This is a genomic window from Bacillus sp. NPDC060175, from assembly GCF_042728695.1.
Lineage (GTDB): Bacteria > Bacillota > Bacilli > Bacillales > Bacillaceae_G > Bacillus_A.
The window spans coordinates 115,344-173,014 of sequence record NZ_JBHWYR010000002.1 but is presented as its reverse complement, the minus strand read 5'-3'; the positions used below and the strand labels follow the sequence as shown (position 1 = coordinate 173,014).

51 protein-coding genes and 1 riboswitch (2 of these 52 cut by a window edge) are annotated in these 57,671 nt (G+C 36.5%); of the genes, 31 read left to right on the top strand and 20 right to left on the bottom strand.

Features of this window, described 5'->3' with window-relative positions; translation table 11 throughout:
• A protein-coding gene (locus ACFWDE_RS02070; RefSeq protein WP_377889694.1) for a chloride channel protein crosses the window boundary here: on the bottom strand, positions 1-514 show its 5' end (the start). Its footprint begins 716 nt before the window's first position; only the first 514 of its 1,230 coding nucleotides appear in the window; it begins with the start codon at positions 512-514; its stop codon lies beyond the left edge, outside the window.
• Between the two features lie 319 nt (positions 515-833).
• A riboswitch (SAM riboswitch) is annotated at positions 834-938 on the top strand.
• 145 nt (positions 939-1,083) lie between these two features.
• Between ACFWDE_RS02070 and ACFWDE_RS02065 the strand changes: the two genes are divergently transcribed.
• From ACFWDE_RS02065 to ACFWDE_RS02055, 3 genes are all read left to right on the top strand, one after another.
• On the top strand, positions 1,084-2,382 hold the full coding sequence (locus ACFWDE_RS02065; RefSeq protein ID WP_377889692.1) for a bifunctional O-acetylhomoserine aminocarboxypropyltransferase/cysteine synthase: 1,299 nt from the start codon (positions 1,084-1,086) through the stop codon (positions 2,380-2,382).
• Positions 2,366-3,271, top strand: a complete 906-nt coding sequence (gene metA / locus ACFWDE_RS02060; protein ID WP_070145659.1) for a homoserine O-acetyltransferase MetA — start codon at positions 2,366-2,368, stop codon at positions 3,269-3,271. The genes ACFWDE_RS02065 and metA overlap by 17 nt, the downstream gene beginning before the upstream one ends.
• A 140-nt stretch (positions 3,272-3,411) precedes the next feature.
• Positions 3,412-4,707 (top strand): homoserine dehydrogenase, encoded by a 1,296-nt coding sequence (locus tag ACFWDE_RS02055; protein ID WP_377889689.1) that lies wholly within the window; start codon positions 3,412-3,414, stop codon positions 4,705-4,707.
• Between the two features lie 29 nt (positions 4,708-4,736).
• Here ACFWDE_RS02055 and ACFWDE_RS02050 read toward each other — a convergent pair whose 3' ends face one another.
• Positions 4,737-5,363 (bottom strand): YczE/YyaS/YitT family protein, encoded by a 627-nt coding sequence (locus ACFWDE_RS02050; protein WP_377889687.1) that lies wholly within the window; start codon positions 5,361-5,363, stop codon positions 4,737-4,739.
• 98 nt (positions 5,364-5,461) lie between these two features.
• On the opposite strand from ACFWDE_RS02050, the gene ACFWDE_RS02045 reads away from it, so the two are divergent.
• The 5 genes from ACFWDE_RS02045 to ACFWDE_RS02025 are packed head-to-tail and all read left to right on the top strand — an operon-like array spanning position 5,462 to position 9,927.
• Positions 5,462-6,439 (top strand): LacI family DNA-binding transcriptional regulator, encoded by a 978-nt coding sequence (locus ACFWDE_RS02045; protein ID WP_377889685.1) that lies wholly within the window; start codon positions 5,462-5,464, stop codon positions 6,437-6,439.
• Between the two features lie 10 nt (positions 6,440-6,449).
• Complete coding sequence (locus tag ACFWDE_RS02040) at positions 6,450-7,331, top strand: SGNH/GDSL hydrolase family protein (protein ID WP_377889683.1); 882 nt, start codon at positions 6,450-6,452, stop codon at positions 7,329-7,331.
• Positions 7,328-8,245, top strand: a complete 918-nt coding sequence (locus tag ACFWDE_RS02035; RefSeq protein ID WP_144507323.1) for an ABC transporter ATP-binding protein — start codon at positions 7,328-7,330, stop codon at positions 8,243-8,245. The genes ACFWDE_RS02040 and ACFWDE_RS02035 overlap by 4 nt, the downstream gene beginning before the upstream one ends.
• Positions 8,238-9,230, top strand: a complete 993-nt coding sequence (locus tag ACFWDE_RS02030) for an ABC transporter permease (protein ID WP_219920995.1) — start codon at positions 8,238-8,240, stop codon at positions 9,228-9,230. Before ACFWDE_RS02035 ends, ACFWDE_RS02030 begins: the two co-directional genes overlap by 8 nt.
• 19 nt (positions 9,231-9,249) lie before the next feature.
• Positions 9,250-9,927, top strand: a complete 678-nt coding sequence (locus ACFWDE_RS02025; protein ID WP_377889680.1) for a uracil-DNA glycosylase — start codon at positions 9,250-9,252, stop codon at positions 9,925-9,927.
• 38 nt (positions 9,928-9,965) lie between these two features.
• Here the strand turns inward: ACFWDE_RS02025 and ACFWDE_RS02020 are convergent, their stop codons facing one another.
• The 3 genes from ACFWDE_RS02020 to ACFWDE_RS02010 all read right to left on the bottom strand — a co-directional run bounded on the left by ACFWDE_RS02020 (position 9,966) and on the right by ACFWDE_RS02010 (position 12,855).
• A complete protein-coding gene (locus ACFWDE_RS02020; RefSeq protein ID WP_002144657.1) occupies positions 9,966-10,256 on the bottom strand; it encodes a DUF3817 domain-containing protein in 291 nt (96 codons plus the stop codon).
• Between the two features lie 209 nt (positions 10,257-10,465).
• Positions 10,466-11,287 carry a Cof-type HAD-IIB family hydrolase gene (locus tag ACFWDE_RS02015; protein WP_377889678.1) on the bottom strand — a complete coding sequence of 274 codons (822 nt, stop codon included), beginning with the start codon at positions 11,285-11,287 and terminating at the stop codon, positions 10,466-10,468.
• A 284-nt stretch (positions 11,288-11,571) separates the two neighbouring features.
• Positions 11,572-12,855, bottom strand: a complete 1,284-nt coding sequence (locus ACFWDE_RS02010; RefSeq protein ID WP_377889676.1) for a purine/pyrimidine permease — start codon at positions 12,853-12,855, stop codon at positions 11,572-11,574.
• A 95-nt stretch (positions 12,856-12,950) separates the two neighbouring features.
• Between ACFWDE_RS02010 and ACFWDE_RS02005 the strand changes: the two genes are divergently transcribed.
• The 3 genes from ACFWDE_RS02005 to ACFWDE_RS01995 all read left to right on the top strand — a co-directional run bounded on the left by ACFWDE_RS02005 (position 12,951) and on the right by ACFWDE_RS01995 (position 14,669).
• Positions 12,951-13,943: a potassium channel family protein gene (locus ACFWDE_RS02005; protein ID WP_377889674.1), complete on the top strand. Its 993-nt coding sequence runs from the start codon at positions 12,951-12,953 to the stop codon at positions 13,941-13,943.
• A gap of 6 nt (positions 13,944-13,949) precedes the next feature.
• Positions 13,950-14,237 (top strand): YwdI family protein, encoded by a 288-nt coding sequence (locus ACFWDE_RS02000; protein WP_001198367.1) that lies wholly within the window; start codon positions 13,950-13,952, stop codon positions 14,235-14,237.
• A 63-nt stretch (positions 14,238-14,300) separates the two neighbouring features.
• Positions 14,301-14,669, top strand: a complete 369-nt coding sequence (locus ACFWDE_RS01995) for a DUF423 domain-containing protein (protein WP_000688314.1) — start codon at positions 14,301-14,303, stop codon at positions 14,667-14,669.
• 31 nt (positions 14,670-14,700) lie between these two features.
• Here ACFWDE_RS01995 and gerQ read toward each other — a convergent pair whose 3' ends face one another.
• The 4 genes from gerQ to hemQ all read right to left on the bottom strand — a co-directional run bounded on the left by gerQ (position 14,701) and on the right by hemQ (position 17,970).
• Positions 14,701-15,129 (bottom strand): spore coat protein GerQ, encoded by a 429-nt coding sequence (gene gerQ, locus ACFWDE_RS01990; RefSeq protein WP_219920990.1) that lies wholly within the window; start codon positions 15,127-15,129, stop codon positions 14,701-14,703.
• Between the two features lie 27 nt (positions 15,130-15,156).
• Entirely contained in the window at positions 15,157-15,579 is a 423-nt protein-coding gene (cwlJ, locus tag ACFWDE_RS01985; protein ID WP_002144663.1) for a cell wall hydrolase CwlJ, read from the bottom strand.
• 174 nt (positions 15,580-15,753) lie between these two features.
• Positions 15,754-17,031 carry a serine hydrolase gene (locus ACFWDE_RS01980; protein ID WP_377889670.1) on the bottom strand — a complete coding sequence of 426 codons (1,278 nt, stop codon included), beginning with the start codon at positions 17,029-17,031 and terminating at the stop codon, positions 15,754-15,756.
• A 195-nt stretch (positions 17,032-17,226) separates the two neighbouring features.
• Positions 17,227-17,970, bottom strand: a complete 744-nt coding sequence (gene hemQ / locus ACFWDE_RS01975; RefSeq protein ID WP_377889668.1) for a hydrogen peroxide-dependent heme synthase — start codon at positions 17,968-17,970, stop codon at positions 17,227-17,229.
• A gap of 277 nt (positions 17,971-18,247) precedes the next feature.
• Here hemQ and pta point away from each other — a divergent pair, with 277 nt between their 5' ends.
• On the top strand, positions 18,248-19,219 hold the full coding sequence (pta, locus tag ACFWDE_RS01970) for a phosphate acetyltransferase (RefSeq protein WP_002144665.1): 972 nt from the start codon (positions 18,248-18,250) through the stop codon (positions 19,217-19,219).
• A gap of 75 nt (positions 19,220-19,294) precedes the next feature.
• On the opposite strand, the gene lipL is transcribed toward pta, so the two are convergent.
• Together lipL and ACFWDE_RS01960 are read right to left on the bottom strand one after the other, a co-directional pair.
• A complete protein-coding gene (gene lipL / locus ACFWDE_RS01965) occupies positions 19,295-20,140 on the bottom strand; it encodes an octanoyl-[GcvH]:protein N-octanoyltransferase (RefSeq protein ID WP_377889665.1) in 846 nt (281 codons plus the stop codon).
• A gap of 148 nt (positions 20,141-20,288) precedes the next feature.
• The gene (locus ACFWDE_RS01960) at positions 20,289-20,981 is read right to left on the bottom strand and encodes an RsfA family transcriptional regulator (protein WP_377889663.1); all 693 of its coding nucleotides are present in this window, start codon (positions 20,979-20,981) and stop codon (positions 20,289-20,291) included.
• 289 nt (positions 20,982-21,270) lie between these two features.
• Here ACFWDE_RS01960 and ACFWDE_RS01955 point away from each other — a divergent pair, with 289 nt between their 5' ends.
• The 6 genes from ACFWDE_RS01955 (at position 21,271) to ACFWDE_RS01930 (ending at position 27,296) form a co-directional block, all read left to right on the top strand.
• Positions 21,271-21,495, top strand: coding sequence for a YuzB family protein (locus ACFWDE_RS01955; protein ID WP_000526075.1), 225 nt, complete (start codon positions 21,271-21,273; stop codon positions 21,493-21,495).
• Between the two features lie 313 nt (positions 21,496-21,808).
• Complete coding sequence (locus tag ACFWDE_RS01950) at positions 21,809-22,864, top strand: FecCD family ABC transporter permease (protein ID WP_002113119.1); 1,056 nt, start codon at positions 21,809-21,811, stop codon at positions 22,862-22,864.
• Positions 22,861-23,877, top strand: a complete 1,017-nt coding sequence (locus ACFWDE_RS01945) for a FecCD family ABC transporter permease (protein WP_377889660.1) — start codon at positions 22,861-22,863, stop codon at positions 23,875-23,877. The genes ACFWDE_RS01950 and ACFWDE_RS01945 overlap by 4 nt, the downstream gene beginning before the upstream one ends.
• A 15-nt stretch (positions 23,878-23,892) precedes the next feature.
• Positions 23,893-24,705, top strand: a complete 813-nt coding sequence (locus ACFWDE_RS01940; RefSeq protein ID WP_000212073.1) for an ABC transporter ATP-binding protein — start codon at positions 23,893-23,895, stop codon at positions 24,703-24,705.
• 202 nt (positions 24,706-24,907) lie between these two features.
• Positions 24,908-25,846 (top strand): ABC transporter substrate-binding protein, encoded by a 939-nt coding sequence (locus tag ACFWDE_RS01935; RefSeq protein WP_377889658.1) that lies wholly within the window; start codon positions 24,908-24,910, stop codon positions 25,844-25,846.
• A 145-nt stretch (positions 25,847-25,991) separates the two neighbouring features.
• Positions 25,992-27,296, top strand: a complete 1,305-nt coding sequence (locus ACFWDE_RS01930) for an HD domain-containing protein (RefSeq protein ID WP_002113111.1) — start codon at positions 25,992-25,994, stop codon at positions 27,294-27,296.
• Positions 27,297-27,335: 39 nt separating this feature from the next.
• Here ACFWDE_RS01930 and ACFWDE_RS01925 read toward each other — a convergent pair whose 3' ends face one another.
• The gene (locus ACFWDE_RS01925; RefSeq protein ID WP_001147171.1) at positions 27,336-27,521 is read right to left on the bottom strand and encodes a 2-hydroxymuconate tautomerase; all 186 of its coding nucleotides are present in this window, start codon (positions 27,519-27,521) and stop codon (positions 27,336-27,338) included.
• Positions 27,522-27,633: 112 nt separating this feature from the next.
• On the opposite strand from ACFWDE_RS01925, the gene ACFWDE_RS01920 reads away from it, so the two are divergent.
• On the top strand, positions 27,634-28,308 hold the full coding sequence (locus tag ACFWDE_RS01920; protein ID WP_377889656.1) for a site-2 protease family protein: 675 nt from the start codon (positions 27,634-27,636) through the stop codon (positions 28,306-28,308).
• Positions 28,309-28,333: 25 nt separating this feature from the next.
• Positions 28,334-28,843 carry a YwhD family protein gene (locus ACFWDE_RS01915; RefSeq protein WP_377889654.1) on the top strand — a complete coding sequence of 170 codons (510 nt, stop codon included), beginning with the start codon at positions 28,334-28,336 and terminating at the stop codon, positions 28,841-28,843.
• 32 nt (positions 28,844-28,875) lie between these two features.
• Here the strand turns inward: ACFWDE_RS01915 and ACFWDE_RS01910 are convergent, their stop codons facing one another.
• A complete protein-coding gene (locus tag ACFWDE_RS01910; RefSeq protein ID WP_002144671.1) occupies positions 28,876-30,927 on the bottom strand; it encodes a transglycosylase domain-containing protein in 2,052 nt (683 codons plus the stop codon).
• Between the two features lie 101 nt (positions 30,928-31,028).
• The gene (locus ACFWDE_RS01905) at positions 31,029-31,754 is read right to left on the bottom strand and encodes a glycerophosphodiester phosphodiesterase (RefSeq protein ID WP_377889652.1); all 726 of its coding nucleotides are present in this window, start codon (positions 31,752-31,754) and stop codon (positions 31,029-31,031) included.
• Between the two features lie 151 nt (positions 31,755-31,905).
• Here ACFWDE_RS01905 and ACFWDE_RS01900 point away from each other — a divergent pair, with 151 nt between their 5' ends.
• From ACFWDE_RS01900 to speB, 4 genes are all read left to right on the top strand, one after another.
• Positions 31,906-32,313 (top strand): MerR family transcriptional regulator, encoded by a 408-nt coding sequence (locus ACFWDE_RS01900; RefSeq protein ID WP_002144674.1) that lies wholly within the window; start codon positions 31,906-31,908, stop codon positions 32,311-32,313.
• A gap of 5 nt (positions 32,314-32,318) precedes the next feature.
• The gene (locus ACFWDE_RS01895; RefSeq protein WP_377889649.1) at positions 32,319-33,482 is read left to right on the top strand and encodes an MFS transporter; all 1,164 of its coding nucleotides are present in this window, start codon (positions 32,319-32,321) and stop codon (positions 33,480-33,482) included.
• 186 nt (positions 33,483-33,668) lie between these two features.
• A complete protein-coding gene (gene speE / locus ACFWDE_RS01890) occupies positions 33,669-34,496 on the top strand; it encodes a polyamine aminopropyltransferase (RefSeq protein ID WP_377889647.1) in 828 nt (275 codons plus the stop codon).
• 218 nt (positions 34,497-34,714) lie between these two features.
• Entirely contained in the window at positions 34,715-35,587 is an 873-nt protein-coding gene (speB, locus tag ACFWDE_RS01885; protein ID WP_016106742.1) for an agmatinase, read from the top strand.
• 337 nt (positions 35,588-35,924) lie between these two features.
• Here speB and ACFWDE_RS01880 read toward each other — a convergent pair whose 3' ends face one another.
• Complete coding sequence (locus tag ACFWDE_RS01880; protein ID WP_002144677.1) at positions 35,925-36,962, bottom strand: PTS sugar transporter subunit IIC; 1,038 nt, start codon at positions 36,960-36,962, stop codon at positions 35,925-35,927.
• A gap of 234 nt (positions 36,963-37,196) precedes the next feature.
• Between ACFWDE_RS01880 and ACFWDE_RS01875 the strand changes: the two genes are divergently transcribed.
• Complete coding sequence (locus tag ACFWDE_RS01875; RefSeq protein WP_377889644.1) at positions 37,197-37,559, top strand: YxeA family protein; 363 nt, start codon at positions 37,197-37,199, stop codon at positions 37,557-37,559.
• Between the two features lie 25 nt (positions 37,560-37,584).
• Here the strand turns inward: ACFWDE_RS01875 and ACFWDE_RS01870 are convergent, their stop codons facing one another.
• The gene (locus ACFWDE_RS01870) at positions 37,585-38,571 is read right to left on the bottom strand and encodes a S66 family peptidase (protein WP_377889642.1); all 987 of its coding nucleotides are present in this window, start codon (positions 38,569-38,571) and stop codon (positions 37,585-37,587) included.
• A 202-nt stretch (positions 38,572-38,773) separates the two neighbouring features.
• On the opposite strand from ACFWDE_RS01870, the gene ACFWDE_RS01865 reads away from it, so the two are divergent.
• Entirely contained in the window at positions 38,774-39,211 is a 438-nt protein-coding gene (locus ACFWDE_RS01865; RefSeq protein ID WP_000744340.1) for a YwiB family protein, read from the top strand.
• Positions 39,211-40,881: an arginine--tRNA ligase gene (argS, locus tag ACFWDE_RS01860; protein ID WP_377889640.1), complete on the top strand. Its 1,671-nt coding sequence runs from the start codon at positions 39,211-39,213 to the stop codon at positions 40,879-40,881. Before ACFWDE_RS01865 ends, argS begins: the two co-directional genes overlap by 1 nt.
• A gap of 338 nt (positions 40,882-41,219) precedes the next feature.
• Here argS and ACFWDE_RS01855 read toward each other — a convergent pair whose 3' ends face one another.
• The 4 genes from ACFWDE_RS01855 to map form a co-directional block, all read right to left on the bottom strand.
• Positions 41,220-41,591 carry a hypothetical protein gene (locus tag ACFWDE_RS01855; protein ID WP_002144686.1) on the bottom strand — a complete coding sequence of 124 codons (372 nt, stop codon included), beginning with the start codon at positions 41,589-41,591 and terminating at the stop codon, positions 41,220-41,222.
• 146 nt (positions 41,592-41,737) lie between these two features.
• On the bottom strand, positions 41,738-43,138 hold the full coding sequence (locus tag ACFWDE_RS01850) for a M28 family metallopeptidase (RefSeq protein ID WP_377889637.1): 1,401 nt from the start codon (positions 43,136-43,138) through the stop codon (positions 41,738-41,740).
• Between the two features lie 574 nt (positions 43,139-43,712).
• On the bottom strand, positions 43,713-52,808 hold the full coding sequence (locus tag ACFWDE_RS01845) for a SpaA isopeptide-forming pilin-related protein (protein ID WP_377889635.1): 9,096 nt from the start codon (positions 52,806-52,808) through the stop codon (positions 43,713-43,715).
• A 776-nt stretch (positions 52,809-53,584) separates the two neighbouring features.
• Positions 53,585-54,379 carry a type I methionyl aminopeptidase gene (gene map / locus ACFWDE_RS01840; RefSeq protein WP_377889633.1) on the bottom strand — a complete coding sequence of 265 codons (795 nt, stop codon included), beginning with the start codon at positions 54,377-54,379 and terminating at the stop codon, positions 53,585-53,587.
• A gap of 157 nt (positions 54,380-54,536) precedes the next feature.
• On the opposite strand from map, the gene ACFWDE_RS01835 reads away from it, so the two are divergent.
• The 4 genes in view from ACFWDE_RS01835 to ACFWDE_RS01820 are tightly spaced (each overlapping or abutting the next) and all read left to right on the top strand, a layout consistent with a single transcriptional unit that may run on beyond the window.
• Positions 54,537-55,439 carry an ABC transporter ATP-binding protein gene (locus ACFWDE_RS01835; protein ID WP_377889631.1) on the top strand — a complete coding sequence of 301 codons (903 nt, stop codon included), beginning with the start codon at positions 54,537-54,539 and terminating at the stop codon, positions 55,437-55,439.
• Positions 55,436-56,170 (top strand): ABC transporter permease, encoded by a 735-nt coding sequence (locus ACFWDE_RS01830; protein WP_002113090.1) that lies wholly within the window; start codon positions 55,436-55,438, stop codon positions 56,168-56,170. Before ACFWDE_RS01835 ends, ACFWDE_RS01830 begins: the two co-directional genes overlap by 4 nt.
• The gene (locus ACFWDE_RS01825) at positions 56,171-57,301 is read left to right on the top strand and encodes a sensor histidine kinase (protein ID WP_377889628.1); all 1,131 of its coding nucleotides are present in this window, start codon (positions 56,171-56,173) and stop codon (positions 57,299-57,301) included.
• On the top strand, positions 57,298-57,671 hold the 5' portion of the coding sequence (locus tag ACFWDE_RS01820) for a response regulator transcription factor (protein ID WP_131232876.1). The gene runs 229 nt beyond the window's last position; the window shows 374 of its 603 coding nt (coding positions 1-374); the start codon lies at positions 57,298-57,300; the stop codon falls past the right edge of the window. The genes ACFWDE_RS01825 and ACFWDE_RS01820 overlap by 4 nt, the downstream gene beginning before the upstream one ends.

The following is a 57,671-nucleotide window of genomic DNA, read 5'->3' as shown; positions in this document are numbered from 1 at the left end:
TTTCATTCGGAGCTAAATAACCGAATAATGGTGCATTAAAAATAACACTTAAAGTAGCACCAATTCCAATCTCTGTTAGTTCATTCATTCCCTTTAAAGCAAATTTAAAGCGATCTCCTACCCATGTACAAAGTCCACCGATAATTCCAACAAGTGCAGCTTCTGGTCCTAAACTAGCTCCAAATATTAAAACGATAATCGCAGTTAAAGTAGCTTTATGTACAAAACTGTATTTAATTCTACCTGTTTTTTTATATTCAGCCATCACTTCCGGCATAAGACGTGGGTATGTGCCGAAGTATTTTTGTGTTAAACCAACGAGGATACCACCGATGATTGTTACACAAATGGTGTAATAAGGGGGAGAAGAGAAAATAGTAGGTAAGTATCCCCAAATAAAGTGAATTCCGATATTTATTGTAACTAAAAATAACCAGACTGTAGCTCCTACTATAGAGCCCAAAAGAAGGCCATATAGGACGAGTATATAGTGCATGTCCTTTTTATTTGTCATGTTCTACCTCCGTTATGTAAGTTTTCATGTAGAAAGGATTAAATATGCTAGTGTGAAATGAATTGAATATATATAGTATCTTTTTGAGGGTTTGGCTTATTCAATATATTGAGATCTCATGAAAATTTGAAACCAACGCGGTTAAACCACTTATTTAATTCTATATATTGATTGGAGTTTTTAAAAGGTCTTTTTCAAATCAATATGGAATATATTTCTTTTATTGTTTATATTAAATTCCTTACATTTAATTTAGAACATTCAGAAAAACTGTTTGACATCAGGAATTTATTGCTATAAAATCAACGGTAATTGCATAGTCTTATCAAGAAAAGGTGGAGGGACAGGCCCGATGAAACCTTGGCAACAGCCGTATAACGGAATTGTGCCAAATCCTGCAGGTAATAATCCTGAGAGATAAGAAAGATCCTTTAGAGCGTGTTTTCAAACTGCTCCTTTCTTGTTTTCAGGAAAGGGGCAGTTTTTTATTTTGCATAAAGTGAAACTTTAATCAGCGGGGGTTTGTCCCTCCCCCGCAAATAGTGGGATAAAAGAAAGGAGAATGAGAGATGGGAGAATCATGGGGGAAAGGAACGATTTGTGTGCAAGGTGGCTATACGCCAAAAAATGGTGAGCCGCGTGTTTTGCCGCTTTATCAAAGTACAACGTATAAATACGATACGTCAGATGATTTAGCAGCACTATTTAATTTAGAGGCAGAAGGATATATATATACGCGTATTGGAAATCCTACTCTAGCTGCATTTGAGCAGAAGTTATCAGATTTAGAAGGCGGTGTAGGGGCTGTTGCAACAGCTTCTGGGCAGGCAGCTATTATGCTTGCGGTTTTAAATATTTGCAGTAGCGGAGACCATTTACTTTGTTCTTCAACTGTTTACGGGGGAACGTTTAATTTATTTGGAGTGAGTTTGCGTAAGCTTGGCATCGATGTTACGTTCTTTAATCCTAATTTAACGGCAGATGAAATTGCGGCACTTGCTAATGATAAGACAAAACTCGTTTATGCAGAATCGTTAGGAAATCCAGCAATGAATGTTTTGAATTTCAAAGAACTTTCAGCGGCAGCAAAAGAATTAGAAGTACCTTTTATCGTTGATAATACATTAGCGACGCCTTATTTATGCCAGGCGTTTGAACATGGGGCAAATATCATTGTCCATTCTACAACGAAATATATTGATGGCCATGCAAGTTCTCTAGGCGGCATTGTAATAGATGGAGGGAACTTCGATTGGACAAATGGAAAATACCCTGAGCTTGTCGAACCTGATCCGAGTTATCACGGCGTAAGCTATGTTCAAAATTTTGGAGCAGCAGCATATATTGTGAAAGCGCGTGTTCAGTTATTAAGAGACTACGGCAACTGTATGAGCCCATTCAATGCATATATTAGCAACATTGGCCTGGAAACGTTGCATTTACGAATGGAGCGTCATAGTGAAAATGCTCTCGAAGTTGCTAAGTGGCTTGCTAATCATGATCGTATTGAATGGGTGAATTATCCGGGGTTAGATAGTAATGAAAATTACTCGTTAGCACAAAAATATTTGAAAAAAGGTGCTAGTGGAGTTTTAACTTTCGGTATTAAAGGCGGATTAGAAGCAGCAAAAGAATTTATCGCAAATGTAAAACTTGCAACTCTTGTAACGCATGTAGCTGATGCAAGAACTTGTGTAATACATCCTGCTAGTACGACGCACAGACAATTAAGCGCAGAAAATCAGCGTTTAGCTGGCGTTACATCTGATTTAATCCGTTTATCGGTCGGTATAGAAGATATTTCTGATATTATTGCAGATTTAGAAGCGGCGCTAGTCGGAGGCAAACAACATGCCGATCATAATTGATAAAGATTTACCAGCTCGTAAAGTATTGCAGAAGGAAAATATTTTTGTAATGACGAAGGAGCGAGCAGTAACACAAGATATACGTGCTTTGAAAATTGCTATATTAAATTTAATGCCTACAAAGCAAGAAACAGAGGCACAATTACTTCGTTTAATTGGAAATACACCGCTGCAATTAGATGTTCATTTACTTCATATGGAATCGCATCTGTCTCGCAATGTAGCGCAGGACCATTTAACGAGCTTCTATAAAACATTCCGTGATATTGAGAATGAAAAATTTGATGGACTCATTATTACAGGAGCACCAGTTGAAACTCTTTCTTTTGAAGAAGTAGATTATTGGGAAGAGCTTGGACGTATTATGGAGTATTCAAAAACAAATGTAACATCTACGCTTCATATTTGCTGGGGGGCACAAGCAGGTTTGTATTATCACTATGGTGTGCCGAAGTATCCTCTTGCGGAAAAAATGTTTGGTGTATTTGAACATGAGGTTCGCGAGCAACATGTGAAATTGTTACAAGGGTTTGATGAAGTGTTTTTTGCTCCGCATTCTCGTCATACAGAAGTACGAGAGAGCGACATTGAAAAAGTGAAAGAATTAACGTTATTAGCCAATTCTGAAGAAGCAGGTGTTCATCTTGCTATTGGGCAAGAGGGAAGGCAAGTTTTCGCACTCGGACATAGTGAATATAGTTGTGATACGTTAAAGCAAGAATACGAACGGGACTGCCAAAAAGGGTTAAATATTGATGTGCCAAAAAATTATTTTAAACATAATAATCCAGATGAGAAGCCACTTGTTAGGTGGAGGAGTCATGGGAACTTATTATTCTCTAATTGGCTGAATTATTATGTGTATCAAGAAACCCCTTATATATTGTAAATAGTGATTGTGTAACACGTGGTAGCGTTTTCCTTGTAAAGATCAACCTTTATTTTTCCGAATGTTCTAAATTAATTGTTTTTCTGATTTTTCGTCTATATAATTCATCTAAACACAATTTTTGAGGGGTGGACAGTATTATGAAAGAAATTCAAGTGGGGTTATTAGGTCTTGGGACGGTTGGTAGTGGTGTAGTTCGTATTATTACAGATCATCAAGAACGACTTATACATCAAGTCGGTTGTCCAGTGAAAGTAACGAAAGTGTTGGTGCAAAATATTGAGAAAGAGAGAGAGGTAGAGGTACCTTCTACTCTATTAACACAAGATGTGAATGAAATTTTAGATAATCCTAATATTGATGTTGTCATCGAAGTAATGGGCGGCATTGATGATGCGAAAGCATATATTTTACAGGCTTTAAAAGGAGGGAAGCACGTTGTGACTGCAAATAAAGATTTAATGGCGTTACACGGAGCGGAACTCTTAGCGGTAGCAAAAGATAACAAGGCTGATTTATTTTATGAAGCAAGTGTAGCTGGAGGGATTCCAATTTTACGAAGCATCGTAGAAGGACTTTCTTCAGATCTTATTACGAAAGTAATGGGAATTGTAAATGGAACGACAAATTTTATTTTGACGAAAATGTCAGACGAAGGGAGAGCATATAACGACGTGTTAAAAGAAGCTCAGCAGCTTGGATTTGCAGAAGCAGATCCAACATCAGACGTAGAAGGTTTGGATGCAGCAAGAAAAATGACGATTTTGGCTACTCTCGGTTTCTCTACAAATGTAGAGCTTGGAGATGTGAAGGTAAAAGGAATTACTTCTATTACAGCAGAAGATATTGAATATAGTAAGAGCTTAGGCTATACAATTAAATTAATTGGCCTTGCAAAGCGAGATGGCGAGAAATTAGAGGTTACAGTTGAGCCAACTTTACTTCCAAATGCACACCCTCTTGCGGCAGTGCAAAATGAATATAATGCTGTCTATGTGTATGGTGAAGCGGTAGGAGAAACGATGTTTTATGGTCCGGGAGCAGGAAGCTTACCGACAGCGACAGCTGTTGTTTCTGACCTAGTTGCTGTAATGCAAAATATTAGGTTAGGTGTAACAGGAAATAGTGCGGTAGTCCCGCAATATCAAAAGGTACTAAAAGAGCCAGATGAAATTATTGTGAAAAAGTTTTTAAGACTTCATGTGAAAGACGAAATTGGTGTATTTGCAAAAATTACATCATTGTTCTCTGAACGCGGTGTTAGTTTTGAAAAGATTATTCAAATGCCACTTGAAGAGAAAGGGAAAGCAGAAATCGTAATTGTAACGCATCGTGCTTCTCTTGCGGATTATGAGTACATTCTACATACATTGCAATCGTATGAAGAAATAGATTGTGTGAAAGCAAACTATCGAATTGAAGGAGATGCTAAGTAGTATTGCATCTAATAAAACGAAAAAACCTATTAAGCGGCTTGCTTAATAGGTTTTTTTCTATTTAAAATCTGCGTACCGATTTGAATAAATGCTTGAATGATCCAACCTGTTGTAAAGGATAAGATAATTGTTCCAAAATAGATTGGTCCATCTAATAAAAAGCTTAATGTTAAAAATAAAAAGGCTAATGAAATTTCTGTTCTTCTAAATGTCCATTTTTTCTTCTCGGCAACGGTTAAAACGAAAGCTTCTTGAGGTGCTGCGCAAAGGTTTGTAGAGACGTAAAGACCAATTCCGGCTCCGACGAATAGATTTCCACAAATAAGTGTTATATATTTTGGAAGAGAGCGGATAGCATCCATAATAGTTGTAACGGAACCAACCCAATCAACAAAAAGAGAAATAAGAATCATTGTGACAATTGTGCCGATTGTAATTTGTTTTTTATCCCAAAAGAGTACGATCAAGGTAAAAACAAAGTTAATCATGAAAATCCAAAAACCAATACTTATCCCAAAATTTTGATATAGTGCAATAAAGAAGGAATCATAAGGGCTAAGTCCAAAGGAAGTAATGGTCGTCATCATATTAATGCCGATGGCGAGAATGAGTAAACCGCCAATGAAAAATATATATTCTAATTTGAATCGAAGCATAGTTGTATATCCTTTCAAAATGTATTTGCTAGGAAAGGATATACTGTGGAAAGCTTACCAGGTCAAGCAAGAATTTTTGCGGGGAGGGGAAGAATGAGATGACTAATATAAGAAAGATTGCTGAACTTGCTGGGGTATCTGTTTCAACTGTTTCACGTGTACTCAATAATCATCCGTATGTGAATGAACAGAAACGAAAAGAGATTTTAGCGATTATAGAAGAATTAAATTATACGCAAAATGTGAATGCTATTCATTTAGTGAAAGGAAAAACGAATGTAATTGGCGTTTTATTGCCGCACGTAAATGATCAATATTACAGTGCCATTATTGGGGGGATATCGAAGGAAACCGCAAAGAACAATTATAATATGATGCTTTGCCAGACAAATTATAGCGAAGAAAAAGAGCTTGAAATTTTACATATGTTAAAAATGAAAAAGCTTGATGGAGTAATTATATGTTCAAGGACAAATAGTAAGGAAAAACTTGAAGAGTATACGAAGTTTGGTCCAATTGTGATGTGTGAGGAAATAGATTCGAATTTCATTTCAAGTGTACATATTGATTACTACAAAGTATTTTCGCGCGGGATGAAAAGCTTAATAGATGCTGGTCATACACGTATTGGATATTGCATTGGAAGAAGTAATAGCATTAATAGCCAAAGGCGAAAAAAGGCGTATGATGATTCACTTCAACAGATTGTTGTAACACCGTTAGATGCCTGGAAGTTTAAAGGCTGTTTTACGGTGGAAGATGGGCGCAATGTAGTCAGGGAATGGGCTAGTATGTCTGTAAAACCGACGGCGTTTCTTGTATCTTGCAATCATATTGCTGCAGGAATGGTAACGGAGGCGAAAAAACAAGGAATTCGTATCCCAGAGGATATTACAATTATCGGATGTGATGATCAAGAGGTGGCAGATATATTAGGTATTACGACGATTTCGCATTCTAGTAAAAATGTTGGTGTAAAGGCATTTGAATTATTATATGAAAAGATTAATGATGTGGAAATAGATGTGAAACATGTAGAGCTATTACCAAATTTGGTAGATAGGGAAACGACATAATAGAGAAGGTGTGAAAATCGCTTTTCGAAAATTCGTTTGGTATAATTATGGACAATCTATAGGGGCTAAAAGGGGTTTTGATATGAGATCAAAATTAGTAAAAGTAATTCTATTCATTACAATTGCGTCTTTCTGTTTATTTGCATACGGTTTTGTTTCGGGTGTAAATGATGTATTAAATCCGAAAGCTTCAAAATTAATTACGAAGACTGACGTAGTGGAAAAAGAGAAAAAGAAAACAGGAACGTTACAAATAGTTAGTTTAGGTGATTCGTTAACGCGCGGCGTTGGTGATAAAGAAGGAATTGGCTATATTGGACGAATGAAAGAGGATTTACAAAAAGATTATAAACAAAAAGTTGCACTAACCAATTTGGCAGTTAGTGGTGCGAAAATGCCCGATTTATTAAAACAAATCGAAAGCAGCGGAGCTCAATATTCAATTAAGCAAGCAGATGTAATTGTTTTAACAATTGGAGGAAATGATTTGTTCCCAGGATGGGAATCGCTCGGGAAAATAGATTTAGAGACGTATCGTCCTGATACAGAAACGTTTAAAAATGAAGCAAAGAAAATTATAGAAGAAATTCGTAAATTAAACACAGATAGTCCTATTTTTTGGCTAGGTTTATACAATCCTTTTGAGGATGTAGAAGATTTAAGAGGTTCATCAAATATTGTTGTTGATTGGAATGCTTCTTTAGAGAAGTTAGCATTAAATGATAAAAATGTATATATTACACCGACATTTGATTTATTCCAAAATCGCGGAAAAGATGTATTATACTCCGATCATTTTCATCCGAATGAAGTAGGTTACACATATATGGCAGAGCGATTAGTCCAAAACGTCGTAAGTAAATTAAAACTAGAACAAGGAGGGATAAAATGACGATGATACTTTCCGTACGAGACGTGAAGAAGGTAATTGGAAAGAAGACACTTGTAGAAGACATTTCATTTGATGTAAAACAAGGAGAAGTGTTTGGCTTTTTAGGGCCGAACGGAGCTGGGAAAACGACAACAATTCGAATGTTAGTCGGACTGATTAAAGCGACAGAAGGCACTATTTCTATCGGTGGTTATTCTATTAAGGAAAATTTCAGGGAAGCGATGCGTCAAATTGGAAGTATCGTTGAAAATCCAGAGCTTTATACATATTTAACGGGATGGGAAAACTTAAAGCAATTTGCGCGCATGCTTGGGGATATATCAGATGAACGTATTATTGAAATTGCAAAAATGGTTCATTTAGATGAGCGTATTCACGATAAGGTGAAAACATATTCCCTCGGTATGAAACAACGTCTCGGAATTGCACAGGCGCTTCTTGGAAACCCGAAATTGCTCATATTAGATGAACCGACGAATGGTTTAGATCCAGCTGGGATTAGAGAACTGCGAGAATTTATACATAAGCTTGTAAAAGAAGAAAATATGAGTGTGTTTATTTCGAGTCACTTATTAAGCGAAGTACAAATGATATGCGACCGTGTTGCTATTATTCATAAAGGAAAAATGATAACAGTTGCACCTATTGAAGAGTTGATCAAAACAGCGAGTGATCGTGTAGAATGGGTCGTTACACCAATTTCCAAAGCGAAAGACATGTTAGACGCTGCTGAAGAGGTAGAGGAAGTTATTATAGAAGATGAGCGTTTACTATGTCGTATGGATGTTGCGTCTATTAATGTTTGGAATAAGCACTTTGTAGAAAACGAGATAGATGTACATAGCGTCAAAGAGCTTGTATTTACGCTAGAAGATTTATTTATTGAACTCACAAGGGGTGAGCAACATGCGTGAATTTGCAAATCTAGTTTTAAATGAATCAGAAAAGATTTATCGTAAGAAACGGATTGTTGTTGTCATGCTTATTTTAGCAATCTTGATTCCGCTTTTTGTGTATGCTCAGTATCGTGAAATAGAAACAACGCAAAAAAGGCTGGGCACGACCGATTGGAAAGTATCATTACAGCAACAAATTGTTGATTCACAAAACCGTTTGAACAATTCTAGATTGCCAGAAGAATGGCGTGATTGGTTAAAAGTAAGAGTGGAGCAACAACAATATTATTTAGATCATGATATTAATCCGACTGCGCCAGGAGCACCGACATTTGTGAGGGCGTTTATTGAACAAGGAATAACGTTATTTATTCCATTGCTCGTTATGATTGTCGCCATTGATATTGTTTCAGGAGAACGAAGCGATGGTACGATGAAAATGCTTCTGACGAGGCCAATTCGGCGCTGGAAAATACTCCTTAGTAAATACGTGACGATGTTATTTTTCATTTCGCTCATATTGCTTCTTGTTGGTGTGTTTGCTTATGCATTATCAGGGCTTGTATTTGGATACTCTGGATGGAATTTACCTGTGTTAACAGGATTCGTCATTGATAAGGAAACGTTAAATACAAACTTTGTACACCTTATTCCGCAGTGGCAATACATTTTAATGGCGTACGGACTAGCTTGGTTTGTTGCTATCGTTGTTGGAACTATATCATTTATGGTCTCTGTTTTAATTCGAAATACACCAGCTGGTATGGGCGTTATGTTAGCTGCGTTAATTGCAGGCGGCATTTTAAGTTCGTTTGCAACGTCTTGGGAAGGTGCGAAATACATTTTTAGTGTCAACTTATCGCTAACGGATTATTTATCAGGAAAACTGCCTGCATTACAAGGTTTATCAATGGGATTTTCTTTAATGAATTTAACGGTTTGGGCAGTAGTATCTCTTATCATTTCATTTATAGTATTTACAAGGCAGGATATGGTGAATTAATTGGATAGGAAGTGAAGGCATGGAAAACATTTTGCAGAATGATTGGGGACCATTACTTGGGCCAGAATTTGAGAAAGAATACTATCAATCTTTAGCTAACTTTTTAAAAGAAGAGTATGAGGCGCATGTGATTTATCCAAAGAAAGAAGATATTTTTAAAGCTCTTCAGTATACAAGTTATGAAAATACAAAGGTCGTTGTTTTAGGACAAGACCCATATCATGGACCGAATCAAGCACATGGTTTAAGCTTTTCTGTACAACCTGGTATTAAAACGCCGCCATCATTGCTAAATATGTATAAAGAACTTCGAGATGAATACGGTTATGAAATTCCGAATAACGGTTATTTAGTAAAATGGGCGGAGCAAGGAGTATTATTATTAAATACTGTATTAACGGTTCGTCAAGGTGAAGCAAATTCTCATAAAGGAAAAGGATGGGAGCATTTCACAGATCGCGTAATTGAGCTATTAAATGAACGTGAAAAGCCAGTTATTTTCATATTATGGGGACGCCATGCACAGGCGAAGAAAAAGTTAATTACAAAGACGAATCACCATATCATTGAATCTGTACATCCAAGCCCACTATCAGCAAGACGTGGTTTCTTTGGCAGTAAGCCATATTCTAAAGTAAATACGATTTTAGCTAATATGAGTGAAAGAGAAATCGATTGGCAGATCCCAAATTTGTAAATAGAAAAGGTAGTTAACAGTCGTTAACTACCTTCTTATTATTGTTCATTTTTTAGTTTTGCATCTAGTACAAAAGTACCAAATGGGATAACTGATGCAACAAGTGCCCCAAGTGCCCATAAAATTGTTTTACGGTGTACGATTGTTACTTGAATTACCGCAAAGATGAATAGTATGAATAAAACGCCATGAGCCATACCTGTAATTTTAACAGCTGTTGCAAACCCTGCAAAATATTTTAATGGCATTGCTACAAATAATAGTAATAGGAAAGAAATCCCCTCAATTAAGCCGATTGCTCTTAATCGTCCGATTGGTGTAGATAACATGAAATAGCCTCCTTTAACGTATGCTTGTATATAGTAAATTTGTATTCTTTTTCAAAATAAAATAGTCTATTTTGTTCCATTATATACAAAAAGAAAGTTTACACTACGAGAATAGTGCAAAGTTCAAAATATAGTCACAAAAGCATTGTAATTTAAATAAAAACCTATTTGAAGTATTTGACTTCAAATAGGTTTTATGAATGAAAATATTAAACAAGCACTTCGCTTTTTAGTACGAATTTCTCTACAACTTTAGCAACGCCATCATTCATATTTGTATCTGTTATATAGTTTGCAATTTCTTTAATATCATCTGGCGCATTACCCATTGCAACGCCAAGACCGGCAAATTCAATCATCGATTGGTCGTTATAGCTATCGCCCATTGCGATAACTTCTTCACGCTTAATGCCAAGTTTTTGGATTAATTGGTTTAAGCTCGTTCCTTTTGTAACACCATGTTCAGTAAATTCTAAGAAGAATGGTTTAGAACGCATAACGCTTAATTGGCCTTCTAGCTGTTTTTGTAATTTCTTTTCTACTTCAACAAGGCGTTCAGCTTCTTTGTTCATTAATACTTTTACTACAGGCTCTGTTACAGCGGCTTTAAAATCATCTACTACAACGATTGGCATACCAGTAATGTCGCCCTCAATTTCAGTATAAGGATTATTTTCTTCTGTTACGATATCATCGCCAATATAAGTATGAATCCATACATCTTCAGTTTTACTAATTTCAAATAGGTTGTGAACGATTTCAGGAGATAGCGTACTACTAAAGATTTCTTCATTTGTTTTACAGTTAATAATTTTTGCGCCGTTAAAAGATAGAATGAAGCTGCCGTATTCTTCTAAACGAAGCTCTTTTGCGACGTTGCGCATACCAAACGTTGGACGCCCAGAAGCAAGTACTACTTTAACTCCTTGCTCTTGTGCTGTCATTAAAGCCTCTTTCGTACGAGGTGAAATGGTATGGTCATCGCGTAATAAAGTATCATCTAAATCTAAAACAATCATTTTATAAGTCATATCGAAAATTCCTTTCTTTGTTGGAATAGAAATAAATTTTTATGAAGATAGTGGGGAATATATAGTAAGACATCGAACTTCTTTGCATGAAATTAGGAGAAGTTCTGCATTGTTAGTATAAATTATCATGAGCGTGTTGCCCATGATAATTTATACCGCAAACGCCCGATTGATGTGGGCTAATAATCAGTGGGTGATGAACAAAACCCCCACTGATTAAAGTTTCACTTTATCATTATCGTAACAACTCTAAAGGTAGAGTGCAATAATGGAAGTTTTCCAATTTACGATAGTTGTTTTTCGTGCGAACGAGAAAATAGTATTTCCAGCAAGATAGCCATGACAGATCCAAGAACGAGACCGTTACTTAAAAATGATGCTAAAAATGGCGGCAGCGTAGAAAATGCTCCGGCTGGAACGAACATAACTCCGATTCCTGTAAAGATTGAAAGACCTGCTACTTTAAATAATTGTTCTTTATTTTGTACAGTGTCATATTCGCGAAAAGCGAGACCAATCATGCTTGCAAATACAGGATAAATCGCAGCATACCCAACTGCAACGGGGATTGCCGCAAAGAATGAAGTAATCTTTGGGAATATACTAACAAGAATGATAAAGCTTGACCCTAACATAAATGGAAGGCGCTTATAAATATTTGTCGTTGCAATAAATCCTGCGGATCCAGAAATGGCGACAGGACCAATGGCTGAAAATAGACCGCCTAGCAATTGATTTATTCCTGTTATAATGCCAGCTTGTTTGAATCGGTTCTCCGCGGCATTTTCTTCATACTTAGAAACAACCTTTTGTACAACGCGAATACTTGCTAACATATTTGTTAGAAGTAGTAGTGTGACGAAAACGACCGTAATTGCCATGTTCCATTCAATGCGGGGCATTCCGAAAACAAATAGAGATGGAAGACGAATTATATCTGTCACAGGTGTTACTGGATTAGATAATCCGAAGCACGCAAATAATATCCAGCCGCAGACGATACTGAAAAGAACGGAATATTGTCCAATAATAGGTAGCTTCATAATGAAAAAAGATAGTAAAATAACAATGAGTGAAAGAATAAATACCTTTGGTTGTACTTCTGTATGTTGTCCATCAAGGCCAAACATCCCTTTTAAGAAGGAGCCACTAAGTTGTGCGACAAGAAGGAATAAATACGTTCCAATTACTGTAGGTGTAAAGTAACGAACTAGTTTATCGATTAGTCCAAAAACACTAAGAATAATACAAATGATGCCACTTAATAGGAAAGCGTACTGAAGGACCTTAAGTGTTTCATTGCTTGATCCAAATAATACGACGCCTAAACTTGCATACAGGGAGAAAATTCCCCACCAAAGGCCTGCGGGACCTTCTTGAATAGGAAGTTTATGACCGAATATAGCTTGCAGTAGGCCGGCAAAACCGAGAACAAATAATGTCCTTTGTACAAACGCGATAGCTTCAGCGCCGTCGAGGCCGTAACTAGTTGCAACACTAATTGGTACAATAAGACTTCCAGCTAAAATAAATAGTGCCCATTGTAAGGCAGAAAGAAATAGCTTCATTATATCAACCTCTTTCATAGATTCCGTTTCTAGTATATAGGTATTTCATTTCCTTTGGCAAAGATTGTAGATAGAGAAAAGAGTTGAAATATAATATGAATGCACGTAAGCAATTATGGATAGCAGTTATATGTATGACCTTTGTTGTAATTCTAGGAACGCTAGGATTTATGACAATTGAAGAGATTAGCTTGTTTCAAGCATTTTGGATGACGATGATTACTGTATTAACGGTTGGATATGGTGATGTAGTGCCTGTAACACAGGCAGGAAAATTTTTTGCGCTCCTTATTATACCTGTTGGCGTCGGTATCGTTACGTATGCAATGGGGGTAGTAGCAGCTATGATCATTGAGGGTAACTTATTTCATGCGGTGCGGAGGAAGAAGATGGATAAACAAATAGCACAGTTACAAAAGCATATTATAGTATGTGGTTGCGGAAGAGTAGGGCTTCAAGTTGTACATGAATTACAGGAAAAGAAAATCCCATTTGTAGTTGTGGATAAAGATGAAAGTATATTCGAACAGGAAAAGCTTTTATATGTACATGGGGATGCAGCTGAAGATCAAGTGTTACATAATGCCGGAATTTCGAAGGCAGCGGGTCTAGTGGCTATCGTAGCAAACGATGCTGAAAATGTATTTATTACATTAACGGCAAGAGGGCTTAATGATGCAATTAAAATTGTAGCAAGAGCTGAAAAGCCAGAAACAGAAGAGAAATTACGGCGCGCTGGTGCAAATAAGGTTATTAATCCATCTAGTATGGCAGGAATTCATATCGCAAAAGGTATTGCGAATCCGTTAACAGTTCATTATATTGATACAGTATTGTATGGAATAGAGCAATCATTTGTAATTGAAGAAATTCAAGTTGGTAAAGATTCTATCCTAGCCAGTAAATCGTTACTAGAGAGTAATGTGAGAAATCAATTTGATGTAACAATTTTAGCAATTTTGAGAGATGGGGATATTATCCATAATCCAACGGGGCAGGAAAAACTGCAAGAACATGATATGATAATAGTATTTGGTTCAGTGGAGAAACTGGGGCAATTTGAGAAAGAACTACAAAGTAAGAGGTGACAAGGAATGCAAGTATCTAGCGATAAGGTTTTAAATAAAATGGCGAGTGAAATTGCAAAGGCAAAAAGTAGTGAAGGACAAAAATCAAAAGAGCATTTATTAGTTGTGCGTGCATTATGTGATTTATTATTAGATGAACAAGTTGAGCCTTCTACGTATAGAGAACCACAAGTTCAATCACAAATAATCGGATCTCAGCCTATAACAACAGTTCAACCGGTTATGCCAGTTTCTGGAGAACCTGTGTATATAAAAGAAGAAGGTGCAAATGGTAATTCTTTATTTGATTTTTAAGGATTAAATCGTTTGGATTATATGTGAAAATTGCTTATGATAAAAATAAAAAGGGGAATTAAGATGAAAATTTTCTTTTTACTAGGTTGTATTGCAGCGGGGCTATCTGTTGCGTTAGGGGCTTTTGGAGCACATGGTTTAGAAAATAAAATTTCTGCAAAAATGTTAGAAGTGTGGAAGACGGGCGTTACATATCAAATGTTTCATGCAGGTGGCTTATTTGTAGTTGCTCTATTAATGGACAAAATGCAATCATCACTTTTAAGCGCCGCGGGTTGGCTTATGGTAGCTGGGATTATTATGTTCTCAGGCAGTCTTTACGCATTAAGTACAACAGGTATTAAATTCTTTGGCCCAATTACACCTCTCGGTGGTGTAGCGTTTATTGTGGCGTGGATTTTAGTCGGAACTGCAGTTGTAAAAGGGTTATAAAAAACAAAAGCTGGCATTCGCCAGCTTTTTTTTATGGTCTTGGAGCATAAGTTGCTTGTTGACCAGGTAAATACGCAATTTCTCCTGGGAATTCTACATAATCTAAATAAATCATTAGTAGTAAAAAGCGTTTTCCAGATTTCGGCTCACTAATAACGATATGATCACGGCCGGCTGCCTCGATAATCCCTGTATAAGATTGTGTGCCAAGCGAGCTACCACGTTCATAAGTCATTACAACTGTAGCTGGCTTACCCTTATTTAAACGAAGGATGTTTTCAATATACGATTGCTCTAGTGGTAACATCCCTTGAGAAACTGCAAGTTGAGCCTGAGCAACTTGTTGTTGCATCGCTTGCTGTTGTTGCTGTTGCTGCGCGGTCATTTGTTGCGGTTGTACATAAGTTCCAGATGGTTGATAAAAACCTGTTCCGTAGTACGGGTTTTGTTGCTGTGCCATTCAAAAATCCCTCCTCATTTTCATTCCTTAATATACGCTTGGACAATCCTCACCGGATGGTTGGAAGAAGCAGTGCTTTTTAAAACGTCCTGAATTTTGTTGGTTATACCAAGTTGGCGGGCAAGGACCTTCAGGCCTAAAGAACCATAGGGAGAAGTTGGCGGGCCAAAAACGTTGTCCCTGAATTGTCCGGCGGGCTAAGGCGATATCTTGTTCTCTCGCTCGTTGATAAAAATACCCTTTTTGAGTTGCTTCAAAACCACCAGGATTTTGATAAACCATCTGACGTAAATTTCGGACTTTTTTAAAGTCTAAGCAATCTCCGCGGACACGATTTACACCGACATTTCCAACCATTAGCATGCCTTGTTGGCCTTCTCCTTCAGCTTCAGCACGCATGAGTCTAGCTAATAACTTTACATCTTCTTCTGTATGTGCGATAACACCCATTATGTGTCACCTCTCTTTTTGGAATACCCTTTGGAAAGAGGTTTTTTCTAGATGAAGTGTGGAACAATTACTAGTTCATACGTATGAGAAAAAGGACGCAGATATGACAACCAAACGAAGTTTTACATTTAGAGGGGAAAATAAAAAAAGCTAGCGTGAGCTAGCTTTTCATCATTAAAATACTTTAGACCATAAGTTTGAGAAGAAATCGCCAATTGAACGCATTGTTAATACGAACCAATTTGCTTTTTCTACTTCTTCAGTCGTTTTTGCAGTAACTTTCATACTTTTATTTCCGTCTAAGAAACCGTATTTATCAGTTGGTTCTAAAACGATGGAACCGACCTTTGCATCTTTCTTAATAGGAGCAACTAAATGTCCATCTTCAGCGAGTGACTTATCCGCTTCAGTAGAAATTTTGTAAGGTGCTTTGCTACCCTTTGCAGTAACTACTGTCACTTCTTTTTCTGGTGCAACTGTTACGTAGTCTTCTTTTCCTTTTACTACAGAAATTTTGTTATTTTTATCTACTTTTAATTTCTGTTTTTCGAAGTTATTAAATCCATATTCAATTAATGCGCGAGATTCTGTGAAACGTTCGTCCATTGATTTCGTTTTAATAATAACAGAAATAAGACGTAAATCACCGCGTTTTGCTGTAATAGTGAACCCATACCCAGCGGTATCAGAACTTCCTGTTTTTAAACCATCTGCTCCTTCATAAGAGAAAGCGGCACCTGGTAACATCCAGTTCCAATTTTCCATACGAATTGGTTTCGGATGATTATCTGGGAAGTTTCTAAATCTTTGTTTTGTATCCTCTAGCATTTCTGGATACTTTGTAATAATTGTTTTTGAAAGAATACCCATATCGCGAGCTGACATGGAGTTTTCTCCATTCGGATCAGTTCCTTCAGGATGTTTTCCTTTTAAATCAGCGTTGTTTAACCCAGTAGCGTTTACGAATTTATATTTCTTTAACCCTAGTTTTTTCGCATGTTCATTTGCAAGATTTAAGAAGTTCTTTTCACTTCCTGCAAGTAATTCTGCTAAAGCAATACTAGATCCATTCGCAGAGAAGATAACGATAGAATGATATAATTCTCTTACGGTATATTGGCGTCCCTTTTCGAACGGTACGTTAGAGAATTCATTATTACGTGAAACTTCAAAAGCGTAATCAGAAATGTTTACTTTCGTATCCCAAGTGATTTTTCCTTCTTTAATTGCTTCTAATACGGCATAAACAACAATTAATTTTGACATACTAGCGATAGCTAGTAATTCATCTGGATTTTGTTCATGCAGTATTTTTCCTGTATCTGCATCAAATAGAAGTGCAGCAGCTGCCTCTATATGTATTTTTTCTTCCGCATGGGATGTTGTTACTCCTAAGGAAGAAAATGACAATAGAAACAATAGTGAAATAGACAAGATTTTCTTCATATACATTATCACCTTCGCATCGTTATTAGCATATAGCTCGTACCATTTTAGCATAAATTTGGATGTGAAAAGGTTACAATCTTACAAGAAATTTGAAAAGAATTTGTCGATTTTTGTTCAAATTTGCAGAGAAAAGAAGGTTTTTGCAGGTTAATGTAGAGGGTAATAAAAAAAGGAACGAATTTCGTTCCTTTTTTTATATTATATGTGTAAAAATGTTGTTACTTTTTCACTTGGTAAAATGTTTCCCACAAAGAATGTTCCAAATTCACCGTAGCGAGCACTTACTTCATCGAAGCGCATTTCATATATAAGTTTCTTAAATTGAAGAACATCGTCAGCAAATAATGTTACGCCCCACTCAAAATCATCAAATCCAACTGATCCTGAAATAACTTGGCGCACTTTACCTGCGTACTGGCGACCGATTTTGCTATGACTGTACATAAGTTTCTTACGTTCATCCATAGGAAGCATATACCAGTTATCATTACCCTGGCGACGCTTATCCATTGGATAGAAGCAAATGTGATTTGCTTTCGGTAACTCAGGATATAAGCGAGCTAAGACTTGTTGGTTTTGGTATGGGTCTTCATCAGCTGGAAGATAGTTGCTTAGTTCAACAACAGATACGTAAGAATATGCAGGAACTAAATATTCAGCTAATGTTGTTTTATTTAATTCTGTTTCGATTTCATTTAACTCTTCCATTGTTGGACGTAAGATCATAAGCATAATATCTGCTTTTTGACCAACAACTGTATACATTGCATGACTGCCTTTTTTTGCAGTAGCTACTTCGTTCCATTTTTCAACGACATTTAAAAATTCAGACACTGCTTGTCCGCGTTCGTCACTAGATAATGTTTTCCATGCTGCCCAATCAATAGAACGTAAATCATGTAAACAATACCAGCCATCTAACGTTGTTGTTGCTTCACTCATTCTATTCACCTCAGTTAATGATATTTTACACGTTAACTATAGCATATATAGGTTTAAAAACATCTATATAAAGTTTCGGTGCATAAAACTGTCACATTTATATTTACCGGAAAACGGGAGAAAATAAGGATTAAGTAGGCTTTATTTCTCGGCTGAATTTTATGAAAATATAATCATTTTAATTTTATCTATTTTTTGGGAGCTATAAGTTTAAAATATAGCTGAAAAGAAGTATTCTTAAAGGTAGAGTTTTTAACATTTGTAGGAGGGTTTATTCGTGAGCAATTTATTTACAACAGTAAAAGAAAAAGTTCAAGGAAAAGGCATTTCTATCGTACTTCCTGAAGGAACTGATGAAAGAATTCTAGGCGCTGCAGAGCGTTTAGCAAAAGAAGAGTTAGTAAAACCAATTTTAGTTGGTAATAAAGAAGAAATTAGCGCAAAAGCTGCTAGCATGAACTTAACATTAGCAGGCGTTGATATTTACGATCCAGCTACATACGAAGAAATGGATGCAATGGTAGCATCTTTCGTTGAACGCCGTAAAGGCAAAGCGACAGAAGAAGATGCTCGCAAAATCCTTAAAGACGAAAACTACTTCGGTACAATGCTTGTATACATGGGCAAAGCACACGGTTTAGTAAGCGGTGCAATTCACTCTACTGCTGATACAGTTCGTCCAGCACTTCAAATTATTAAAACAAAACCAGGCGTTACAAAAACTTCAGGCGTATTCATCATGGTACGTGAAGAAGAGAAGTATGTATTCGCTGATTGCGCAATTAACATTGCACCAAATAGCCAAGATTTAGCTGAAATTGGTATCGAAAGCGCGAAAACTGCTGAACTATTCGGCATGGACCCACGCGTTGCTATGTTAAGCTTCTCTACAAAAGGTTCTGCGAAATCTCCAGAAACAGAAAAAGTTGTAGAAGCAACTCGCATTGCAAAAGAAATGGCTCCTGAATTAACTTTAGATGGAGAATTCCAATTCGATGCTGCATTCGTACCATCTGTAGCTGAGAAAAAAGCTCCAGGTTCTACAATTAAAGGTGATGCTAACGTATTCGTATTCCCAAGCTTAGAAGCTGGTAATATCGGCTACAAAATCGCTCAACGCTTAGGTAACTTCGAAGCAGTAGGACCGATCTTACAAGGTTTAAATATGCCTGTAAACGATCTATCTCGTGGATGTAACGAAGAAGAAGTGTACAAGTTAGCTTTAATTACAGCAGCTCAAGCACTTTAATTCTATAACGAATTGATATGAAAAATGACCACCCTATTTCGTGTATAACGGAATGAGGGTGGTCATTTTTGTTTTTTATTTTTCTAAACCAAGTGCCTTATTGTTACGATCAATAATACGTTGTAAATTCATCTCATATAAAGGGACTTCATCCAACGTTAGTTGAGATGGTGTTAACTTTGGAGCGAATTGTTGCAACGTTTTTAAAAGACGCATCATTAAATCTTGCACTGTAATTGTTTCGCCAAGTAATTCAGATAGTGAAGCCATCGTACTTGGCACAATTTCAGGATACGTAAATCGTGTTTCTTCTCCTTGAATTGCTACGTTGTAAAAATCACGAACGAGGGCCGCGCGCTCAGATCCGCTTCCTGTCGCACATAAGTAAATTTGTACAGCAACGCCTCCGCGAATACGACGCTGAGAAATACCAGCAAATTTTTGATCGCGAATGCTCAAATCATAGCTACCAGGGCAATAAGAACCAACAATTTCTTTTGCCTCGATAGTAACATCGTAATCTTTTAACATTTCCTTAATTAAATGCCACATTGTATCGTATCCAAGATCGATGTCGATACCTTTTTCTGTTTCTTGGAATAAAAGTGATACGTTTAAAACACCTTCATCAAGTACGACAGCAAGTCCACCGGAATTACGAACGATAACATTAAAGTCGTTTTGTTTTAAAAAGGAAATACCTTCTTCTAAATGTGGTAGGCGTGAATCTTGAATGCCAAGTACAATTGTATTGTGATGAACCCAAGAGCGCATTGTTGCAGCTGATTCGCCATTTCCAATACTTGTGCATAATGTGTCATCCATTGCGAATGACTGCAACGCATGGAATGTTGGTCCTAAACTAGACTGATCCACAATGCGCCACTCTGGCTGAGATAAAATCGAACGGGAATTGCTCATATAACTAACCCCTTATTTATAAAATGACAATCTTTATTATAGCAAAAAATGAAGAAAGGGGTTTCCCATATATAAAGGGAGATTCTAAAGTTGAAGAAGCACATATGGTTGAAGTGAAATAAGAAAAGGATGCACATATGCATCCTTTTTATTCTGCAATTTTTTCTAAGTTACCGTTTCGATCCATGCGGAAAGATGTTTGTGAGCGTTCCTCATCATCCATTACTGCTAATTTACGAGCACGGTTCATAATATTCATAAGTGTTTCGTAATCCTCTTGTACAGTATGAGATTGTTGTTCTAATTTTTCTAGTTTCTTTTCTAGTTCTTCATTTCGCAAAATTTGCGCTTTAATTTCTTGTTTCAATCTCGTATTCTCGTTTTCAAGAGCTGTTACTTTTATATTTGAAGATCCAACTGTTTGTAAAAAGTAAATAACATCTTGCATTGTTATTGAGTTTTTTGGAGCAGGAACAGTCGGCTCTTGATATGGAATAGCTTCTGTATATTGAACAGCTGTTTCATACGGTACGTGTTCTTCATAATCAGTTATCGCCGCTGAAGCTGGTGGTGTATAAAGTAAACGTTTTTTTGCCTGTTCACCGCCCGCAGCACGCATTTTATCTTTACGATGTTTTTTTGCTAGTTGAAGAGCTTGTTCATAGCTATAGCGAACAACAGCATTCCAGCGGAAACCACAAGCAGCAGATGTGCGATTTAACTGATCTCCTACTTCTTCAAAAGCATTTAATTGAGTACTTCCTTCTCGAACATGGCGAAGCACTGTTTCAGCAAGTAATAAATCGTCCTCGTCTGTCCAAGCATCTTGTCTTACTTTCATAGATTCAACTCCCTTTCTTTTTATGAACTTCCTATTTTTATAATGGGCAAAAAAATGAGCTTTTATACAAAGCTTTTAAAAATATGGTAGATTTCAATGAAGAGAAGAAATGTGGCTATGAATGATGAAAGCTTTTGAAGGAGAAAATATAAAAAATAGGTAGCCTTATATAGGAATGGAGCTACGCCCGGAGACTTGCAACAAGCCTCAAAGAGCGGTAAAATACCATTTAGTGTTTATTTTTAAATGTACTTGTGAAAAGTTTAAAATAGAGGAAGTGTTATATATAATGGGAAACGAATTTCGTGTGTGTGATGATTGTCAGGCAACGAACGTTAAAACGTTGATTCCGAAGTTAAAAAAAGTAGATTCATGTGCAACGATTGAGGTTGCATGTCAGTCTTACTGCGGTCCTGGTCGTAAAAAATCATTCGCGTTTGTAAATAATCGTCCAGTTGCGGCTCCAACAGAAGACGAATTAATTGTAAAAATTGAAGCAAAGTTAAATAAGTAAGAAAAAGAAGAGTGAACAGATTACTCTTCTTTTTTTATGTCCATAAGAGGAATGATCTATTCTGCGAAAGTACAATTGATGGAGACTAACATGCGATGTAGGATGGACATCACCTGTTCATTAAAATTTCGATCTATATGAATTTGTATTTCAAAATAATGGTTGACAGTCTTTTGAAGCGATAGGTAAAATAGAAAGTGTCTGATTCTGAGAATCATTATCAGGAAAAATCAATTCATCTAATTTTTTTATTACTATTTGAGAATAAATTTCATTTTATTAAATATATGTTGTTGGTTAGGATGGTTGAGGGATGGAAGCGAGCGCAAGGAGTATAGAACAGCAAGATGTGAATGTTAAAGAGATTAAGAGCAGACCGCTCGTTGCTTCTATTATTTTAATAGCAGGCACAATTTTGTTAGCTTTAAGCATGGCAGTTTCTATTTCGTTTGGTGCAGCAGATATTAGTTTAAAGACCGTTTGGCAAGCTGTATTTCAGTTTGATGGGTCTATAACGCATCATAACGTAATTCAAGAACTTCGCATGCCTAGAGCAATAGGGGGCGTAGTTGCAGGTGCCTTTTTAGCGGTATCAGGTGCAATTATGCAAGGTATGACACGAAATCCACTTGCATCACCATCGTTAATGGGAATTACAGATGGAGCTGTATTTGGGATTGCAATTATGTATGCATTCTTCCCTAATTCACCTTATTTAATGTTTGTTATCGCATCATTTATTGGAGCTGCGTTTGGAGCGAGCATTGTATATGGTATTGGGTCTTCTTCACCAGGTGGATTAACGCCTGTAAAATTAGCTTTAGCAGGTGCAGCAATTAGTGCTTTATTAGGGGCAATTTCATCTGGAATTGCATTGTATTTCAACCTTGCCCAAGAGGTAAGTATGTGGAATGCAGGCGGTGTTGCCGGAGTGAAATGGCAAAGTATTAATATGTTAGTACCGATTGGTCTTGTTTGTCTCGTTATAGCAATTATGATGTCGAGATATATCACAATTTTAAGCTTTGGTGAAGAAATTGCGATTGGACTTGGTCAAAATACGACATTAATTAAATTTATCGGAACAGTACTTGTTCTTGTATTAACAGGTTCTGCGGTTTCTATGGCAGGATCGGTTGGATTCGTTGGACTTGTAATTCCGCATATGACTCGTTTCCTTGTAGGCTCAGACTATAGATGGGTTATTCCATGTTCTGCGGTCTTAGGTGGATTGTTAATTGAATGTGCAGATATGTTATCACGCGTTATTAATCCACCATTTGAAACGCCAATTGGGGCAATTACAGCGCTAATTGGAGTTCCATTCTTCCTCTACTTAGCACGTAATGAAGGGAGAGGAAAAATGTGAGGACGAGCGTCTTAACAAAAAAGAACATTTCTATTTTAACGATTTTAGTAGGATTAATCGTTGCTGTATTTTTAGTAAGTTTAAATACAGGAACATTTAAAATACCTCCAATAGATGTATTAAAGTCATTGGTTGGATTAGGTGCAGAAGATCAATCTGTTATTTTATTTGAATTTCGTATGCCACGTATGGTTATTGCTATATTAGTTGGTTCTGCATTAGCTATGTCAGGTGCAATTTTGCAAGGGTTATCACGAAATCCACTTGCTGATCCAGGTATTATCGGTATTAACGCCGGAGCGGGATTAACAGTTGTTGTATTCGTCTACTTTTTCTTTGGAAAAGTTGGAACTGGTACATTCTTATCTGTATTTATCCTTCCATTCTTCGCACTAATTGGTGCGATATTAGCAGCGGTTATTATTTATTTACTAGCATGGAAAGACGGAGTTTCATCCACTCGATTAATTCTTGTTGGTATCGCTGTTGCAGCCGGATTTGGTGCTGTTAGTTTAATTTTTTCTATGAAGATGACATCGAACGACTTCCGTTTTGCAACGATTTGGTTGGCAGGAAGTTTATGGGGAACAGATTGGAAGTTCGTACTAAGTGTACTCCCATGGATGGTTATTTTCTTACCACTTGCCATTAGTAAAGCGCACATATTAAATGTAATGAATTTAGGCGACTCTACAGCAGTTGGCCTTGGTGTAAATGTAGAAAAGGAAAGGCGTAAATTATTATTTATTGCAGTTTGTTTAGCTGGTGCATCTGTTGCGGTGGCGGGCGGCATTGGTTTTATCGGTTTAATGGCTCCGCATTTAGCGAGAAGTCTCGTTGGTGGTAAACATCAAATTATGTTACCAACGGCTGCATTAATAGGAACGTTCTTGCTTTTATTTGCAGATGTAATCTCAAGAAGTGTGTTACCAACTTCAGAAATACCGGTCGGTCTTGTTATTTCTGTAATTGGCGCACCATATTTCATATATTTACTTATGAGGACAAAATAAAGGGAGGCTTTTTGTATGGCAACTTTAGCGGTTGATGCGGTATCTGTTGGCTATAATGAAGGGTTAATTATAGATGGATTAACAGTTGAAATTCCGGAAGGACAAATTACAACGATTATTGGACCAAATGGTTGCGGGAAATCCACATTATTAAAAACGGCTTCTCGTATTTTGAAAGCAAAACGAGGTACCGTTTATCTTGATGGAAAAGCAATTGAGAAACAGCCAACGAAAGAAATCGCAAAGAAAATGGCGATTTTACCACAAACTGCAGAAGTGCCAACAGGCCTTACTGTGTTTGAACTTGTTTCATATGGACGTTTTCCTCATCAAAAAGGATTTGGAACATTGAAAGAAGAGGATTATCGCTACATTCATTGGGCTCTTGAAGTGACGGGGATGACAGAATTCGCAAATCGTCCAGCAGAAGCTTTATCAGGTGGTCAACGTCAACGTGTATGGATTGCGATGGCTCTTGCACAAGGAACAGATTTACTCGTGTTAGATGAACCAACAACATACTTAGATATGGCTCATCAACTTGAGGTATTAAACTTACTGAAGAAGTTAAACAAAGAAGAAGGCAGAACGATTGTTATGGTTATTCACGATTTAAATCATGCTTCTCGTTTCTCTGATCATATGATTGCATTAAAAGCTGGGAAGTTAATGAAACAAGGAACGCCAGATGAAGTTATGACAAGTGAAACGCTTCGTAACGTATTTGAAATCGAAGCTCAAATCGTTCCATGTCCAGTAAACTGTAAACCAATTTGTTTAACATACGATTTAGCTATGATTAATAATCAATTGCGTAAAAAAGCATAATTAATAGAATTTCCCCCTCTTAAAGAGGTGAGAGGGGGAGTTCTAATGGACGTTGAGCTTCTTACCCACGGATGGGAAGTTGAACGCCCTTTAGAACGGGTTATAAACAACAATTAATAAAAATATATTAATTAAATGTTGTTTTCGTTTCTTATAGTTACATGCAAATTATAAGAGAAATACAGCTAGAAGGAGTCGGAATATGAAGAATTTTAAAATGGCACTATTAGCAATGGTACTAGTTGTTACTTCTGTACTATTTGCAGCTTGTTCTAACAAAGAAGAAGAAAAGAAAGCAGATGCGAAGACTGAAGAGCGCACTGTACAACACGCAAAAGGGGAAATTAAAATCCCTGCAAATCCAAAGAAAATTGCTGACCTTAGTGGTTCAACAGAAGAATTATTAATTTTCGGTATGAAACCGATTATTACTGCAAATACAACACAAGAAAAAATTGATGGACATATCGCAAAGAAATTAGAAGGTGTGAAACCAGTAGGTTCTGCTTGGGGCGATAAAATTAACATCGAAGCAGTAGCTGCTGCAAAACCGGACTTAATTCTTGTAAACAATCGTCAAGAAAAGATTTATGATCAATTATCTAAAATTGCACCAACAGTTATGTTAAAAACTCCATTAGACCAATGGCGTCCAAAATTCGAAGAAGTAGGTCAAATCTTCGGTAAAGAGAAAGAAACAAAAGAATGGTTCAAACAGTATGAGGAAAAAGCAAGCAAATTACATGACAAAATCATCGCTAAAACTGGTGATGCAACATTCATGAAAATGGCTGCATATCCAAATGCTTTCCGCGTATATGGTGACTACGGTTACGGTAGCGTAATCTTTAATGACTTAAAGTTACCGGCAGTTAAAGGGACACCAACTGATAAACCGCTAGTACAAGTACAAAAAGAAGCTTTAATCGATTACAACCCAGATTATTTATTCGTATTTACAACTGGTGACGGTTCTCAGCGTCTAAAAGAATTCCAAGAAGAATCAATTTGGAAAAACATGAACGCTGTTAAAAACAATCATGTATTCACAATTAGCAATGAAGACCTAAACAAAGGATACTTCCCGCTAGGTAAAGAAATGATCTTAGACGAAGTAGCTGAATTTGTTTTAGGAAAATAATATATAAAGAAAAATCACTTTTACGTCGGTAAAAGTGATTTTTCTTTATATAACAGGAATTAATATAGTCTTTCATTTCTTTCTGTTTCCTATATCGTTTATAATATATAGTAAGAATGCAGTAAAGAAAGGGGGATGTCGGAAAGTGGTATATTTAAACGACAAACTCAGCGAAACAAAAGTGTTTAAAGACCCAGTACATAAATATGTGCACGTGCGTGATCGCGTTATTTGGGATTTAATCGGAACGAAAGAATTTCAACGCTTGCGCCGTATTAAGCAGCTTGGAACGACATTTTTTACATTTCACGGTGCAGAGCATAGTCGCTTTACTCATTCGTTAGGTGTATATGAAATTATTCGTCGTATGATTGATGATGTGTTTGATGGCAGACCAAATTGGAATGCTGAAGATAGATTGTTATGTTTATGTGCTTCATTACTTCATGATGTCGGTCACGGCCCATTTTCTCATTCGTTTGAAAAAGTATTTTCGTTAGATCATGAGAAATTTACGCAAAAGATTATCGTTGGTGATACGGAAATTAATCGTGTATTAAGCCGTGTGGATAAAGATTTCCCGCAAAAGGTAGCAGATGTAATTGCGAAAACATCCACTAATAAATTAGCGATTAGTATGATTTCAAGCCAAATTGATGCTGATCGTATGGATTATTTATTAAGAGATGCATATTTTACTGGTGTAAAGTATGGGAACTTTGATATGGAACGTATACTGCGTGTCATGCGCCCGTATGGTAATCAAGTTGTCATTAAAAATAGTGGTATGCATGCTGTAGAGCATTATATTATGAGTCGTTATCAAATGTATTGGCAAGTATATTTCCATCCAGTAACACGTAGTGCAGAAGTAATTTTAACGAAGATTTTACACCGAGCTAAATCACTGCATGAGAAGTATTATGCGTTTAAATATCATCCTGTTCATTTCTATTCTTTATTTGAAGAAGAGGTAACAGTAGAGGACTATTTAAAGCTAGACGAGAACGTAATGTATTATTACTTCCAAGTATGGCAAGACGAAGAAGATCCAATTTTAAGTGACTTATGTCGCCGTTTTATGAATCGAAATCTATTTAAATATGTAGAGTTTACAGATAAACACGGTTTAGATAATTGGATGGAATTAAGTAGCTTATTTAAAAAGATTGGACTAGATCCAGAGTATTATTTAGTTGTGGATTCAACATCAGACTTACCGTATGACTTTTACCGCGCAGGAGAAGAAGAAGAGCGTCTACCAATCTTACTCCTTATGCCGAACGGGGAACTTAGGGAGCTTTCGCGCGAATCGGATATTGTTGAGGCGATTACGGGTAAGAAGAGAACGGATCAAAAGCTATTCTATCCGCATGATTTAATCTATGAAGATGGAAGAAAAGGAAAATATAAAGAGAGAATTATCGAGTTATTAGAAGGAAAGAAATAAGAAGCAGCTAAGAGCTACTTCTTATGAAAGAATTTGAAATTATTTGTCGCTTAAGCGTTTTCCGCCAACTGCATAATGGTTTTTAGACATTTCTTCGATGAAAACAACGATGTTTTCTTCAGGAGCACCAGTTGTTTCGCTTACTGCTGCTGTTACTTTCTCAGCAAGAGCTTTCTTTTGTTCTTCTGTGCGTCCTTCTAGCATTTTCACTGTTACGTATGGCATGTACAATCGCTCCTTTTATGTAAGTTACACTCTTATTATAGCGGATTATGAGGAAGAACAATCGGAAAAACAAATAATTTCTTTTTTGGACATATTGAAGAGGAGATGAACTATGGATCAGTTATTTAGATACCCGTTGCACCAAATTCCATTGGTAGCAATGGCGATTATTATTGCGCTATCTGTGCATGAATTTGCACATGCGTATGTTGCATATAAATTTGGAGACGATACAGCGAAAAAACAAGGACGGTTAACGTTATCACCGATGGCTCACTTAGATCCTATCGGGATGATTGCTGTATTAATTCTTGGATTCGGTTGGGCAAGACCAGTGCCTGTTAACCCGTATAACTTTAAAAGACCGCGTCTTGCGGGAATATTAGTTTCTATTGCGGGACCAATTAGTAATTTAATTTTAAGTGCAATTGGTTTAATCGTTTTATATAGTTTACAAGCGCTAGGTGTGCTACATGCACTTCCATTTGCAGTTACAGATACATTAATTCAGTTTTTCCAAATTTTTATTTTTCTTAATATCGTTTTATTTGTGTTTAATTTACTACCGATTCCACCACTTGATGGTTATCGCGTTGTGGAAGATTTAGCACCAGCGAATATTCGTGCGAAAATGACACAGTATGAAAAGTATGGAGCAATTGCGTTATTAATTCTTGTTATTACACCGCTTAGCAATTACACAATTCAACCTATTTTCAATGTGGTAATTCCGTATGTGTATGGATTTTTACAAAGTATCATTGCGCCTATTTTCGGGCTTTTATAATTATTAAGCGAGGAGGAATTTACATATGACAGAGAAAAAGAAAAAAATCGGTTTTAATATCGTGAAGAATGACTCAACAGATGGGCATGGTGGTTTTGGTGTTGGGGCATTAAGCCTAGAAAATATTTCTCCTGTATTTGTTGATGTATTAGAGAAAACTGCGTTCGTTGATATCGGTGCGATGCATGCGCGTAGTACAGTAGAAAAAGGAATTAAGTTTTTAACGAATAAAGATGATGTTCCAAACGGAAAACCATTTTGGCTTGTTTGGGTAACGATTGAAAGAACACCGACCGGTGCATATTACGCAGGTGCAACAGCCTGTGAAATGACAGTTGACCGTGAAATTCGCCGCGGATATAAATCACTTCCAGAGCATGTAAACAAAATGGATAAATCACTAAAGCGTCACATCATGATTGATCATATGGATGAATCATCTAAAAAAGTACTTGGTACATTCTTAAAAGAGCATAATGAAGCAATTTGGAACGAATCTAGTGAAGAATTGCGCCACGCATTATTAGGTGAATAAAAATAGCTGACGGATTTCCGTCAGCTATTTTTTTACCACGGGAGATATTTCTTCCACCAACCCGTCTTTTTCTTCTCTTCACTAACCTTTTCGAATTCTTCTTTATCATCAACGTGATCCATACAATATTCAGTTGGCTCTGTACCTTTTGCGAAGTACATTTTCACAGAAATGGGACAATTTTTTGTAGCAATCTTACCGTTTTCAGGGTTAACGTCGACAGCAACAACATCTGTTGGTTGTTTGAACTCTTTTTTAGGCTGTCCATCTAATCCTTTTTCCATTGTATCGGTCCATATTTTTTTCGCGTATCCTTGTTCTGCTACGTTTGAAATGGATTTAGGTTGATCGTATCCAATCCAAACCCCTGTTACAAGTTGTGGGGTAAATCCAATCATCCAACTATCAGTTTCTGTAGAACCAGATTTCCCGGCATATGTTCTTGATAGTTTTGATAACATCGATTGACCGGTCACAGCGGCATAACTGCTTAGTTTTTTATTAAACATACCTGCCATCATTTCTTCCATCACAAAGGCTTTGCTTTTATCTAGAACTTGTTTACTTTCTAAATGAGCGTCGTATAGCATATTTCCTTCATGATCAACGATGCGCCTTATAAAGATTGGTTTTACTTCTTTTCCGCCGTTTGCAAACATGCTATAAGCATTGACCATTTCAATTGGTTTTACAGGGGATGTGCCGAGAGCAAGAGACGGAACATCTTTTAATGCGCTAGTAATACCGAATTGCTTCGCTGTTTTTGTAAGAATGTCTTCGCCTAAAAATAAATTCGTCTTCACAGCATATACGTTATCAGAAACGGCGAGTGCTTGTGCCATTGTCACAAAATCGTCTGCATAATAGTTTTTATAATTTTTCGGTTTATATTTGGAAACACCGTCACCTAAAGTGAATACAGTGTATTCGCTTTTTAAGCGCGTAGCAGGGGTAAATCCTCGTTCTAAGGCTGCATAATATAGGAATGGCTTAAATGTAGAGCCGGGCTGGCGAGCAGCTTGTGTAGCTCTGTTAAATTGACTCTTATTATAATCAGTTCCACCAACAAGGGCAGCCACTTCACCCGTTGTTGGATTCATAGAGACGAGGGCAGTTTGGATGTTTGTTGTTTCAGGTATATGATTTTTTACAGCTTGCTCTGCTACAGATTGTAATTTAGGGTCTAGCGTTGTATAAATACGCAAGCCACCTCGCTGTAAGGCTTGCTCATCTAATCCGATATCACGAAGAAGAGAAGCTTGTACAGCATCTTGGAAATAAGGTGCAATTTCTGCAACTTTTTTCGTATCCAATGAGGCAAAAGTAAGTGTTTCTTTTTTTGCTGAGGCAGCTTGCTGTTTTGTAATATACCCTTGTTCTACCATTTCATTTAGTATGAGAGATTGACGCCCTTTGGCACGCTCTTCTTTTAAAAAGGGAGAGTAGAAACTAGGTCCTTTCGGAATGCCTGCGAGCATACTAGCTTCTGCTAATGTTAATTCTTTTGCAGTTTTATCGAAATACAGGCGGGAAGCAGCTTCAATTCCGTAAGCACCATGCCCGTAATAAATTGTATTTAAATACCCTTCTAAAATATGATTTTTATTATAGTTCACTTCAAGACGAACGGTATACATTGCTTCTAATAGTTTACGCTTCCACGTTTTATCATGATCTAAGTATAGGTTACGAGCATACTGTTGTGTGATAGTACTAGCACCTTGTACTTTTGCCATTGCTTTTAAATCGGCAACAATAGCACCAGCAATGCGCTTCATATCAAAGCCATGATGTTTGTAGAATCGTTGATCTTCAATAGATAGTGTCGCCCCTGTTACATAAGGAGAAATTTCATCGAGAGATACATTATAGCGTTTTTGCATTTCATTACTTTGTCCTATAACAGTGTCATCATTAGCGTAAAAGACACTCGTTTGCGGAACCGCAACAGGGGGAGGTCCCATAATTTTTGCAGCTACAATGATAATAAAAAAGGAAAAAACGAAAAAAAGAACACAAGAAAACATTACGGTGAAGAAAAGACGTTTATATTTTTTAAGTTTTGGATTCATAGTTTGATCCATCTTTTTCAGCCCCTCATTAATACAAGCATTATTGTATTAGTATTGAGGGTTTTCGTTTATTTTAAACAATGAAATTTCCAAAATAAAAAGAGCCCCTTCATTTAAGAAAGGAGCTCAAAAGCACGCGCTGGCCAATCGGTAATAATAACATCTACGCCGTAATCAATCATAGTTTGTAAATCTTTATATTCATTAATGGTATAAGGACGAAAAACGTATCCTTGCCCCTGTGCTAATTGGACAAACTCTTTCGTTAATAATTGAAAGTTTGGATGTAATCCAGTTGCCCCACGTTTTTTTGCTTCAGCAATAGGATCTGCAAGTGGTGTGTCGTACAAAATCGCTCTTGGAATTTCTGGAGCAATTTCTGCTAATAATGAAACGGAATCGTGGTTAAATGATGAAAATGCAATTTGATTGGATAGATGATATTCACGAACGAGAGCGACGACCTTTTCTTCAATAGTTGGATAGTGAATAACATCTGTTTTTAATTCAATGTTAAGTTGTAAATTTGTTGTAGAGAGCCAAATAAATACTTCTCGTAACGTTGGGATTTTTGCCTCATGGAAAGAAGGGTCTTTATGGCTACCAGCATCTAAAATTTGTAATTCTTCTACAGTTTTCTCAGAAACAAGTCCCACGCCATTTGTTGTACGGTCCACTGTTTCATCATGAATAACAACTAGTTCACCGTCTTTTGATAGATGAACATCAAGTTCAATTCCGTGAGCACCAATGCGTTCAGCCTCTTGGAAGGCAATCATCGTATTTTCTGGGTGTGTTCCTTTTACCCCGCGATGAGCGAAAATAAGTGGTTTATTCATGTGGAAATCTCCTTATCATCTCTTTTCTTTCATTATGAAACTGCTTTGAGAAAAATACAATTCATATGACAAACATTTACAAAAGTATAATAATTGCACAAAAGTTAACGTTAACGTAAAATGTAATAATCCGGTGAAGGGAGGAATACACATGTATAAAATTGATGAAGTAACAAAGCAAGTCGGTTTAACAAAGCGTACACTTCGTTATTATGAGGAAATTGGTTTAATTCATCCCCCAGAACGCAGTGAAGGGAATATTCGCCTGTATACAGACGAGGACATTGCAAGAATTAAAAGGATTGTGGAAGCGAAAGAAGTGCTAGGAATTACGCTTCAAGAAATGCAACATTTCTTATCGTTAAAAGAAAGAATGGAACAAAGAAGAAATAGTGAGAATCCGCGTGACCGTGAAGTGATTCAAGAAATTAAAGAGATGCTTGAAGAACAAGTGCAAACGTTAGACGAGAAAATGGAGCAAATGCAGCGCGTGAGGGCAGAGCTAGAGGATAGTTTAAGCCGTGCAGTTACATTTTTAGAGAATACAAAAGGAGAGTAATCAAAATGGAGAGCAAACAAAAATTAGGGAGATTGATTACAGTGGTGGCTACCTTCCTTGCCTTTTCAGGTATAGGAGTAGTCGACCCAATTTTACCAAGCATTGCTGAACAAATTGGTGCTTCGCATTGGCAAGTCGAGATGTTATTTACAGCATATATTTTAACGATGGCAATTATGATGTTACCAGCTGGAATATTTGCATCAAGATTTGGTGATAAACGAATGATGACGATCGGTCTTGCGATTGTAACTGTGTTTGCATTTATATGTGGTATATCGCAAACGATTGCTCAATTATCTCTTTTCCGTGCAGGATGGGGATTAGGAAATGCGATGTTTTTTGCTACAGCAATGACACTTTTAATAGCATTAAGTAAAGAAGTTCATGAAGCAGTAGGATTATATGAAGCAGCTATCGGTTTAGGGATGGCAGGTGGCCCATTGTTAGGTGGTATATTAGGTGGACATTCTTGGCGTTACCCATTTTTCGCAACGAGTATTTTAATTTTCTTAGCATTTATTTTAGTATTCTTTTTTGTAAAAGAACCGGAGCGAGAAGTGAAGCGTAAAGCAGCAGGCGTAGGTGAATTACTTAACCTGGTGAAGTATAAACCGTTTATGCAAGGTGCCATTTCAGGAATGTTATACTACTACGGATTTTTCGTCGTGTTAGCATATTCACCACTGATTATGCATTTATCTGCTATTCAATTAGGATTTGTATTTTGCGGATGGGGATTAGCATTAGCTTACGGTTCAGCAATTTTAGCGCATAAGCTAGAAGGTAAATATGAACCAAAAACATTGTTAAAAGGTAGTTTACTCGTATTTGCGATTTTCTTAATTGCACTATTCTTCGTTAAAATCATGTGGTTACAAATCGTGTTAATCGTTCTATCTGGATTAGCATCAGGATTAAATAATGCGTTATTTACAAGTTATGTAATGGATATTTCACCTTATGAAAGATCTGTTACATCAGGTGTTTATAACTTCGTTCGTTGGTTAGGAGGCGCGATTGCTCCAATTTTATCAGGAGTTATCGGTCATACAGTTTCGCCGCAAAGCCCGTTTTTAGTCGGTGGAATTGTTGTATTAGTTGGTTGCGTTATGATCTTAATTCCGATTCGTAAACCGGTAGAAATAGAGACAAAAGCCCTTTCTTAAGAAAGGGTTTTCTTTCCTATTACAGAGCAAACCTTTTTCGCATATATGTTAGAACCCTCTGACTAAAATATATTTTCGGTATTTTTGTACTTTTAACTATACTTTTTGGATGTTTTGTTTTATTTTTGTTAGGGGACATTAATGATGTCCCTATTATAAATTTGCAGCGAAAGGCGTGATTGTACGATGGAACTATGGTTCACTGAAAAACAAACAAAGCATTTTGGAATTACGGCGCGTATTAACCGCACATTACATACGGAGCAAACAGAATTCCAAAAACTTGATATGGTTGAAACGGAAGAGTTCGGAAACATGCTTATTTTAGACGGCATGGTTATGACAACAGAAAAGGACGAGTTCGTTTATCATGAAATGGTAGCGCACGTACCTTTATTTACACATCCAAACCCTGAAAACGTATTAGTTGTTGGCGGAGGCGATGGTGGTGTTATTCGTGAAGTGTTAAAACACCCAGGCGTGAAGAAAGCAACTCTTGTTGAAATCGATGGAAAAGTAATTGAGTACTCTAAGCAGTACTTACCATCAATTGCAGGTGCATTAGATAATGAGCGTGTAGAAGTAAAAGTAGGAGACGGTTTCCTACACATCGCAGAAAGCGAAAATGAATATGACGTAATTATGGTAGATTCTACTGAGCCAGTAGGCCCAGCAGTAAACCTATTTACAAAAGGCTTCTACGCTGGAATCTCTAAAGCGTTAAAAGAAGATGGTATTTTCGTTGCACAAACGGACAACCCTTGGTTCACACCAGAACTAATTACAACTGTGTTTAAAGACGTAAAAGAGATCTTCCCAATTACTCGTTTATACACAGCAAACATTCCGACGTATCCAAGTGGACTTTGGACGTTCACAATCGGATCTAAAAAACATGATCCATTAGAAGTAAGTGAAGAGCGTTTCCATGAAATCGAAACGAAATACTACACAAAAGAATTACACAATGCAGCATTCGCATTACCGAAATTTGTTGGCGATTTAATTAAGTAAGAGCGTTAAATTGAAATAAATAAAGTGTAAGTAACTCATTTAAGGTGTTTGTCTAGAAGGCTTGAACATGCTAGTTACTTACACTGCTACAAATGAAGTAGTCTTCTTGTAATAAAAAGAAGGCGCAGGTAAATCGAGAAAGAGGAGTTATAGGCTCCAAATTTGAGAAATAATGAAAGGTTGGGATACCTTAATTTCCACACAAGGAGGAAAAGAGTATGCGTTTTGATGAAGCTTATTCAGGTAAAGTATTTATAAAAAGTCATCCAAGTTTTGAAGAGTCAAAGGCGGTTATTTATGGGATGCCTATGGATTGGACAGTAAGTTTTCGTCCAGGATCTCGCTTTGGCCCTGCACGTATTCGTGAAGTATCAATCGGTCTTGAAGAATATAGTCCGTATTTAGATCGTGAACTAGAAGAGGTAAAATATTTTGATGCGGGTGATATCCCATTACCATTTGGGAACCCACAGCGCAGCATAGACATGATTGAAGAATATGTAGCAAAACTTTTAGATGCCGGTAAGTTTCCACTAGGTCTCGGCGGTGAGCACTTAGTGTCTTGGCCAATTTTTAAGGCAATGGCAAAAAAATATCCGGATTTAGCAATCATCCACATGGATGCTCATACTGATTTACGTGAATCGTATGAAGGGGAGCCTTTATCCCACTCTACACCAATTCGTAAAGTGTGTGATTTAATTGGTCCGGAAAACGTATATTCTTTCGGAATTCGTTCTGGAATGAAGGAAGAATTTGAATGGGCGAAAGAAGTAGGTATGAACTTATACAAATTTGACGTATTAGAGCCGTTAAAAGAAGTATTACCGAAACTTGCAGGACGTCCAGTCTATGTCACAATCGACATTGATGTATTAGACCCAGCTCATGCTCCTGGAACAGGAACGTTAGAGGCTGGAGGTATTACATCTAAAGAACTATTAGAGTCCATCGTAGCAATTGCAAATTCAAATATAAAAGTAGTCGGAGCAGACTTAGTAGAAGTAGCTCCAGTCTACGATCATAGTGATCAAACACCAATCGCAGCAAGCAAATTCGTGCGGGAAATGCTGCTCGGTTGGGTGAAATAAAAGCGGAGGCAGCTCGCTCAGAATCGCAGGTCATTGGAACGCTCGACCGAGAAGCGCTTTTGGCTTCGAACGAGAGTGTGAAATGGCCGGAGATTCTAGCTGCTGTAGCTGGATAAAATAAAAGCGGAAGCGGCTCGCTCAGAATGTGAGGGGGATGGAGCTTCAGACGTAGAGGCGTTTTTTGCCTCGAAGGAAGAAGCGAAGCCACCGAGCATTTTAGCCGCTGTAGCTGGATAAAGTAAAAGCCCCTAGACTACCTAGGAGGCTTTTACTTTTGTCGTTATGTGTCGGTAAGTCGATATTCTTTGTCGAATCGCCGATATAATTTTACTTTTTCTTATGCAACCTTCTCTTCCGAAGTGATTCCGCGAATTTCATCAGCAGAACGGATTGGATATTTGCGGAACACAATGGAACCGACGTATCCAACAATAGTGGTAACGATTCCACATAATACGGCAGCAATCGTTACTTTTATTACATCATTAAATCCGAACAATACGAGAAGTCCTGGAATTGGTGATGCTGTCCCTGGTGCATTATTAACGAGCTGGAATAGCGACGTAATAATACCGGCAAGCGCACCGCCAACAAAGTTTGTTGCGTAAATTGGAATTGGATTTGCTGAGACAACATCGGCTTGTGTTAACGGCTCGATTGCCACAGCGATTGTATCTTTCTTTGAACAGATTTTTAGTCGTTTAAAGAAAATGAAGTTCATTGGGGCAGAAGCTGCTACGGCAAGACTACCAATTGCCATTGGTAAACCAGTTAATCCAAGCATTGCAGTTAGTGCCATAGAACTTAGTGGAGATGTAGAAATAACTGTGATTAATCCACCAAGCATAATCCCCATAATGATAGGACTTTCTGTAGTTGCAACTGAAATCATAGAACCGATTTTACCGAGTGTTGCGTTAACGAGTGGATCCATAAGCATGGCCATTCCACGTGAAATTGGTGCGGCAATAAATAGAATTGCTAAAAATTCTACACCAGCTGGTAATTTCTTTTCGAGAAATTTCACGACGAAAGCACAAACATATCCAGCGAAAAATCCTGGTAAAATACCGAACCCACTAGTAGCTATACCGATTAAAACAGCGTATACGGGTGAAACGCCGATTGCTAATGCTACTAAAATCGCCGCTGCGACACCGCTCATACTACCAGAAGCTTCTCCTACTGATTGTAAAAAGTCATTATGAAACATTTCTCCACCTATATAACGGTGAAATGCTTCAATAAGAAAACTTGCGATTGCTGCATTAGCTAAAGCACCCATCGCTTTCATTCCGTAAGGCGCACGGTAACTGAAAAGTGTAAATAGACAAAGTACAACAAGTAATAGTGCTAAACCTTGCAAGATAGCCATTTGAAAACTGTCTCCTTTGATTTTTGTAATAAAAATTTGTATCATTCAATAATAATATAAAAGTTTGTTAAACGGAAAAAATTTTTATTGGGAAATTGCTGTAAGGTGAAAAACTCTTACAATAATGTAAGGAAAGTGTAAGGCATTTCGATAGAGTATAGTATGCTTTTTTTCGTATAATACAGGTATAGACATACGGTTAGTGAGAAAGCAGTGCAAACAGGAGGCGCATTTATGAAATTGGTAATTAAGGTTTTAGCTGTGTTCGCCATTATTTTAGGTGGAACAGCGTATTATTTAAACACGAAAACAGAAGGTGTGCATGCTTTTGTAGACAACTTCTTTTCAAATAAAGAAATACAAGATTATTATGCTGTTATAGATAAAAGTGAGAAAAAAGACGATGAATATTTGTATACATTTAAAGGGTATACAGAAGATGGAAGGCTACAAGTTATTAAAAGAATGGTGAACCGTGAATTGCATACGGGTGCTTTTATAAAAATTTATGCAAAAGGTATGCAGGGAAAAGGGTGGGCTGAAATCCCGAAAGAATCAATCCCGCAAAAAGCGTTGCAAAAAATAGAAAAACCATAAAAGGAGCGAATCGTTCGCTCCTTTTTTAGTGCGTTAAAATGGTGATAGCTGAACTTTTTTTATTAGAAATGATTTTTGCACGTCCGCCAATTGGGAAAGTAAAGATTGGAGTTGTATGTCCGAAACTTGCATTCGCAATAATAGGGATATGTGCAAGTTCAGGCTTTGAAGCAATCATTTCTTGAATGTCCTCTATCATACATTCTGCTCCTTTTTGCATTCTTCCTATAACGATACCTTTTACGTATTCAAAATCAGTTTGCTGCATAAGAGAATGTAAATATCGATCGAAAGTTTTTAGGGTAGCTTTTCCGGTTAAACTATCCTCTTCAAGAAATAAAATTTTGCCCTGTAAGTTAGGCATATATGGTGTACCTTGCAGTAAATTAAATGTGCTCATATTACCACCAATAATATCTCCCGTCGCTTCCCCTTCTTGAATTGAAACATATCCTTCATTTTTAATAAATTCTCGATTTTCTTGATCCATATACCAAGAATCATCACTCCATGTTTCAGCCGGTAATATTTCAATAGACTTATTAGAAGCTAAACATTTTAAAAAGTAATCGGTCGTATAATCGAGCCCTTTTTCCATTCCGAATGAAGAGAAGTGAGGACCTGAATATGTAACTAAGCCTGTTTTTGTGTAAAGTGCGTTATTTAAAGCGGTAATATCAGAATAGCCACAGAAAAACTTCGGATTTTCTCGAATTAAATCGTAATCGAGATGTTTTAATAAACCGTTAGAGTTGTATCCTCCAAGTGTCGTCAAAATTGCTTTTACATTAGGGTCTTTAAATGCTTCATGAAAATCTTGAACGCGTGAAGAAATAGAAGAGGAAGCAAATTGATCTATCTCATCAGCATATTTTGAGAATGTAACGTGAAAGCCCATATCGGTTAATCTTTTTGTGGCAAGCTCTCGGTTCGTATTTGAGACAATACTTAAACTACAAGATGGTGAAATAATCCTTATTTCATCACCTTTTTTTAATTTTGTTGGTAGCATTAGATTCACCTCTTTAAATGAAAAAATATTCAGATTTTAAAAATATTTTAACATACGAAATAAAGAGAAGTTGAATTATTTTTTGAAAAGGAGTTTTCCTGATTTTTCAGCAGACAGACAGAGTCTTTTTTTGATATGATAGGAAAAGTGATTTATTATAAGTAGTATTTAATATCTATAACATTTGAAAGGTGTGCAAGACGTGAAGAAACAACTTGCAGGCTTGCCAGTACACGTTCATTTCGTAACAGAAATCCGTGAAGGGGCGAGGAAGGAAACCGTTGCTTTTGAAGCAAATGGTCAATACTATGTAAAAGGTCAAGGTACATATATAACATTTCAAGAGCCGAACGAACAAGGCGAAGTGAAAACAATTATTAAAATTCAAGATGAACAAGTTCTCATTATGCGTTCAGGTGCTATTTCTATGCGTCAGACGCATGTGAAAGGTGAATGGACAACTGGTACGTATACGAGTGAACTTGGTACGTTTGCATTGCAAACGAAAACTGATAATGTTCTTTTTAAATGGTCGGATGAAAAGAAAAAAGGACAACTCTTCTTAACGTACGCATTGCTTCTAAGTGAACAAGAAGCTGGCAGATATACAATTACAATTAATTTGAAGGAGGCAAAATAATGAATTCTTTAGAACAAGTAAAAGGATTGATTAAAGAAGAAATTCAAGCTGCTGTATTAAAGGCAGAATTAGCAACAGAAGAACAAATTCCAAACGTTGTATTAGAATCTCCAAAAGATAAAACAAATGGTGACTTCTCTACAAATATGGCAATGCAACTTGCACGCGTTGCGAAAAAAGCACCTCGTATGATTGCAGAAGAATTAGTTGCAAACTTCGATAAAGCAAAAGCTTCTATTGAAAAAATTGAAATCGCTGGTCCTGGTTTCATTAACTTCTACATGGATAATAGCTACTTAACAGACTTAATTCCAACAATTGTAAACGCTAGTGAAGCATACGGTGAAACGAATACTGGTAAAGGTGAAAAAGTACAAATTGAGTTCGTATCTGCGAATCCAACAGGCGATCTTCACTTAGGACATGCACGTGGTGCGGCAGTAGGTGACACTTTATGTAACGTATTAGCAAAAGCAGGATACGATGTATCCCGTGAGTACTACATTAATGATGCTGGTAACCAAATTCATAACTTAGCTCTTTCTGTTGAAGCTCGTTACATGCAAGCTTTAGGTTTAGAGAAAGAAATGCCAGAAGACGGTTACCATGGTGCGGACATCATTGGAATCGGTAAACGTTTAGCTGAAGAATTTGGTGATCGTTATGCAAAAGCTGATGCAGAAGAAAGCTATGAATTCTATCGTTCATACGGTTTGAAATATGAGTTAGCAAAACTTCAAAAAGACTTAGAAAGCTTCCGTGTTAACTTCGATGTGTGGTTCTCAGAAACATCATTATACAAAAACGGAAAAATTGATCAGGCTCTTGCTGTATTAAAAGAGCGTGACGAAATCTTTGAAGAAGGCGGAGCAACTTGGTTCCGTTCAATGACTTACGGTGACGATAAAAACCGTGTATTAATTAAAAACGACGGCTCTTACACATACTTAACGCCAGATATCGCTTACCACCGCGATAAATTAGAGCGTGGTTTCGATAAGCTAATCAACATTTGGGGTGCTGACCATCATGGTTACATTCCTCGTATGAAAGCTGCTATTCAAGCGCTTGGTTACGATAAAGACACTCTTGAAGTAGAAATCATTCAAATGGTACAACTGTACCAAAATGGTGAAAAAATGAAGATGAGTAAGCGTACAGGTAAAGCAGTTACACTTCGTGAGCTTATGGAAGAAGTAGGCGTGGACGCAATGCGATACTTCTTCGCAATGCGTAGCGGTGATTCTCATTTAGACTTCGATATGGACTTAGCTGTATCAACATCTAATGAAAACCCAGTATACTATGCACAATATGCTCATGCTCGTGTATGCAGTATCCTTCGTCAAGGTGAAGAGTTAGGATTAGCTACAGGCGGAGACGTGAATTACAAACTTGTTACTTCTGAGAAAGAAGTAGAGTTACTGAAAAAACTTGGTGAATTCCCAGCTGTAGTAGCGGATGCAGCGCAAAAACGTCTGCCACACCGCATTACAAGCTATGCATTTGAATTAGCAGCAGCATTACACAGCTTCTACAATGCAGAAAAAGTATTAAACCAAGATAACTTAGAATTAAGTAGAGCTCGTTACGAATTAATGAAAGCAGTACGCACTACACTTCAAAATGCATTAGCAATCGTAGGAGTATCTGCACCAGAAAAAATGTAATAAAGAAAAGCGGAGCCGACTGTTTAGTCCCGAAGACTAAGGTTCTTTTCCACAGAAGATGCAGTTTATCTTCTCGTGGGGAAGGTTCTTAGACGGAAGGGGCTAGGAGGCAGAGCTAGACATAAAGAAAAGCGGAACCGAGTGTTCGTTTTAAATAAAAAGCAATCACATGATGTTGTGATTGCTTTTTTATGTGGAATAATAAAAAAAATTTATCCAACAAAAGGAGAGTTTGCATCGTCTTATATAAGTGACAGGGGGGTACGATGGAAGAAAAGGTGGAAAGATCGAGTATTGGATTTGTTTCATAAAGAAGGGCCTTGTAAGAGGCCCCTTTTCTATTGAATTGTATAAGTAACAGAAAAACTAACAGGACTATAGTAAACGTAAGGTGCATGAAATTGAACATACATATTTCCATCTGTTTTTGCAGTGAAAATTCTGCCGTAACCATCAGAATAACGCCCAATAAGGTTATGATTTGAGTCATAAACACTGTAACTAGGAGTTTTGCTGTTAGGATGAATTGTTAGTTCTTGTCCTTTTTGAAGGAAAATAGGTTCTTGTTCGGAACTACTTCCAGTTTGCAAAGAATAAAATTTTGTAAAGCTTTGTTCTTGAGCGGCAGCAGCCTTTGTTTCTGGAATAAAAGCGGTAGTTCCAGTAATTCCTGCTAAAGTTAACGCACCTGCTAAAATCATTTTTTTCATAGTAGAAAAAGCCTCCTTATTAGTTGTAATCATTTTTGTTACAGTTAATATTGTATACGATATTACATAGGAGAAAATATGCTTTTATGCATATATGTTTTTTCTCAATAAAAGACCACTGATAAAATCAGTAGTCTTTTAAAGCATTAAGCAGCCTTTTGTTCAGTTTGAGTAACAGGTGTTTGAAGTGTATTATAAACTCCTGTCCCGATAACTTCTAATGCCATTTTCATACGTTCAGGCGAAATGTTTTCTAGCACATTATCTTGGGGTGTATGGTATACCTTTTCAATATGATAGATTAATGGATTCCAACTATCGACGCCCATCCAAATAAATAGTGCAGAAGGAATACCCACTTCAGAAAATGGTACGTGATCACTAGAGCCAAATTTCCCTTGAAGAACGAGATCGTTATTTAATTGTTTACCTGCTTGTAAGGCAGCATCTGTTACAAGGTTTGTTGAGCCATCAGGAGTCATTGCATATAAATTCTTTGCTTTATCATAATTTGTTGCAACCATGTCTGCGTTAAAGACACCTAAAATTCGATCACGTTCTTTTTGGGACAGACTATTAACATAATAATCAGAGCCAAGTAAGCCAGTTTCCTCAGAACCAAAAGCAATAAAACGAATTTCTTTATCAGTTTCTACATTTTGAAAAGCACGAGCCAGTTCTAATACTAATCCTGTACCAGAAGCATTATCATTTGCCCCAGGTGCTCCAACGACACTATCGTAGTGTGAACTTACAACGACGGCCTTTTCATTACCTGTACTATTTTTTGGTTTCTTTTTTGCGATGACATTTAAGGATGTTAAATTAGATTCATGTCTCGCTTTTAGGGAAAGAATTGTTGTCTCTTTTTTAGCAATTTCTTCTTTAAATGCATTTCCTTGAGCATAAGCAAGACCGAAGACAGGGATAGACTGTTTTTTAGTTAAGCGAGGATTGAAAGTTTGTCCATAGTTTCCGCGTCCGCCAATTAAGCTGTATAAAAGAACACCTTTTGCCCCTTTACTAACAGCATTTTCAACTTGTTTATTATAATCTGCTACTGTTGCACCTCTTTCGAATAAAACAATTTTTCTGTTTACCTCATTTGGAATATCGTCCAATTTTGTACCACCTTGAACAAAGATAAGCGGAGCTGTAACAGCTTCTGTAGAAATTAGTGCATTTGGAGCAGCACCAGCTTGCCAATTACGCTTTGTCCCTAATGGTGATTCGATAAATCCAACGTATTGATCCGGCACTTGAAAGGGCTGATACTCTACTCCATATCCCATTGATTTAAGCTTCATACCAATATAGCGAGAAGCCCATTCTTCTGATTTTGTACCACCTGGACGGGGACCGATTGTTTCGGATAAGAAACGGATATGCTCGATGGCGCGGCTTGCATCCACTTGTTTTGTAATAGGTGGAGTCTGTGTAATTTCTGACGTGGAATCAGCTTTTGCTTGTCCGATTGGAGCTAAGCTAACGGCGAGTGATACAGCAAGCAAGGAGCTTACTATTTTTTGTTTCAGTGATTTTCTCATTTTTTCCTCTCCCATTCTTCTATTCTCTCTGACTGACAAAAGAAGACGGATAACGACTTTATACGGCTATTTTTGAGCAGCACTATTGTGGGCTAATAATCAGTGAGGGATGAACAAAAACCTCACTGATTAAAGTTTCGTTTTATTTTACCTTTATATGTATGAATTTTAAATAATTGTATGTTGAGAAATAAAAAAACGCTATATGCACATTTGCATATTTTCAGCGGAGATATGTATGCTATCATTTTAAATGAAGGTTCGCTTTCTGTTCTGAAGGCTCCTACATTGCATGAATCTAGTGTACCCAAACTTTAGATTATGTAGGGAAAAGGGATCCGTTATAGGGTTTCTTTTCTTTTGTTTGAATCATGTGATGGTAACTATGTTTCCGCATTTCATAATTGCCATCAGTGATATATGTAAGGCATCCATATGAAAATACGAGGCTGTTCAAGAGTTTTCCGTACTTTTGGACAGCCTCACCCCGTTAAAAAGACGATACTTTATGTATCGTCTTTTTTGTGCAAAAAAACAGCCAATCAATTTATTAATTGATTGGCTGTAAAACATATTATTTATAATGTTTTTTACGTTTTGTAGCTAAAATACTTAACAATCCAGCCAGTAGAAGAACGATACCTGCTGCTTGTGTATGATCTTCTTTATGACCCGTATTTGGAAGTTTTTTATCTATATTTCGATCATCTTGCTGTTTGTTTGTCTGTGTTTCAGGATTTCCTTTTTCTAGTTCCTTGGAAGTTTCTTTTCCATGAGTCTCAGGATTTCCTTTTTCTAGTTCTTCGGAAGTTTCTTTTCCTGGTTTCTCCTCTTTATTTGGAGGAGTAATTGGTTTATCATCTCCACCTGGTGAAGATTCGATCTTCTTATTTGAAACTGTAATTTGTAGTGGTGCAGCTTGAGCTTTTTCAATTGTAAAGTTTATTGGTGAAGCATCTAATTGATAGCCTTCAGGAGCCTTTGTTTCCACTAATTGATAATTACCAGGTTTCAAATCATTTACGATTAATTTACCGTGTTGGTCTGTTTTTAGACCTTCTCGAATTATTTTCCCATCTCGGTCTAAGATATTGAAAATGGCACCTTCAAGTGTTCCGCGGTGATCAATATCAACTTTAGTTAACTCAATTGAGCCCTTTGTTAAACTATTTAAAGCTGTAACAGGGGTAATTTGAGATTGTCCCTTCGTAATTGTGAAGGGAATTGGCTTAGCATTTAAATTATAGCCAGTAGGAGCTTTCGTTTCAACGAATTGATAGTCTCCTGGACGTAAATCAGTCACGCTAATTTTCCCATCTTTATCAGTAGTTAAATCGGTGCGAACATCATTGCCGCTTTGATCAACGATTTTAAAGATAGCTCCTTCAAGAGTAGATCCGTCAATATCGTCAAGCTTAGTTAATTCAACTGGACCCTTCGTTAAGCTGTTAGTAGCGGTAACGGAAGCTTTCGCAGTTTGACTCTTTTCAACAGTAAACTTGATAGGGTTTTGATTTAAGTCGTAATGTTTCGGAGCTTTGGTTTCAATAAATTGATAGTCTCCCGGACGTAAATCAGAAACAATAATTTTACCGTTATTATCGGTAGTTAAGTTAGTACGCACATCATTGTTTTTGTCATCAACGATTTTAAATACTGCGCCTTTAAGAGCAGTACCATCGACGTCATCTACTTTAGAAAGTTCGACAGCACCTTTTGTTAAGCTGTTAGTAGCAGTAACAGAAGCGATTTTTTCTTGACTCTTTTTAACTGTAAACTTAATAGGTGTTTCGTTTAAGTCATAGTGTTCAGGAGCTTTTGTTTCGATAAACTCATAGTCTCCTGGTGGTAAGTTATCAATGACTAAACGGCCGTTTTTATCAGTAGTCAAATCGGTACGGACGTCGTGTCCATCTTTATTAACAATTTTAAATACTGCACCCTCAAGGGTTGTATTTTTTTCAACATCATCCACTTTAATTAACTCCACACTACCTTTCGTTAAGCTGTTAGTAGCTGTAACGAAGACGTGCTTTGTTTGACTTCTTTCAATTGTGAACTTAATTGGTTCTTCATTTAAGTCATAATGTTTAGGAGCTTTGGTTTCAATGAATTGATAATCTCCTGGTTGTAAGTCTTTAGCAATGATTTTGCCGTCTTTATTTGTAACTAAATTCGTACGAATGTCGTTACCGTTCATATCAGTAATTTTAAATACTGCACCTTCAAGTATTTCTTTCGTATCTACAGAGTCAACTTTAGTTAATTCCACGCCGCCTTTTGTTAGGCCATTCTTAGCGGTAACAGAAACGTGAGTTGGTTGGCTTTTCTCGATAGTGAAATGGATAGGTGCTTTATTTAAATCGTAATCTTTCGGAGCTTTCGTTTCAATAAACTGATAGTCTCCTGGGCGTAAATTAGAAACAGAAATTTTTCCTTCTTGGTCAGTAGTTAAATCGTTGCGAACAATTTTACCATTCGCATCAACGATGTTAAATACAGCACCAGAAAGTTTTGTATCTGGGTTTACATCATCCACTTTAATTAATTCTGCAGCACCTTCATTTAAGCTGTTAGTAGCAGTAACTTGAAGCTGTTCTTTTTGGCTTTTCTTAACTGTAAATTTAATTGGTGTATCATTTAATTTATAGTGTTCAGGAGCCGTTGTTTCGACAAATTGATACGTACCAGGACGTAAGTTTTCAACAACGATTTTTCCTTCACTGTTTGTTTTTAAATCTGTTTTAAGTACTTTGCCATTTTGATCTAATAAATTAAATACAGCATCAGCTAGTTTTGTTTGATCGTTTAGATCATCAACTTTAAGTAGTTCGATACTACCTTGTTGTAAGCTATTTTCAGCAGTTAAAGAAATGGCTTTCTTCTGTCCTTTTTCGATAGTGAAACTGATAGGTGTTTCATCTAAAACGTAATGCTTTGGAGCTTTCGTTTCGATGAATTGGTAATCACCAGGACGTAGGTCTTTAACTTCGATTTTCCCTTGTTCATTTGTAACAAGGTCTGTATGAATTACATCACCATTCATATTAACGATTTTAAATACCGCACCTTCAAGAGTAGTGCCATCAATATCATCTACTTTAGAAAGTTCCACAGCACCTTTTGTTAAAGCATTTGTAGCCGTAACGAGAAGTGTTTCTGTTTGGCTTTTCTTAATTGTAAATACGATAGGCTTTTTATCTAAATCGTAATGTTCAGGAGCTGTTTTCTCAACGAATTGATACGTACCAGGACGTAGATTTTCAACAACAATTTTTCCTTCAACATTTGTTTTTAAGCCTTCTTCAACTAGTTCTCCGTCTGCATCTAATAAATTAAATACAGCGTTAGCAAGTGTTGTATTTGTATCTATATCATCAATTTTTGTTAATTCAACGTTACCTTTTTTCAAAGCGTTTTTACTTGTAACGGTGATAGTTTCTGTTTGACTCTTTTTAATTGTAAATGGAATCGGTGTTCCATCTAACACATAATGCTCAGGAGCCTGAGTTTCAATAAATTGATAGTCTCCAGGGCGTAAGTCAGAAACGGAAATTTCGCCTTTGTCGTCTGTAATAAGGTTTGTACGAACTTCTTCACCATTCATATCAACAATTTTAAAGGTTGCATCTTTCAGCATTGTACGATCGATGTCATCAATTTTTGTTAAAGTGACAGCACCTTTCGTTAAGCTGTTTTTAGCAGTAACGGCAATGTTTTCTTTTTGACTTTTTCCGATAGTGAACGGAATAGGGTCTTTGCTTAAGTCATAGTCTTTTGGAGCTTTTACTTCAATAAATTGATAATCTCCCGGACGTAAATCAGAAGCGGTAACTATACCGTGCTTATCAGTCGTTAAGCCTTTGCGAATTACCTTTTTAGTGTCATGAGCGTCAACAATTATAAATTCTGCACCTTCAAGAGTAGTGCCATCAACGTCATCAACTTTAGTTAAAGTAACGCCACCTGTAAGTAAACTATTTTTTACAGTAACAGGGATAGGAAGATCTTCCTTGCTACCTTTTTTAATCGTGAACTTAATAGGTTTTTTGTCTAACTTATAATGTTCAGGAGCTTCTGTTTCAATAAATTGGTAATCACCTGGTGCTAACTCAGGAATAACTAGTACCCCATAATCATCTGTTTTTAAATCTTTCATAATTTCGTTGCCAGTTGCGTCCTGTAATGTGAATACCGCGCCAGCAAGAGCGATACTGCTTTCCACATCATCTTCTTTAATTAGTTTAACTTTCCCTTTCGTCAAACTATTTTTAAATGTAAGTGGAATTAGCTTTTGTTGTCCTTTTTCGATTGTAAATTCAATAGGTTCTACATTTACATCGTAATAAATAGGGGCTTTTGTTTCGACAATTTTGTATTTGCCAGGACGTAAATCTTTTACTACTAATTTTCCCTCTTTATCAGTAGTAAGGTTTATATGAACGTCTTCATCTTTGTCGTTAACGATTTTAAATACGGCATCTTCAAGTTTTTCTTTATCGTTTAAAGAATCTACTTTCGTTAATTCAATACCGCCTTTAGTTAAGCTGTTTGTAGCTGTAATAGATTTTGTAGCAGTTTGACTTTTCTCGATAGTGAAATCAATCGGTTTCTTGTTTAAATCATAGTTTTCAGGAGCTTTTGTTTCGATGAACTGATATTTACTAGGACGTAGTCCAGAAACAGCTATTTTCCCTTCTTTGTTAGTAATAAGGTTCGTATGAACATCTTTTCCATTTGCGTCAACGATCTTGAAGACTGCTCCTTCAAGAGCATTCCCATCCACATCATCCACTTTTAATAGTTCAACATTACCCGGTACTAAACGATTTTCTGCTGTAACAGTGATGATTTCTTTTTGACCCTTCTCAATTGTGAAGTTGATAGGTTCTGTGCTTAGTTCATAATGCTCAGGAGCCTGTGTTTCAACAAATTGATATTTGCCAGGACGTAAATCAGAAACCTTAATTTTCCCTTCAGCATCTGTAGTTAAGTCAGTACGAACATCTTTTCCGTGTTCGTCAATAACCTTGAAGACTGCACCTTCTAGAGATTCTTTCTTATCAACGTTATCAACTTTTACTAATTCAGCGTCACCTTTCGTTAAACTGTTCTTTGCAGTAACAGAAACGAAGGAGGTTTGACTTTTTTCAATAGTGAAATCAATCGGTTCTTTATTTAATTCATAGTACTTAGGAGCTTCTGTTTCGATAAATTTATATTTACCAGGCTCTAAGTTTTTAACGATTAACTTTCCATCTGATCCTGTTTTTAAGTTTTGTTGAATTGTATCGCCTTTTTCATTGACGATTTTAAATACCGCACCTTCAAGAGTTACATTTTCTTCAACGTCGTCAACTTTCGTTAAAGTGACGCCACCTTTAATTAGGTTATTTTCTGCTTTGACAGAGACCGCCTTTGTTTGTCCTTTTTCAATTTCAAACTTAATAGGTGTCGGGTCTGTAACGTAATGAAGAGGAGCTTGTGTCTCAACAAATTGATATTTGCCAGGACGTAAGTCTTTTACTTCAATATATCCATCTTTATTTGTTGTTAATTGTTCATAGCCAGGGATTACTTTACCTTTTTCGTCTTGTAAGCTAAAAATGGCACCTTCAAGAAGTTTCTTGTTCTCATCAAATTTCGTTAAGATGACTGAACCCTTCTTCAGACTATTTTTAGCAGTTACATTAATTACTGTTGTTTGATCTTCTGAGACAGTAAACCAGATTGGTTGGCTATTTAGATCATAATGAACTGGAGCTTCGATTTCTTTTAATTGATAAGTTCCAGGTTTCAATGGATCTACAGTAATTTGTCCATTTTCATTAGTTGTTAATTTTTCGTAGCCAGGAATTACTTTGTTATTTCTATCTAGTAAGGCGAAAACTGCACCTTTAAGTGTTTCGTTATTGTTCAGGTCATCAACCTTTGTAAGCACAGCTTTACCAACGAATTTCTTATTGCTAAGTTTGTATGTTGTCGTTTCTTGTGAACCAAGTTCAACAAGTCTGCCTTGCTTTAAATCCCAGCTAATTACATAGCCTGCTGGGGCCTTCGTTTCTTTTAATAAATATTTATCGCGTTTTAAGTTATTAAATTTAGCAATCCCGTCTTTGTCTGTTGTGATTTTACGGATAACAGTTTTCCCTGTACGATCGTATAAAGTAAATTCTGCCCCAGCCAATGGTGCGTTCTTATTGTCATTATCTACCTTTATAATTTCAAGGTTTCCACGACCTTTGGTAGCAGATCCTCCGCCCGAACCAGAAGACATTCGTACTTCAATCGTTTCGGTAGTTTCTGTATTTGTTACTGTTAACTTATTGCCTGCGATTTTCGCTTTATTACTTACTTTTTCTTTATCGTCTGCATTAATAAGTGAACGATATTCTAAAATATAAGCTCGATCAATTTTTTTCAAGAAGGCAATTTCGAAATGTTGCTTTCCGGTATTATTGTCTGTTGTGATCTTTAACTTATAGTCTGTTCCTTGTTTTAATTCATTTACTGTATCTTTTGTTAAATTTCCATATGGATCGACAGTTGTAGGATATAAGTGGAATGAATCTTCCACAAGTACCTGATTGTCTGTTGGATCGTCTGTTACAACTGCGTCTACAATGGTTGATTGGCTTTCGTTAATTGCAATACTCCAATTAATATAGTTGTCATCTTGTATAGCTTTTTTTGTAACAAAGCTACCACCTTTATTTACTTGAGCATCACCTTTAAGGGTGTTAACAATTTTAGAGCCATCTTTTAACTCTGCCTCATTTTTGTAGGTACCTTGGATAAGCTCACCATCAAGACTTGTTTTAAAGATAATATAATAAGGTGAATTAATTGATTGTTTGAAATGAACCTTTAGGGTGTTTTTATTTTTATCTGTAGGCTCTTCAAGTTCATATTGCTCAGTCGGTACAGCATTACCAGGTTTTGCGTTATCCGGACTTCCATTTAAAATCATATCGCGCACTTCGATGGATCCTGGTACTAACTTTTGTTTATCTTGTATTACGTCTATAACATAAGGATCTTTAATCTCAACGTTATTATAATTAAAGCCTATTATCCAAGTGATTTCTTTTGTTTGGGCGTTATAAGAACCGTATTTATACCCATTCGCCTTTGTGAAAGCATCAGGATCAAAATTAGCTACATCTTTATTTGATTGTTTGTTGGAATCTGCATCTATCCAAGATATGTTACCTGTATTTTTAAAGGAAGTTTTACCACTTTCCAATTTTGTATAATCAAAGTCTGTTGTATATTTTACAACTAATGTCTTTGTCATATTAGACTGATATGTACCTATAAGGGTAATGTTGAAACCTTTATCCGTCACATCTAAAACATAGTCAGTCCCAGCTTGAAGAGTATAATCTCCGTCTTTAATTTCTAATTTCTTATCTTTTAATTGCAATCCACCATGATCAAAGGTATCCGTAATGATCGCGTTGTTTAATGGATAGTTGTTATTATTTACTATAATTGTCCAAGTTGTTGTTTTGTCTTTATAGTTTGTTTCAGCTTTATTATTAGATTTAATAATATTTTGCTGCTTGAAGCCGGCTTCATTTTCTTTACTTGAACCATTATCAGCTGTAACTGTATTTTTTACTTTTCCATCTGTTATGACGTTATCAGTTGGCTTTGTTTTATAGGTAATTACATAAGCACTATTAATATCCTCATTAAACTGTAGGTCGAATCCATTTTTCTTTTTACTTACAGTGTAATTAGTAACAGCGTCTCCTGTTACAAGCTTTCCTTTATCATCATATGAAGCATTTTTCACGACAATAGAATTTTCATCTAGTACATGTGCAGCGTCAAAAACATCTTTTAAAATTGCATCTGTTTTTTTGATATCTCTTTGATCACCATTGTAAGTAATTGTCCATTCAATCATTTGCGTCTTTGGATCATATTTACTCGTTTTGTTTAAATGTGTACCACGAGAAACCGTTACAGTAGAGCTTGCGTTTTGTTGCTTTTGATTATCACTCGTTATCGTAACGTTATTTTGGAAATTTTCAACATTTTCATCAGTAATTTTTGTGGTATATTCGATTTGGTATGCTTTATCGATGTTATCTTTAAAAGCAATCTCCAATTTTGAACCATCCGATGAAGTGATTTTGTAATCTGCTGGATCAGCTTCTGCACCACGTGTTGCGTTCCCATTAACATCAACTTCTAAATAATAAACTTTAATAGAATCTTTATTTAAGTTTGTACCTTGTGGGATAGTATCTTTAAAAACAGCGTTTATAAGCTTATCTTTCGTTTTATTCATTTCTACTGTCCAATTAATTTCATTTGTATTAATTGGCCTATCAGGTAACCCTTTTTTATTCGTAGCTGTTTGGACATTAGGCTTAAAGTCAACTGTAATAGAAACATCTTTATCTTTAATTGGGAAAGGAATTTCTTGTGTTGTTGTACCTTTAATTTCAGCTTTATTAAATTCTGTCTTTAATTGTAGGTTACCAACAAGATCTGGATGTTCTTCAACATAATCGTTGAATGTCATTGTGACCTTTCCTTCTTTTGTAACAGTAAAGTTTCCAATTGTGTTGTTTTCGCTATCGTATAAAGGACTGTTAATTGTATTGTAAATCTTAAAATGTTTAGGAAGATCAAAAATATAGTAATCTCCACTTTTGACATTCATCGATTTTAAAAGTTCCCATGTAAACTCAATATTGGCAGGGGAATCTGTACTTGGACGGTTATCCTCTGTAAATGGTTTTCCGTCTTTGTCCGTTAACTTTACACCCGTTAAAATGTTTGTTGTTATTTGCTTTGGACCTGAATTTGTATTCTCAGCAGGGTTGCTTGCTAATTTTTGTTCTGAGTTGTCAGTGGCTTGCTTAGCTGCTGGATTTTGTTCCGGATTGTCAGTAACAGGTTTAGCTGCTGGATTTTGTTCCGGATTGTCAGTAACAGGTTTAGCTGCTGGATTTTGTTCCGGATTGTCAGTAACAGGTTTAGCTGCTGGATCTTGTTCCGGATTGTCAGTAACAGGTTTAGTTGCTGGATTTTTCTCCGGATTATCAGTAACAGGTTTAGCTACTGGATCTTGCGCTTGTTTATTAGTATCCTGTTTGGTTACATCTTCTTTAGAATCTTCTACTTGAACAGGAACTGAAATAGGATGAAGCATTGTTCCTAGAGGAAAAGCGATTTGAACTGATTTTTCTCCAGTTTTTAAAGTTGGATTAAGTACAGTATCAAGTTTAATTTTTCCTTTAGCACCTTTTGAAGTTTCTACTTGATCATTAAATATTAGCTTTAATTTATTATCTTTAGCTGTTATAAAATATTGACCAATATTTTTTTGATCTGCTACTAAATTCCCTTGCGAATCTTTAGATACTTTTAATGCAAGTGGTATTTGAAGTACTGCGGTATCGTTTGCATGTACAACTTGTTGATCTTTTATTGACCAAGCGTATTCAACTTGAATAGTTGATCCTATCTTTATTAAGTTGTTAGGATTTTTTGCTTCGTCAATAATATGATTAGTTGCATCTTTCATTTCAACAGTGTCAAATAATGAATCTCCTGTTAAGGTTTCCGCTCGTACTTGATTGTATGGAAAACTAGCAAGCTGCGAAAATAGTACGAATACAGTTAAACATATATTGAAAAGTTTTTTCATTGTTCCTCCTCTGAGCATTCCTTTGTCCATTGGGGACTTATTCCACATGAACAAATGGAATATTAAAAGTATTTGTTATAAGCGATTTGTTTTTACTACCCCTCCATTTCTATACGCGCTCTCCGACAAAAAAGATGATATTCAATGTAGTGTTATTTAACGTAAAACAAAATGTATATTTACACATTTATATGGAAATATACACAATTCGACAAAAAATGCCGAAAAAAATACTGATATAAAAATGATATCAGCCCTTTATAGGTGAGAGTTTTCATGTAAATCAAATAAAAAGAATGGTTATAAAGGTAAGTTTTACGATACATGCTAACCAAAGTAATGTATCCCTTTGTGAAGGCTTGTTTTTGCCTTAAGGTTATGTGGAAATAAAAATCTAGATAGGGTTGATTTTGGTCAGAATGAAGAAAATATGTACTTTGAAAACAGTCATCTGTTTTGTCTAAAGAGAGTTTTACGATTAGTAGACCGAAGTGGAAATACGATTGTTTCTTACATTGTTAGAGGAATATAAGAATTACAGAATATTCGACTAATCCGTTACTACGGTCATTTTTGAAACTGTTTTAAATAATAAAAAAGAAGGTACGTTACTTCTTAGCGACAATATCTTTTTAGTAAAGATAAGCCTAAATAACCTCCGCTAAAGATTATATACTTAAATGATAAAGAGTTCAACAATATTTCATATATTTTCCAAAAGTGAAAAAACGACTGTTTTATGTAGAATCAATCTACAAAACAGTCGTTTTTTTGTATTATATTTCTGTTAAAATTATTGGCTCACCACGTGTTACGACAACTGTATGTTCACATTGTGCAACAAGGCTTTTGTCAGGAGTAATGAATGTCCAACCATCATCACCGCGCTCGATAATATGATCAGCTTTCATAGAGATAAATGGCTCTACAGCGATAACAAGACCGTCTTTTAGAAGTGCACTATCCATTGGATCATAATAGCTTAAGATGTGGTTTGGTGCTTCATGTAAACTAAGACCAATACCATGGCCAGTTAAGTTTTGAATAACATTGTATCCACTTTTATGTGCGAAGTTTGAAACCGCACGACCAATTTGATTTTGTTTTGAACCAGCTTTAACTTTTTTCATTGCTGCCCAAAATGCATCAACAGCTGCTTGGCAAAGTTTTTCTTTTTCTTCGTCTTGCCCAAGTACAAATGAAATACCTGTATCTGCATAATAACCATCAAGTGCGGCAGATACGTCGACGTTTACTAAGTCGCCTTCTTTTAATACACGATCTCCTGGAATGCCGTGAGCAACTTCTTCATTTACACTGATGCAAGTTACGCCTGGGAATTTATATTCTTTTTCAGGTGCTGACATAGCACCGTGCTCATCTAATACCTTTTTACCAATTAAATCTAGCTCTTTCGTTGTCATACCTGGCTTCGCTTGCTTTTTCATTTCTTCGCGTGCAAGTGCAACGATGCGGCCGATTTTTCGTAAACCTTCTAAATCTTGTTCATTACGAATAATCATGAAAACCACTGTCCTTCCTCGAATAGATATCTTATCCGATTGTATCATGTTTATTTTGCTCCTGCTACTTGCGTGCGGTATGCGGGGTGATTCTGCTCATAGAGAATACATGACAATTGTCATATTGATGTCATGACGCATCATACTGTTTCCTAACTTTTCCAAGGAATACAATGTAAATATAAGAAACGGCGGGGGTGGAGAGATGGAAAAGATTATTGAAGTAAATGGTGTTTCTAAAACATTTAAACATAAAAAAGCAGTAAATAACGTTTCATTTCATGTAAATAAAGGGCAAATAGTAGCATTACTCGGTCCAAATGGTGCGGGGAAAACAACGACAATTTCAATGATGCTCGGATTAAAAGATCCGACAGAGGGGAATGTCTCTATATTTGGAAAGAGTCCGAAGCACAGAGATGTTCGTAATAGCCTCGGTGCGATGCTACAAGAAGTAAGTGTGATTGATAGTATCACGGTAGAAGAAGCAATCGAGTTATTTCGTAGTTATTATACGAATCCAGTAGCGAAAGAAACATTACTTCAGTTATCAAATTTAGAATCAGAGCGAAAGCAAAGATGTGAGAAATTATCGGGTGGCCAAAAGAGAAGGTTAAATTTTGCACTGGCACTTGCAGGAAATCCAGAGTTGTTATTTTTAGATGAGCCGACAGTTGGAATGGATATTACGTCTCGAAAAACATTTTGGGAAACGATTAGAAAGTTAGCAAGTGAAGGGAAAACGATTATTTTAACGACGCACTATTTAGAAGAGGCAGATGCTTTAGCGGATCGGATTTTATTATTTGCGAACGGAAAGATCATCGCAGATGGTACGCCAGATGAAATGAAAGCGACGATTTCTCGAAAAACGATCTCGTTTTATTTGAAAGAAAGTATCCCTATGGGCTTGCTAAAAGAATTGCCGAATGTAACAGGAGTACAGTCAAATGAGGGGCGGATTATTTTAACAACGGAGGATACTGATGCCACGTTACAAGCAATTTACCAAAAGAATTTACCTGTAACAGGTATTTCAGTTGAACGTGGAAGTCTCGACGAAGCATTTGAACAGTTTGTCGCAAATCAGAAGGGGGAAATCGCATGAGAGCACTATGGATGCAATGTAAAATAGAGGTTTTACGTACGTTCCGTAATAAATTATTTATCTTTTTCTCATTATTAATGCCAGTTATGTTTTACTATATTTTCACAAATGTTATTCAAGTCCCACAAAACGGAGATGCTTGGAAAGCTCATTATTTAATTTCAATGGCGACTTTCAGTATTGTAGGGACTGCACTTTTTAGTTTCGGTGTGAGACTTTCTCAGGAAAAAGGGCAAGGATGGACACATCTTTTAAAAATTACACCACTTCCAGAGGGAGCATATTTAGCAGCAAAGATTATTGCTCAAACAGTAGTGAATGCTTTTTCAATCTTAGTTATTTTTATGGCAGGAATATTAATTAATAATGTCGAGTTAACAGTAGGTCAATGGATTGGTGCCGGATTATGGTTATTATTAGGCGTGACACCATTTTTAGCACTCGGAACAGTAATAGGTTCAATCAAAAAGGCGGATGCAGCTGCTGGCCTGGCTAATATTTTAAATATGAGCTTAGCTGTAGTTGGCGGATTATGGATGCCAATTGAAGTATTCCCAAAAGTATTAAGAACGATTGGAGAATGGACACCAACATATCACTTCGGAAGCGGGGCATGGGATATTGTAGCTGGAAAATCAATTGGATGGGAAAATATCGCGGTACTAGGAGGTTATTTCCTTATATTTGTTGTAGTATCAATATATATAAGAAAAAGACAGGAAGCGGTATAAATGATAGAGAAGAAGAGGATTGAGATTTTTCCGAAACAGATGGGTTTCTTCCCATATATGTGGTTAGTGTATCTGTTATTTCCAATTTATAATTTAACACAAGTATCAGGGGGGAAGCTTGCAATAGGGATCGGTATGTTGATGGTTTTCATCGTCACATACCGTCAACTGTATTTTGTGCAGGAGACGTTCATTTTGTGGGCGTGTATTCAAATGTTACTAACCGTTTTATTTGCTGTATTTTATAATCCTTTTATGATTTTCTTTGGATTTTTTACGGCAAGTGCGATGGGATTTGCGCCAAGTAAAAAAGTATTTCGATTGTTGTGGGGCCTGTTAATTGTAATGCTGGGAGCTTTTATATTTGTAAACTTTAATCAACTAACAACTACAAGTTTAGTGAATATAGTTCCAATGTTTATTTTAATGCTACTTACACCATTTGGAATGCGTAATTTTAATCAAAAAAAGATGTTAAAGAATCAATTAAATGAAGCAAACGAGCAAATTAAAGATTTAGTAAAACGTGAAGAACGGCAGCGAATTGCAAGAGATCTTCATGACACGTTAGGCCACACATTATCTCTTATTACGTTAAAAAGCCAGCTTGTTGAGAAGTTAATCGTAAAAAATCCAGAGCGTGCAAGTATAGAAGCCAAGGAAATTACACAAACATCTCGTACCGCTTTAAAGCAACTGAGGGAATTAATTTCTGATATGCGCATGATCACAGTAGAAGAAGAGCTTGAGCAAATAAAAGCAATCTTACAAGCAGCTAACATTGAATTGGAAATAAAGCAGGAAGCAAGTTCAAGTTCGTTATCACCAATTGAACAAAATATTGTCGGGATGTGTTTACGTGAGGCTGTTACGAACGTTGTAAAGCATAGTAAGGCATCGCGGTGTACAGTTTCTGTATTGGAATCACAGGGTGAATTAATTTTAACAGTAGAAGACAATGGTATCGGTTTAGAGGATCAAAATCATGATGGAAACGGTATCCGCGGTATGAAAGAGCGAATTGCTCTTATTGATGGATTTGTTGAACTAAATACGATACATCCAGGGACGCTATTAACAGTAAAAGTACCAGTTGTCATTAGAACAGGAAAAGATGAGGTGAGGGCATGATTCGAATTATTATTGCGGAAGATCAACGGATGCTTCGTGGTGCATTAGGAGCCCTACTTGATTTAGAAGATGATATGGAAGTGATTGGGCAAGCTGCGAACGGGGAAGAGGCGTTAAAATTAATTGAATCGTTAAAGCCGGATATAAGTATTATGGATATTGAAATGCCGATTCAAAGTGGATTAGATGTTGCTGAAACTTTAAAGAAAGAAAAATCATTATGCAAAGTAATGATTTTAACAACATTTGCAAGGCCAGGGTATTTTGAAAGGGCGATGAAAGCTGGTGTGCACGGATATTTGTTAAAAGATAGCCCGAGTGAAGATTTAGCCGCAGCAATTCGTAATGTAATGAAGGGAAAACGAGAGGT

What these genes read in the sequence shown, in the direction of transcription:
- ACFWDE_RS01845 (WP_377889635.1), bottom strand. Translation starts at nt 52,808, where the DNA reads ATGAAAAAACTTTTCAATATATGTTTAACTGTATTCGTACTATTTTCG.
- ACFWDE_RS02025 (WP_377889680.1), top strand. Translation starts at nt 9,250, where the DNA reads ATGGAAAACATTTTGCAGAATGATTGGGGACCATTACTTGGGCCAGAA.
- ACFWDE_RS02065 (WP_377889692.1), top strand. Translation starts at nt 1,084, where the DNA reads ATGGGAGAATCATGGGGGAAAGGAACGATTTGTGTGCAAGGTGGCTAT.
- ACFWDE_RS01895 (WP_377889649.1), top strand. Translation starts at nt 32,319, where the DNA reads ATGGAGAGCAAACAAAAATTAGGGAGATTGATTACAGTGGTGGCTACC.
- map (WP_377889633.1), bottom strand. Translation starts at nt 54,379, where the DNA reads ATGATACAATCGGATAAGATATCTATTCGAGGAAGGACAGTGGTTTTC.
- ACFWDE_RS01905 (WP_377889652.1), bottom strand. Translation starts at nt 31,754, where the DNA reads ATGAATAAACCACTTATTTTCGCTCATCGCGGGGTAAAAGGAACACAC.
- ACFWDE_RS01950 (WP_002113119.1), top strand. Translation starts at nt 21,809, where the DNA reads ATGGAAGCGAGCGCAAGGAGTATAGAACAGCAAGATGTGAATGTTAAA.
- ACFWDE_RS01880 (WP_002144677.1), bottom strand. Translation starts at nt 36,962, where the DNA reads ATGGCTATCTTGCAAGGTTTAGCACTATTACTTGTTGTACTTTGTCTA.
- gerQ (WP_219920990.1), bottom strand. Translation starts at nt 15,129, where the DNA reads ATGGCACAGCAACAAAACCCGTACTACGGAACAGGTTTTTATCAACCA.
- ACFWDE_RS02010 (WP_377889676.1), bottom strand. Translation starts at nt 12,855, where the DNA reads ATGAAGCTATTTCTTTCTGCCTTACAATGGGCACTATTTATTTTAGCT.
- metA (WP_070145659.1), top strand. Translation starts at nt 2,366, where the DNA reads ATGCCGATCATAATTGATAAAGATTTACCAGCTCGTAAAGTATTGCAG.
- ACFWDE_RS02055 (WP_377889689.1), top strand. Translation starts at nt 3,412, where the DNA reads ATGAAAGAAATTCAAGTGGGGTTATTAGGTCTTGGGACGGTTGGTAGT.
- ACFWDE_RS01935 (WP_377889658.1), top strand. Translation starts at nt 24,908, where the DNA reads ATGAAGAATTTTAAAATGGCACTATTAGCAATGGTACTAGTTGTTACT.
- ACFWDE_RS01940 (WP_000212073.1), top strand. Translation starts at nt 23,893, where the DNA reads ATGGCAACTTTAGCGGTTGATGCGGTATCTGTTGGCTATAATGAAGGG.
- ACFWDE_RS01995 (WP_000688314.1), top strand. Translation starts at nt 14,301, where the DNA reads ATGAAAATTTTCTTTTTACTAGGTTGTATTGCAGCGGGGCTATCTGTT.
- hemQ (WP_377889668.1), bottom strand. Translation starts at nt 17,970, where the DNA reads ATGAGTGAAGCAACAACAACGTTAGATGGCTGGTATTGTTTACATGAT.
- ACFWDE_RS01900 (WP_002144674.1), top strand. Translation starts at nt 31,906, where the DNA reads ATGTATAAAATTGATGAAGTAACAAAGCAAGTCGGTTTAACAAAGCGT.
- argS (WP_377889640.1), top strand. Translation starts at nt 39,211, where the DNA reads ATGAATTCTTTAGAACAAGTAAAAGGATTGATTAAAGAAGAAATTCAA.
- ACFWDE_RS01920 (WP_377889656.1), top strand. Translation starts at nt 27,634, where the DNA reads ATGGATCAGTTATTTAGATACCCGTTGCACCAAATTCCATTGGTAGCA.
- ACFWDE_RS02020 (WP_002144657.1), bottom strand. Translation starts at nt 10,256, where the DNA reads ATGTTATCTACACCAATCGGACGATTAAGAGCAATCGGCTTAATTGAG.
- speB (WP_016106742.1), top strand. Translation starts at nt 34,715, where the DNA reads ATGCGTTTTGATGAAGCTTATTCAGGTAAAGTATTTATAAAAAGTCAT.
- ACFWDE_RS02045 (WP_377889685.1), top strand. Translation starts at nt 5,462, where the DNA reads ATGACTAATATAAGAAAGATTGCTGAACTTGCTGGGGTATCTGTTTCA.
- ACFWDE_RS01855 (WP_002144686.1), bottom strand. Translation starts at nt 41,591, where the DNA reads ATGAAAAAAATGATTTTAGCAGGTGCGTTAACTTTAGCAGGAATTACT.
- ACFWDE_RS02030 (WP_219920995.1), top strand. Translation starts at nt 8,238, where the DNA reads ATGCGTGAATTTGCAAATCTAGTTTTAAATGAATCAGAAAAGATTTAT.
- ACFWDE_RS01960 (WP_377889663.1), bottom strand. Translation starts at nt 20,981, where the DNA reads ATGAAAGTAAGACAAGATGCTTGGACAGACGAGGACGATTTATTACTT.
- ACFWDE_RS01915 (WP_377889654.1), top strand. Translation starts at nt 28,334, where the DNA reads ATGACAGAGAAAAAGAAAAAAATCGGTTTTAATATCGTGAAGAATGAC.
- ACFWDE_RS02005 (WP_377889674.1), top strand. Translation starts at nt 12,951, where the DNA reads ATGAATGCACGTAAGCAATTATGGATAGCAGTTATATGTATGACCTTT.
- ACFWDE_RS01870 (WP_377889642.1), bottom strand. Translation starts at nt 38,571, where the DNA reads ATGCTACCAACAAAATTAAAAAAAGGTGATGAAATAAGGATTATTTCA.
- ACFWDE_RS01980 (WP_377889670.1), bottom strand. Translation starts at nt 17,031, where the DNA reads ATGTATATGAAGAAAATCTTGTCTATTTCACTATTGTTTCTATTGTCA.
- ACFWDE_RS02000 (WP_001198367.1), top strand. Translation starts at nt 13,950, where the DNA reads ATGCAAGTATCTAGCGATAAGGTTTTAAATAAAATGGCGAGTGAAATT.
- lipL (WP_377889665.1), bottom strand. Translation starts at nt 20,140, where the DNA reads ATGAGCAATTCCCGTTCGATTTTATCTCAGCCAGAGTGGCGCATTGTG.
- cwlJ (WP_002144663.1), bottom strand. Translation starts at nt 15,579, where the DNA reads ATGGGTGTTATCGCACATACAGAAGAAGATGTAAAGTTATTAGCTAGA.
- ACFWDE_RS02035 (WP_144507323.1), top strand. Translation starts at nt 7,328, where the DNA reads ATGACGATGATACTTTCCGTACGAGACGTGAAGAAGGTAATTGGAAAG.
- ACFWDE_RS01825 (WP_377889628.1), top strand. Translation starts at nt 56,171, where the DNA reads ATGATAGAGAAGAAGAGGATTGAGATTTTTCCGAAACAGATGGGTTTC.
- ACFWDE_RS01850 (WP_377889637.1), bottom strand. Translation starts at nt 43,138, where the DNA reads ATGAGAAAATCACTGAAACAAAAAATAGTAAGCTCCTTGCTTGCTGTA.
- speE (WP_377889647.1), top strand. Translation starts at nt 33,669, where the DNA reads ATGGAACTATGGTTCACTGAAAAACAAACAAAGCATTTTGGAATTACG.
- ACFWDE_RS01835 (WP_377889631.1), top strand. Translation starts at nt 54,537, where the DNA reads ATGGAAAAGATTATTGAAGTAAATGGTGTTTCTAAAACATTTAAACAT.
- ACFWDE_RS01830 (WP_002113090.1), top strand. Translation starts at nt 55,436, where the DNA reads ATGAGAGCACTATGGATGCAATGTAAAATAGAGGTTTTACGTACGTTC.
- ACFWDE_RS02050 (WP_377889687.1), bottom strand. Translation starts at nt 5,363, where the DNA reads ATGCTTCGATTCAAATTAGAATATATATTTTTCATTGGCGGTTTACTC.
- ACFWDE_RS01925 (WP_001147171.1), bottom strand. Translation starts at nt 27,521, where the DNA reads ATGCCATACGTAACAGTGAAAATGCTAGAAGGACGCACAGAAGAACAA.
- ACFWDE_RS01875 (WP_377889644.1), top strand. Translation starts at nt 37,197, where the DNA reads ATGAAATTGGTAATTAAGGTTTTAGCTGTGTTCGCCATTATTTTAGGT.
- ACFWDE_RS01955 (WP_000526075.1), top strand. Translation starts at nt 21,271, where the DNA reads ATGGGAAACGAATTTCGTGTGTGTGATGATTGTCAGGCAACGAACGTT.
- ACFWDE_RS02015 (WP_377889678.1), bottom strand. Translation starts at nt 11,287, where the DNA reads ATGACTTATAAAATGATTGTTTTAGATTTAGATGATACTTTATTACGC.
- ACFWDE_RS01910 (WP_002144671.1), bottom strand. Translation starts at nt 30,927, where the DNA reads ATGGATCAAACTATGAATCCAAAACTTAAAAAATATAAACGTCTTTTC.